Annotated in this window: 49 protein-coding genes (2 of these 49 cut by a window edge); 36 read left to right on the forward strand and 13 right to left on the reverse strand. The window is 50.3% G+C overall.

The annotated features are described in order from the left end of the window. Together ACFSUF_RS06530 and proB are read right to left on the reverse strand one after the other, a co-directional pair. On the reverse strand, nt 1-952 hold the 5' portion of the coding sequence (locus ACFSUF_RS06530) for a glutamate-5-semialdehyde dehydrogenase (RefSeq protein WP_377601303.1). 296 nt of this gene lie to the left of the window's left edge; only the first 952 of its 1248 coding nucleotides appear in the window; its start codon is at nt 950-952; its stop codon lies beyond the left edge, outside the window. Nucleotides 953-985: 33 nt separating this feature from the next. Continuing rightward, nucleotides 986-2086: a glutamate 5-kinase gene (gene proB / locus ACFSUF_RS06535; RefSeq protein ID WP_377601305.1), complete on the reverse strand. Its 1101-nt coding sequence runs from the start codon at nt 2084-2086 to the stop codon at nt 986-988. 473 nt (nt 2087-2559) lie between these two features. On the opposite strand from proB, the gene ACFSUF_RS06540 reads away from it, so the two are divergent. Genes ACFSUF_RS06540 through ACFSUF_RS06550 form a run of 3 tightly spaced genes read left to right on the forward strand, consistent with a single transcriptional unit; the run spans nt 2560 to nt 4565 of the window. Continuing rightward, entirely contained in the window at nt 2560-3138 is a 579-nt protein-coding gene (locus ACFSUF_RS06540; RefSeq protein WP_377601307.1) for a bifunctional transcriptional activator/DNA repair enzyme AdaA, read from the forward strand. Continuing rightward, nucleotides 3131-3685, forward strand: coding sequence for a methylated-DNA--[protein]-cysteine S-methyltransferase (locus ACFSUF_RS06545; RefSeq protein WP_377601309.1), 555 nt, complete (start codon nt 3131-3133; stop codon nt 3683-3685). Before ACFSUF_RS06540 ends, ACFSUF_RS06545 begins: the two co-directional genes overlap by 8 nt. Beyond that, on the forward strand, nt 3651-4565 hold the full coding sequence (locus ACFSUF_RS06550) for a DNA-3-methyladenine glycosylase family protein (RefSeq protein WP_377601311.1): 915 nt from the start codon (nt 3651-3653) through the stop codon (nt 4563-4565). The genes ACFSUF_RS06545 and ACFSUF_RS06550 overlap by 35 nt, the downstream gene beginning before the upstream one ends. Nucleotides 4566-4628: 63 nt before the next feature. Here the strand turns inward: ACFSUF_RS06550 and ACFSUF_RS06555 are convergent, their stop codons facing one another. Further along, nucleotides 4629-5813: a pyridoxal phosphate-dependent aminotransferase gene (locus tag ACFSUF_RS06555; protein WP_377601313.1), complete on the reverse strand. Its 1185-nt coding sequence runs from the start codon at nt 5811-5813 to the stop codon at nt 4629-4631. 177 nt (nt 5814-5990) lie between these two features. Between ACFSUF_RS06555 and ACFSUF_RS06560 the strand changes: the two genes are divergently transcribed. After that, entirely contained in the window at nt 5991-6788 is a 798-nt protein-coding gene (locus tag ACFSUF_RS06560) for a carbon-nitrogen family hydrolase (protein ID WP_377601314.1), read from the forward strand. Here the strand turns inward: ACFSUF_RS06560 and ACFSUF_RS06565 are convergent. Next, nucleotides 6782-7708 (reverse strand): LysR family transcriptional regulator, encoded by a 927-nt coding sequence (locus ACFSUF_RS06565; RefSeq protein WP_377601316.1) that lies wholly within the window; start codon nt 7706-7708, stop codon nt 6782-6784. The genes ACFSUF_RS06560 and ACFSUF_RS06565 overlap by 7 nt on opposite strands. Before the next feature lie 134 nt (nt 7709-7842). Here ACFSUF_RS06565 and leuC point away from each other — a divergent pair, with 134 nt between their 5' ends. The 15 genes from leuC to gyrA all read left to right on the forward strand — a co-directional run bounded on the left by leuC (nt 7843) and on the right by gyrA (nt 31491). After that, entirely contained in the window at nt 7843-9264 is a 1422-nt protein-coding gene (gene leuC / locus ACFSUF_RS06570) for a 3-isopropylmalate dehydratase large subunit (RefSeq protein ID WP_377601318.1), read from the forward strand. Nucleotides 9265-9296: 32 nt separating this feature from the next. Further along, nucleotides 9297-9902, forward strand: coding sequence for a 3-isopropylmalate dehydratase small subunit (gene leuD, locus ACFSUF_RS06575; protein WP_377601319.1), 606 nt, complete (start codon nt 9297-9299; stop codon nt 9900-9902). A gap of 233 nt (nt 9903-10135) precedes the next feature. Then, complete coding sequence (locus ACFSUF_RS06580; protein WP_377601322.1) at nt 10136-11554, forward strand: N-acetylmuramoyl-L-alanine amidase; 1419 nt, start codon at nt 10136-10138, stop codon at nt 11552-11554. A gap of 12 nt (nt 11555-11566) precedes the next feature. Further along, entirely contained in the window at nt 11567-12133 is a 567-nt protein-coding gene (locus tag ACFSUF_RS06585; protein ID WP_377601324.1) for a GerMN domain-containing protein, read from the forward strand. Between the two features lie 70 nt (nt 12134-12203). Further along, nucleotides 12204-14921 (forward strand): S-layer homology domain-containing protein, encoded by a 2718-nt coding sequence (locus tag ACFSUF_RS06590; RefSeq protein ID WP_377601326.1) that lies wholly within the window; start codon nt 12204-12206, stop codon nt 14919-14921. A gap of 198 nt (nt 14922-15119) precedes the next feature. Next, nucleotides 15120-15764, forward strand: coding sequence for an endonuclease III (gene nth / locus ACFSUF_RS06595; protein WP_377601327.1), 645 nt, complete (start codon nt 15120-15122; stop codon nt 15762-15764). 58 nt (nt 15765-15822) lie between these two features. Next, complete coding sequence (locus ACFSUF_RS06600) at nt 15823-16095, forward strand: NAD/NADP transhydrogenase alpha subunit (protein WP_377601329.1); 273 nt, start codon at nt 15823-15825, stop codon at nt 16093-16095. Between the two features lie 48 nt (nt 16096-16143). Then, nucleotides 16144-19836 carry a dynamin family protein gene (locus ACFSUF_RS06605; RefSeq protein ID WP_377601330.1) on the forward strand — a complete coding sequence of 1231 codons (3693 nt, stop codon included), beginning with the start codon at nt 16144-16146 and terminating at the stop codon, nt 19834-19836. A gap of 334 nt (nt 19837-20170) precedes the next feature. Beyond that, nucleotides 20171-21940, forward strand: a complete 1770-nt coding sequence (locus ACFSUF_RS06610) for an ABC transporter ATP-binding protein (protein WP_377601332.1) — start codon at nt 20171-20173, stop codon at nt 21938-21940. Nucleotides 21941-21957: 17 nt separating this feature from the next. Beyond that, a complete protein-coding gene (locus tag ACFSUF_RS06615) occupies nt 21958-23832 on the forward strand; it encodes an ABC transporter ATP-binding protein (RefSeq protein ID WP_377601766.1) in 1875 nt (624 codons plus the stop codon). A gap of 264 nt (nt 23833-24096) precedes the next feature. Continuing rightward, nucleotides 24097-24930: a GDSL-type esterase/lipase family protein gene (locus tag ACFSUF_RS06620; protein WP_377601334.1), complete on the forward strand. Its 834-nt coding sequence runs from the start codon at nt 24097-24099 to the stop codon at nt 24928-24930. Between the two features lie 71 nt (nt 24931-25001). Further along, the gene (locus ACFSUF_RS06625) at nt 25002-25961 is read left to right on the forward strand and encodes an ABC transporter ATP-binding protein (protein WP_377601768.1); all 960 of its coding nucleotides are present in this window, start codon (nt 25002-25004) and stop codon (nt 25959-25961) included. Then, entirely contained in the window at nt 25954-26943 is a 990-nt protein-coding gene (locus tag ACFSUF_RS06630) for an ABC transporter permease (protein ID WP_377601336.1), read from the forward strand. Before ACFSUF_RS06625 ends, ACFSUF_RS06630 begins: the two co-directional genes overlap by 8 nt. Nucleotides 26944-27039: 96 nt before the next feature. Then, nucleotides 27040-29016: a DNA topoisomerase IV subunit B gene (parE, locus tag ACFSUF_RS06635; protein WP_377601338.1), complete on the forward strand. Its 1977-nt coding sequence runs from the start codon at nt 27040-27042 to the stop codon at nt 29014-29016. A 21-nt stretch (nt 29017-29037) separates the two neighbouring features. Continuing rightward, nucleotides 29038-31491: a DNA gyrase subunit A gene (gene gyrA / locus ACFSUF_RS06640; RefSeq protein WP_377601340.1), complete on the forward strand. Its 2454-nt coding sequence runs from the start codon at nt 29038-29040 to the stop codon at nt 31489-31491. On the opposite strand, the gene ACFSUF_RS06645 is transcribed toward gyrA, so the two are convergent. Further along, nucleotides 31482-31664, reverse strand: a complete 183-nt coding sequence (locus ACFSUF_RS06645; protein ID WP_377601342.1) for a hypothetical protein — start codon at nt 31662-31664, stop codon at nt 31482-31484. The two genes, gyrA and ACFSUF_RS06645, sit on opposite strands and share 10 nt — an antisense overlap. A gap of 195 nt (nt 31665-31859) precedes the next feature. Here ACFSUF_RS06645 and ACFSUF_RS06650 point away from each other — a divergent pair, with 195 nt between their 5' ends. Beyond that, nucleotides 31860-32267, forward strand: a complete 408-nt coding sequence (locus ACFSUF_RS06650; RefSeq protein ID WP_377601344.1) for a MarR family winged helix-turn-helix transcriptional regulator — start codon at nt 31860-31862, stop codon at nt 32265-32267. On the opposite strand, the gene ACFSUF_RS06655 is transcribed toward ACFSUF_RS06650, so the two are convergent. Both ACFSUF_RS06655 and ACFSUF_RS06660 read right to left on the reverse strand, forming a co-directional pair. Further along, entirely contained in the window at nt 32262-32987 is a 726-nt protein-coding gene (locus ACFSUF_RS06655; RefSeq protein ID WP_377601346.1) for an RluA family pseudouridine synthase, read from the reverse strand. The two genes, ACFSUF_RS06650 and ACFSUF_RS06655, sit on opposite strands and share 6 nt — an antisense overlap. A gap of 1 nt (nt 32988) precedes the next feature. Then, complete coding sequence (locus tag ACFSUF_RS06660; RefSeq protein ID WP_377601348.1) at nt 32989-33852, reverse strand: class I SAM-dependent methyltransferase; 864 nt, start codon at nt 33850-33852, stop codon at nt 32989-32991. A 115-nt stretch (nt 33853-33967) separates the two neighbouring features. Here ACFSUF_RS06660 and ACFSUF_RS06665 point away from each other — a divergent pair, with 115 nt between their 5' ends. Next, nucleotides 33968-34609, forward strand: a complete 642-nt coding sequence (locus tag ACFSUF_RS06665; protein ID WP_377601350.1) for a phosphatase PAP2 family protein — start codon at nt 33968-33970, stop codon at nt 34607-34609. Nucleotides 34610-34772: 163 nt separating this feature from the next. Here the strand turns inward: ACFSUF_RS06665 and ACFSUF_RS06670 are convergent, their stop codons facing one another. Beyond that, the gene (locus ACFSUF_RS06670; RefSeq protein WP_377601352.1) at nt 34773-35372 is read right to left on the reverse strand and encodes a hypothetical protein; all 600 of its coding nucleotides are present in this window, start codon (nt 35370-35372) and stop codon (nt 34773-34775) included. Between the two features lie 222 nt (nt 35373-35594). Between ACFSUF_RS06670 and ACFSUF_RS06675 the strand changes: the two genes are divergently transcribed. The 3 genes from ACFSUF_RS06675 (at nt 35595) to ACFSUF_RS06685 (ending at nt 38297) form a co-directional block, all read left to right on the forward strand. After that, nucleotides 35595-35942 carry a hypothetical protein gene (locus ACFSUF_RS06675; protein ID WP_377601354.1) on the forward strand — a complete coding sequence of 116 codons (348 nt, stop codon included), beginning with the start codon at nt 35595-35597 and terminating at the stop codon, nt 35940-35942. Between the two features lie 189 nt (nt 35943-36131). Then, on the forward strand, nt 36132-36614 hold the full coding sequence (locus ACFSUF_RS06680; protein ID WP_377601356.1) for a MarR family winged helix-turn-helix transcriptional regulator: 483 nt from the start codon (nt 36132-36134) through the stop codon (nt 36612-36614). Between the two features lie 78 nt (nt 36615-36692). After that, nucleotides 36693-38297 (forward strand): MDR family MFS transporter, encoded by a 1605-nt coding sequence (locus ACFSUF_RS06685; protein WP_377601770.1) that lies wholly within the window; start codon nt 36693-36695, stop codon nt 38295-38297. A 53-nt stretch (nt 38298-38350) separates the two neighbouring features. On the opposite strand, the gene ACFSUF_RS06690 is transcribed toward ACFSUF_RS06685, so the two are convergent. From ACFSUF_RS06690 to ACFSUF_RS06700, 3 genes are all read right to left on the reverse strand, one after another. Further along, nucleotides 38351-40258, reverse strand: a complete 1908-nt coding sequence (locus tag ACFSUF_RS06690; protein ID WP_377601358.1) for a glycosyl hydrolase family 18 protein — start codon at nt 40256-40258, stop codon at nt 38351-38353. Between the two features lie 114 nt (nt 40259-40372). Continuing rightward, the gene (locus tag ACFSUF_RS06695; protein WP_377601360.1) at nt 40373-40648 is read right to left on the reverse strand and encodes a YxcD family protein; all 276 of its coding nucleotides are present in this window, start codon (nt 40646-40648) and stop codon (nt 40373-40375) included. A 2-nt stretch (nt 40649-40650) separates the two neighbouring features. Next, on the reverse strand, nt 40651-41097 hold the full coding sequence (locus tag ACFSUF_RS06700) for a hypothetical protein (RefSeq protein ID WP_377601362.1): 447 nt from the start codon (nt 41095-41097) through the stop codon (nt 40651-40653). 180 nt (nt 41098-41277) lie between these two features. Here ACFSUF_RS06700 and ACFSUF_RS06705 point away from each other — a divergent pair, with 180 nt between their 5' ends. After that, nucleotides 41278-41805, forward strand: a complete 528-nt coding sequence (locus ACFSUF_RS06705) for a DUF309 domain-containing protein (protein ID WP_377601363.1) — start codon at nt 41278-41280, stop codon at nt 41803-41805. Here ACFSUF_RS06705 and ACFSUF_RS06710 read toward each other — a convergent pair. Both ACFSUF_RS06710 and ACFSUF_RS06715 read right to left on the reverse strand, forming a co-directional pair. After that, on the reverse strand, nt 41802-42380 hold the full coding sequence (locus tag ACFSUF_RS06710) for a beta-class carbonic anhydrase (RefSeq protein WP_377601365.1): 579 nt from the start codon (nt 42378-42380) through the stop codon (nt 41802-41804). The genes ACFSUF_RS06705 and ACFSUF_RS06710 overlap by 4 nt on opposite strands. Before the next feature lie 35 nt (nt 42381-42415). After that, entirely contained in the window at nt 42416-42742 is a 327-nt protein-coding gene (locus ACFSUF_RS06715; protein ID WP_377601367.1) for an iron-sulfur cluster biosynthesis family protein, read from the reverse strand. Between the two features lie 125 nt (nt 42743-42867). On the opposite strand from ACFSUF_RS06715, the gene ACFSUF_RS06720 reads away from it, so the two are divergent. The 11 genes from ACFSUF_RS06720 to ACFSUF_RS06770 form a co-directional block, all read left to right on the forward strand. Continuing rightward, nucleotides 42868-44385, forward strand: coding sequence for a carboxypeptidase M32 (locus ACFSUF_RS06720; RefSeq protein ID WP_377601368.1), 1518 nt, complete (start codon nt 42868-42870; stop codon nt 44383-44385). A gap of 33 nt (nt 44386-44418) precedes the next feature. Beyond that, nucleotides 44419-45375, forward strand: a complete 957-nt coding sequence (locus ACFSUF_RS06725) for an aromatic acid exporter family protein (protein WP_377601370.1) — start codon at nt 44419-44421, stop codon at nt 45373-45375. A gap of 124 nt (nt 45376-45499) precedes the next feature. After that, entirely contained in the window at nt 45500-46066 is a 567-nt protein-coding gene (locus ACFSUF_RS06730) for an outer spore coat protein CotE (RefSeq protein WP_377601372.1), read from the forward strand. A gap of 220 nt (nt 46067-46286) precedes the next feature. Next, nucleotides 46287-47447 carry a putative amidoligase domain-containing protein gene (locus ACFSUF_RS06735; protein ID WP_377601374.1) on the forward strand — a complete coding sequence of 387 codons (1161 nt, stop codon included), beginning with the start codon at nt 46287-46289 and terminating at the stop codon, nt 47445-47447. Between the two features lie 70 nt (nt 47448-47517). Further along, the gene (gene mutS / locus ACFSUF_RS06740) at nt 47518-50271 is read left to right on the forward strand and encodes a DNA mismatch repair protein MutS (protein ID WP_377601376.1); all 2754 of its coding nucleotides are present in this window, start codon (nt 47518-47520) and stop codon (nt 50269-50271) included. 28 nt (nt 50272-50299) lie between these two features. Continuing rightward, on the forward strand, nt 50300-51787 hold the full coding sequence (locus tag ACFSUF_RS06745) for a S41 family peptidase (protein WP_377601377.1): 1488 nt from the start codon (nt 50300-50302) through the stop codon (nt 51785-51787). A 2-nt stretch (nt 51788-51789) separates the two neighbouring features. Then, on the forward strand, nt 51790-53808 hold the full coding sequence (gene mutL / locus ACFSUF_RS06750) for a DNA mismatch repair endonuclease MutL (RefSeq protein ID WP_377601379.1): 2019 nt from the start codon (nt 51790-51792) through the stop codon (nt 53806-53808). Nucleotides 53809-53896: 88 nt separating this feature from the next. Continuing rightward, a complete protein-coding gene (locus ACFSUF_RS06755) occupies nt 53897-54691 on the forward strand; it encodes a class I SAM-dependent methyltransferase (protein WP_377601381.1) in 795 nt (264 codons plus the stop codon). Further along, on the forward strand, nt 54666-55637 hold the full coding sequence (gene miaA / locus ACFSUF_RS06760; RefSeq protein ID WP_377601383.1) for a tRNA (adenosine(37)-N6)-dimethylallyltransferase MiaA: 972 nt from the start codon (nt 54666-54668) through the stop codon (nt 55635-55637). The genes ACFSUF_RS06755 and miaA overlap by 26 nt, the downstream gene beginning before the upstream one ends. A gap of 26 nt (nt 55638-55663) precedes the next feature. Then, nucleotides 55664-55906 carry an RNA chaperone Hfq gene (gene hfq, locus ACFSUF_RS06765; protein ID WP_377601385.1) on the forward strand — a complete coding sequence of 81 codons (243 nt, stop codon included), beginning with the start codon at nt 55664-55666 and terminating at the stop codon, nt 55904-55906. Between the two features lie 130 nt (nt 55907-56036). Then, nucleotides 56037-57671: the 5' portion of a PBP1A family penicillin-binding protein gene (locus ACFSUF_RS06770; RefSeq protein WP_377601386.1), read on the forward strand. It continues 1008 nt past the right edge of the window; 1635 of the gene's 2643 nt are visible here — the first part of the coding sequence; the start codon lies at nt 56037-56039; its stop codon lies beyond the right edge, outside the window.

The following is a 57671-nucleotide window of genomic DNA, read 5'->3' on the forward strand; positions in this document are numbered from 1 at the left end:
CGGAGAGAACGTAGTCGTTGTACTCCGTGCCCCAATCCTCCTCGGACGCCGGCTTCGCCCATGGCAGCCGGCGGACAGTTTGCTCGCAGCCGCGGATTTCCACGCCTGCGGCGCGCAGCGCTTCCGCCAGGCGGGCGAAGTCGGCTTCGCCATAGGCGGCATGCACGAGCAGCGTCTCCATCGAGTTGCACACCGATGGGCGCTGTGCTTTCGCGTTGACGGCGATCGCTTCCGCCATCGCCGGCAGCGCTGATTGATCCACGAACGTGTGGCACACGCCCGCGCCGGTCTCGATGACCGGAACTGTAGCATTCATCACCACGTTCGTGATCAAGGATTGGCCGCCGCGAGGGATCACCACGTCGAGCAGGCCGTTCAGTTTCAGCATCTCGTCCACTGACGAACGGTCGGCGTTCTCGATGATCTGCAACGCTTCCGGCGGCAGGGCGGTATCCGCCAGAGCTGCATGCAGCACCTCAACGATGCGCCCGTTCGTGTGCAGCGCAGCCGATCCGCCGCGAAGCACGACGGCGTTGCCTGTCTTGAGACATAGTCCGGCCGCGTCCACAGTAACATTCGGGCGGGCCTCATAAATCATCCCGACTACGCCGATCGGGACTCGGATTTTACGGATCGACAGCCCGTTCGGCCGGTCGAACGCCTCCAACACGTCGCCAACCGGATCGGGAAGCTCCGCCACCTGACGGAGACCCTCGGCCATGGCCTCGATGCGCTGCGGATCCAAAGCAAGGCGGTCCTGAAGAGAAACGCTCATGCCGGTATCCCGGCCGCGCTGCAAATCTTTGCCGTTAGCCAGAATTATCGAATCTGTTTCCATAACCAGGCGGTCCGCCATCGCAAGCAGCGCCTCGTTCTTTTGGGCAGTCGTTACATTGTTCAGTACTGCAGCGGCCTGCTTGGCTAGGCCGGCTTTCGTTCTCACTTCACTCATCGTATAGAACCTCCCATGAAATAAATTCGCCTTCTAAGGGCTTAGCGTAAACCACTCGTCACGGTGAATGACTTCGATCCGGTGAACATCAACCCGTTTTTGGACTTCATCGGTCGAAAGGCCGGCAACGGCACGCACCTGCCACGAGGCATAATTAGAAACGCCCCTGCCTACGGGAAGGTTCGAACGGTTGATGACCTCGATCACGTCGCCGGGATGAAATTCGCCGCTAACCTCCCTGACACCTACAGGCAGAAGGCTCTTGCCCCCGGAACGCAGTGCCGCTTCCGCACCTTCGTCCACCATCACCTGACCGCTTGGTTGGGAATGAAACCCGAGCCATTGCTTCTTTGTTGATAAATTATGCTGTTTCGTATCGAAGTAAGTGCCTTTGCCGTCTCCCGAAACTGCCGTTTGCAGGTCCCCCGGTTCGGCGACGCGTCCGACAAATACGGGAATGCCTCCTCGCATTGCGATGCGTGCTGCTTCCACCTTGGAGCGCATGCCCCCTGTTCCGACGCTGGAACCCGACCCGCCGGCAATCCGGTAGATGTCATCCGTCACCGCATCGATCCGCTCCAGCTTCCTGGCATCCGGGTTATTGCGCGGGTCTGCGGTATAGAGGCCGTCGGTATCCGTGATTATGACCAGCTGCTGCGCTTTGCACAGATTGGCAACAAGCGCGGAAAGCGTGTCGTTGTCCCCAAACTTCAGCTCATCGACCGCTACCGTATCGTTCTCGTTTACAATCGGGACCGCACCGCGGCTGAGCAGTTCATTCACGGTCATCAGCGCATTGTTGACACGCTTCCGGTTGGAGAAGTCGAAGCGGGTGAGCAGCACCTGGGCGGTTCCGATGCCGTACGCCGAGAACGCTTCGTTATAGGCCTGCATCAGCAGTGCCTGGCCGACGGCTGCTGCGGCTTGTTTCTCATGGACAGCCTTCGGCCTTGAGGAGTAACCGATGGCCCTGAAACCCGCGGCTACGGCTCCGGAGGTTACCAGCAGCACCTGATCTCCGGCTTGTTTTCTTGCAGCGAGCTCACCGGCAAAAAACGCAATTTTCTCCCGGTTCAAACCTCCTTCATCGGACGTGAGGGAGGAACTCCCGATTTTGACAACAATCCTCCGCATGGGAACATCATCTCCTTAAACTATACAAAAAAAGACTCCCGTCCTTCATATAAAGGACGAAAGTCTTGGGCTTCCGCGGTACCACCTTCATTGACGCACAACCTCGCCAAGGCGAGAGGGAGCGTCCAACTTGGGGCCTGGTAACAGAGGCGCTGTTCAACGTGCGTTGACCGTTCGGGGGTAGGTTTCAAAAAGGGACAAGGTAAATTCTCACAGCCCGGCTGCCCGGGAATTTACTCTCTGCACACGTCGTTCTTTTCTACTGGCCCCGTCAATACGTTTTGATTTGTACAATAGAATAGCACGGCTGGTAACGTTTGTAAAGGCGGTTTCTAGCGGCCGCGCGACGTTTTGGTATATATATTTTCACTGCCGGCCAAGCACACAAAATCCTGTCGAAATCTTGCTGTCGTAGTCCTGAATGCTTTTCTGTAGGGGGCCTTCGGGTTATACTTGCGACATGAGGTGATCATATGGATCAACAGCTGTTTGACGAGATTTATGAGTCCGTACAGAAGAAAGAACAAACCTTTGACGGCGTGTATTATACATGTGTAAAAACGACCAAAATTGTCTGCAGGCCATCCTGCCGGGCAAGGACGCCTTACCGCGAGAATGTTTCTTTTGTGAAGTCGGTCCAGGAAGCGGTAAAGGCCGGATACCGGCCCTGTAAGCGATGTAAACCCGAAGAACCGGGCAGGCAAAGCCCCGATGAACGGATAGCGGATCGTGTAGACGAGCTGATCAAATCCGGGGCTTCAGGGAATGTAACCCTAGCGACGCTGGCTGAAGAGCTGGCGGTAAGTCCTTTTCATCTGCAAAGGTTGTATAAACGGGTAAGAGGGCACAGCCCGGCGGATCAGTTAAAAATCGCGAGACTGGAAATTGCACGGAATATGCTGGATCATGGGTCGGACCCGGTATCCGCGGTTGCCGCAAGCACCGGTTTTCGGACCGCATCCCACTTTGCCGCGTGGTTCGGGAAAGAAACAGGGTTCTCCCCTACTGAATACAGGGAAATGCACAGGAAAGGAGTAAGTGTTGATGAGTGAACATGTGATCCATTTGACGGTATTGGAAGCGGCAGGGGAATCGTGGACGCTGCTGGCCACGGAACTAGGGGTATGCCGGATTCTCTTTCCGCATGATGAACTGGAGAGTGTGCTGCCTTGGATTATGAAACACAAGCCAGGTGCGAGGTTGGAAGAAAACCGGGATTTGTTTGAACGCTTTGGGGTCATAGAGGCGCTGGAGGATTATTTTGCAGGGATGCCTGTTTCATTTGACCGCATTCCCTTGGATTTATGGGGAACGCCATTTCAGCTGGAAGTATGGAAGGCATTGGGGCGCATACCGCATGGGGAAGTCCGCACATACCGCGAGGTGGCGGAAGCGATTGGGAGACCTAAGGCAGTCAGGGCCGTAGGTGCAGCGAACGGGGCCAATCCGGTTCCGGTTGTGCTGCCCTGCCACAGGGTGGTAGGTTCCAACAAAACGTTGGTCGGCTACAGGGGTGGGCTTACGATCAAGACCAGGCTGCTGGAGCTGGAAGGGGTGGAGCCGATTGAGCCGGCCGGACATGCCCGTTTTCTCTTTTGAACTGCCGGTTTCCTCAGATTTTCGTTTCGACTCCTGCCTTCAGTACATGGCCAGATCCGATAAGGAGTGCCTTTATAAGATTGCTGATGGAGAAGTACGAAGGCTGCTCCGGCTGGGAACGCGCGAGGTTCTTGTTGCCATAAGGAGCCGCAGCGATTACGAGCTTGGAGTCACGGTACTTCATGGCGGTCCGTTGTCAGAACGAGAGCAGAAGGAATTGCGGGACTACCTCCGGTGCTGGTTTGATATTGATCGAGATCTGGTCCCCTTTTATGCTCTGGCCCAGAACAACGGATTGTTCGGAGAGGTTGTGCGGAGTTTTTACGGTCTCCGGATCGTAGGGATTCCGGATTTATTCGAAGCGGTTTGTTGGGCGGTACTCGGCCAGCAGGTCAATCTGAGTTTCGCTTATACGTTGAAGGAAAGGCTGACGACAGCCTATGGGAGTTCTTTCATGTGGGAGGGGACCTTGTACCGTATGTTTCCGACACCGCAGCAGCTGCTTGCGGCAAGCAGAGAGGAACTAGGGGGGCTTCAGCTGACACGGATGAAGGCAGCTGCGATTATGGAGGTTGCCGGAAGAATGGCGGCAGGCGACCTTAGCCGTGACTCGTTGTTAGCCATGGGGGATTTTCATGTGATGGAGAAGACCCTTCTGAACATTAAGGGAATCGGCCCTTGGACCGCCAATTACGTGCTTATGCGGTGTTTGGGCGACCCTGGCGCGTTTCCCGTCGGCGACGCCGGTTTACTCAATGCCGTTAAACAGCTTCTGAATATGGAAAAGAAGCCGACAGAATCGCAGCTTAGGGAGTTGTTTTCCGGCTGGAAAGGCTGGGAGGCTTACCTTACCTTTTACTTATGGAGAACGCTGGCATGAATCAAAAATATCAAGGGGCTGTTCCGATAGGTTTCCCTATCCTGGAACAGCCCCTTGGTGCGTTTAGAACAGTCCGAGCTTGCCGATACGCTCGGCCGCTTCCCGCAATCGCGCTTCGGGCGCAAGCAGCCCCAGGCGCACATAGCCTTCGCCGTGCGCGCCGAAGCCGACGCCCGGCGCCACGACCACCTTCGCCTCCTGCAGCAGCAGGTCGGCGAAGGACACGGAGGTATGCCCTTTCGGAACGGGCAACCACGTGAAGAAAGAGCCCCGGGACGGCGGGGCTTCCCAGCCGATTCCGGTCAGTGCGCCGAACAGCGCGTTGCGCCGCTGCTCGTAGGTGGACACCAGCTCCGCGACACAGGTTTGCGGAGCTGTCAGCGCCTCGGCGGCCGCAGCCTGAATGCCGCCGAACAGGGAAACATAATAGTGATCCTGCATCAAATTGATGAGGCGGATCACTTCTTTGTTGCCGAGGGCGAAGCCAACGCGCCAGCCGGCCATGTTGTAGGTTTTGGACAGCGTATAAAACTCTACGCCGACTTCTTTAGCGCCCGGTGTCTCCAAAAAGCTTACCGGACGTTTGCCGTCAAACCCGATGGCTCCGTATGCGAAATCGCTGGAAACCACGATATTATGCTTTTCCGCCAGCCGCACCGTATCTTCATAGAACGATGCCGGAGCCACCGCTGCCGTCGGGTTGTTCGGATAGTTGATAAACATGAGCTTAGCCCGGTCCAGATCGGAAGGGGAAAGGGCAGTGTAATCCGGCAGAAACGCGTTGCTTTCTCTAAGCGGCATCATCTTCATTTCTGCTCCTGAAAGCGCCACACCTGACCAATAATCCGGATAACCCGGGTCAGGAACAAGGCAAACATCGCCGGGATTCAGAAGGATTTGGTTGATTTCCACCAAACCTGTTTTGCCTCCGAACAGAATCGCTACTTCGGTTTCGGGATCGAGATCCACGTTATAGTCTTCCTTATACCGCTGCGCAATCGCTTCTTTCAGGAAAGGGAAACCGCTGAACGGCGGATACTTATGATACAGAGGGTTGGCGGCCTCTTCCTGAAGCTTCTTGACGATGTGCGGCGGGGTCGGCAGATCCGGGTTGCCTTGTCCTAAGTTGATCACATCATGGCCCAATGAGATCTGGGCATTCGCTTTTTTAACCAAACCTGCGAAAAACTGCGAAGGCAGATGCTGCATCCGCTCAGCCGGTGTGATGGATAGGGTAGTCGGTTTCATACATATTCACTCCATTAAATAGGTGTTAGGTACAGTAAATTTATCATGTTTTCTGAACAAAGTATAGTTATCTTATAGGAAATATCGGCAATGGAAGCAGCTTATATTGTAAAGGATTGACTTCGCCTTCGTACCGTTTAAGATAGTAGTAACAAAAGAGTTAGGGAGTGCGATATAATGACCAAGCCTTTACTAAATATAGCCTTACTTCAAATGAATATCCACATCGGTGAACCGGACCGGAACTTTGAGCATCTTCTGAGCAAAATGGAACAAGCAATGCAGGGCTCCGTCAAGCCCGATGTTCTTATGTTCCCGGAAATGTGGAACACAGGCTACGCCCTGGACCGGATTCACGATATTGCGGACAGGCAAGGCGAGCGGACCAAAAGTGTCATCTCGGAATTTTGCCGTAAGCATAACGTGAATGTGATCGCGGGATCCATAGCCGATTTGGATAACGGCGCTGTCAAAAACACGATCTATATGTTCGACCGCGAAGGCAAACTTACAGCAGATTATTCCAAAATCCATTTGTTCCGGCTGATGGATGAAGAGAAATTCCTCGCTTCCGGAGACCGCCCGGGCCATTTCACTTTGGATGGCGTCCAGGCCGGAGCGATGATCTGCTATGATATCCGTTTTCCTGAATTGTCGCGGCGCTTAGCGCTGGAAGGGGCTAACATCTTGTTCGTTCCGGCGGAGTGGCCGCATCCGCGTCTGCACCATTGGCGTACGCTGCTCATGGCGAGAGCCATTGAAAACCAGATGTATGTCGTTTCCTGCAACCGTGTGGGTACGAGCGGAACCACCGAATTCTTCGGCCATTCCATGATCATCGACCCTTGGGGCGAAATTATCGCGGAAGGCGGAGAGGGCGAAGAAATTGTCCGCGGAACGGCGGATTTGTCCCTCACCGATGAGGTGCGGGGGCGCATCCCGGTATTTGAAGACCGTCGCCCGCAGCTCTACTGATTCCGGGCCCGATCATATTCCAGCATGACATCTGACAGTGTACTTATAAATGCCTCGGCCGCTTTCGAAAGATAGCGGCCTTTTCGCGATGCGATAACGAGCGTCCGCGATGGCGTAGTCCCGTCAGGACGTTTCAGCCTTATGTACCCAGGCATGAAATCGCTCCCTTGAGGCCTGGTCATCATTTCAGGTACGAACGCCACGCCCATCCCGGCAGCTACAAGGGATTGTACCGTTTCTATATTACTGCTTTCAAACACAATATTTGGGGAGAAACCGGCCTCTTCACAAAGATCTATGGCAATTTTACGGAACCCCTGGCCTCTTTTCAGCACGATAAACGGTTCGCTTTTCAAATCCGCTATCAGAATGCCGCTGCTTGATTTGTGAGCGGAGAGCGGATGCATTTCCGGGATAGCAAGGCAGATTTCTTCTTCAATCAGCGTCTCATACGTGAGCGATTGTTCCAGCAGGGGCAGCGTTAAAAGAGAAATATCAGTACGCCCCGCCGAAGCGAGCTGCTCCAGATTGGCTGTAGATTCTTCGATCAGCGCAACCTCGATATTCGGGTATTTTTTGCCGAACACGGGAAGCACAAGGGGCAGAATATGGGATCCGGTAATCGGCAGGGATCCGATGACCAGCTTACCCTTTCGCATGTTTGAAATATCCGCCATTTCCAGTTTTAGCTGTTCTGCGGCATCGATGATCTTCTGGGCTTTCTCTACAAATACACTTCCCGCATGAGTCAATTCCACAGAGTTCGTACTGCGCTGAAATAAGAGAACTCCGATTTCTTTCTCGAGCTTGGACAACTGCTGGCTCAATGACGGCTGTGCGATATGAAGCTTCTCTGCGGCACGGGAAAAGTTCTTCTCTGCGGCGATTTGGATGACATATTGCAGCTGGCGGAATTCCACGGGGCACCTGCCTATTCGTATTCATTATAGTTAATATCTATCAAGCTTATAGATATTATATCTTGGAACAATCAAGAAAGAAATGGTACAGTTATATCAATAAAATGAGAGATTGATCTTAAGAGGTGATCACGATGTCAGCCAAAACTTTATTCGAGAAAATCTGGGATAAGCATGTCATCTATCAGGAAGAGGGAAAGCCCAGCATTATTTATATCGACCTGCAGCTGGTGCATGAAGTAACTTCCCCGCAAGCGTTCGAAGGGCTCCGTTTGAGCGGCCGGAAAGTCCGCCGTCCGGATCTGACGTTTGCTACGATGGACCATAACGTTCCTACCAAAGACCGGTTTAACATTACCGATCCTATCTCCAAGCAGCAGATTGATACTTTGTCGCAGAACTGTGCGGATTTCGGCGTTACTTTATTTGACCTCAATCACATTGACCAAGGTGTCGTTCACGTAATGGGTCCTGAAATCGGTTTGACCCATCCGGGCAAAACGATCGTATGCGGAGACAGCCATACGTCTACGCACGGTGCTTTCGGAGCGCTTGCGTTCGGGATCGGCACAAGCGAGGTGGAACACGTACTCGCTACCCAATGTCTGCAGCAGTCCAAAGCTAAGACTTTGGAAGTGCGCATTAACGGCCGCCTGAAGCCGGGTGTAACCGCTAAAGACTTGATTCTAGGAGTAATCGCACAATACGGAACGGACTTTGCTACAGGTTATGTTATTGAATACACAGGAGAAGCGATCCGCGGCCTATCCATGGAAGAGCGCATGACTGTCTGCAACATGTCGATCGAAGCGGGTGCAAGAGCGGGACTGATCGCACCGGACGAGACTACTTTCGAATATCTCCGCGGGCGTGAATATGTACCTCAGGGTGCGGCTTTCGACGCTGCGGTAGAAGAGTGGAAACAGCTGACTACGGATGAAGGTGCAGTCTATGACCGCGTAGTAGAATTCGATGCGGAACAACTGGTGCCGCAAGTAACCTGGGGAACCAGCCCGGGTATGGGTACGGAAGTGACGGCAAATGTACCGGATCCGGCATCCTTCCCGACGGAAAATGAACGGAAAGCAGCTGAGAAGGCTATCGAATATATGGGATTAACGCCAGGAACGCCTATGACGGATCTGGCAGTGGATGTCGTTTTCATCGGCTCCTGCACGAACGGACGGATTGAAGATCTGCGGGCTGCAGCTGCGGTTGCCAAAGGTCATAAAGTAAATCCTTCCGTACAGGCGATGGTAGTACCGGGCTCCGGCCGTGTGAAACTGCAAGCCGAGAAGGAAGGCTTGGATAAGGTGTTTATCGAAGCAGGTTTTGAATGGCGCGATGCGGGCTGCTCCATGTGCCTTGCGATGAATCCGGACGTATTGACACCGGGACAGCGCTGCGCATCCACATCCAACCGTAACTTTGAGGGCCGCCAGGGACGCGGAGGCCGGACACATCTGGTATCGCCTGCTATGGCTGCGGCTGCGGCGATTCACGGGCACTTCGTGGATGTACGCGAATGGGAATTTAAATCGGAAGTTACCGCGTAATCGATAGAGGAAAGCGAAAGGAGATACACTACATGGAACCGTTCAAACAATTTACAGGCATTGCAGCACCTGTTGACCGCGTCAACGTCGATACGGATGCAATTATTCCTAAGCAATTTCTTAAGCGCATCGAGCGCACCGGATTCGGGCAATTCCTGTTTTACGAGTGGAGATTTTTCGAGAACGGAGAAGTAAACCCGAACTTTGAACCGAACAAGGACCGTTACAAAGGGGCTTCTGTGCTGCTTTCCCGGGCTAATTTCGGGTGCGGCTCTTCCCGCGAGCATGCGCCATGGGCAATTTTGGACTACGGATTCAAGGTCATTATCGCTCCGTCCTATGCGGATATTTTCTATAATAACTGCTTTAAGAACGGCATCCTGCCGATCAAACTGTCTGAAGAGCAAGTAGAGGAGCTCTTCCAGCGCACGGCAGCGAACGAAGGTTATCAGCTGACTGTTGATCTGGAAAACAAGACGATTCAAGACAGCCTCGGATTAACCATCCCGTTTGAACTTGACGAGCACCGCAGGCAGTTTCTCCTGCAGGGTCTGGACGATATCGGCCTGACACTCCAGCATGAGGATGCAATTGAAGCCTATGAACAGCAGCATCAATCCAGATTGGCGTACAAATAAGAATTGACAAATAATAGAGCCTTTTCCTGCCGCCCTGTATTGGGAGGTGAGGAAAGGCTCTTTTTTTCTATAAAATACCGCAACTTTTTCCATAGTTTGTCGTCTAATATAAAGGCTGCGAAGTCGAATGAATGGTTTTACTGTCTATTTTTACCCTATTCTAGCATTTTCGAATCACTAGAGGTCGATCTGAACAGGACAGTAACCTACAAAACAGGAAGAAGAGGTGCATCATGAAAAAGGTTGTTGCTGTTTTAACCTTACTGTCCATGTTGTTGTTGCTGTTGCCTGCGATGGCGAGTGCAAATTCACAAATCAAGCTGTTTTTGGACGGTACGGAACTTAAGTCGGATACGGCGCCTAAGCTAGTCAATGGCACGGTCTTGGTACCAATTAAGGTAATTGCTGAACAGTTAGGGTCTGACGTTACATGGGACAAACCTACCCAAGAAGTTACGGTCTTAAATGAAGGTCTTGAAATCATCCTACATATTGGAAGTAAGGACGCGGAAGTTAACGGGCAGCCTTACAAGCTTTCAGCAAGCCCGTTGATAGTTCAGAACCGGACGATGCTGCCTTTGCGTTTCATCGGCGAGAACATGGGGCTGAAAGTTCTATGGGATGCTAAGAATCACGCAGTCCTGTTACAACGCAGCGAGCCTGTCCAGCCGGAACCGCCGGTTACGGAACCTGCACCGCCGGAAGAGCCGGGAACGGAGCTTCCGTCTGACCCGGGAGCTGTCCTCGCCCAAATTCAGGATATTTACCTGCAGGGGGACAGTGTGATCGTTCAGACTGATGGCGCGGTAGCACCGTCCTCCTTTAAGCTGGACAACCCTGACAGGATTGTTGTAGATTTGCCGGCAACGGACTTTTTACCGGATTTTCTTCAGTATAACGGATCGGGATCGCTCGTAGCTCCTTACTCCGGAGAAATGGCGGTCGACCATCCTATCATCTCGAAATTGCGCTTCTCTTTGTATTCCGAAGAGGAGAATATCATTCGGATCGTAGTTGATCTGAAAAGCAAATCAAATCATCAAGTCACTTATGACAGTTCGTTGCAGCAGGTTATCATTTCATTGACAGCTGCGGTTACTCCGCCGTCCTCGTCCCGTTACAAGGTAGTGATCGATCCTGGACATGGAGGTACGGATCCGGGAGCATCCGGCATTACGGGATATAGAGAAAAGGCATTTACTCTGGCTGTAGGCTTGAAAGTGAATAAACTGCTTGAGCAAGAACCGAGACTTCAGGTCATCATGACGCGTACGGGCGATACCTATCCAACGCTGAGCGACCGCTCCGCATTGGCGAACAATGCGAAAGCCGACCTGTTTATTTCGATCCACGGAAACAGCCTTGTAGGCAGTAAAGCTACGGGAATAGAGTCTTACTACCTGCACCAGAACAGCGGGGCGTTTGCTAAAATCATTCATAAGAATCTTTTGGCGGCTACAAATATGTCAGACCGGAAAGTTCGTGTAGAGAATTTCCACGTCGTCCGTGAAACAAAGATGCCGGCCGTACTGCTTGAGCTTGGTTTTCTATCTAATGCGTCCGATGAAGCCAAAATGAAGAGCGAAAGTTATCAGCAGAAATGTGCGGAAGCGATTGTCCAATCCATCAAAGAGTACTTCAACATTTCCTAGGAGGGTTGCCTTGTGAAGATTAAATCCGCCGTCATATCCATGTCCATGTGCGCCCTGCTGCTCTCCGCCTGCGGCGAAAAACCTGCAGATACGGCTCAGGCCGGTTCAGCCAATCATCAAGGCGCGGCTCCAGAAACGTCTACGTCTACGGATTCAAATACCACATCGGGCGATGCAGCAAAGCAAGAAACCGTGCTTACCATCAAAACGTATGCTGCGGATGATCAAGTGCTTGATTTGGTGGAGCGGAGTCAAGAAATCCGTTTCACAAACGAGGAGGGCAAGTATATAGCCGCCCTCAGCACATTGACGGAATCCGACAACCCTTCCGACTTCCCTTTGTGGAAAGGCGTTGATTTTTCATCTGCCGTTTTGTCTCAAGGGAAGTTGACTGTAGATGTGAAACTAGAAGAAGGACCGGACTTAGGGGCACCGGGAGAGCAGTTAGCTCTGCAAGCCATCCAGAAGGTGTTATTTCAATTTAATGAAGTGCAGTCCATCGATATACTGAAAGAAGGCGCTGCGGTGGAGTCGTTGCTGGGCCATGTGGATTTGCAGCATCCGATCAAGCGCCCATAAAGCAGGAATTATTACCCTCCCGGTCGAATTTCGATAGGGAGGTTTTTCAATCAGAGAGGAGATTCACACGATGGTTATTCAACGTAAAGCATGGCAGCAGCTTGGTGTCGGTGTCACACTTTCCGCTATGCTCTTTTCAGGCAGCGCTTACGCTGCAGGCGCCGCTTCACAAAGCAGCCCTGCACCAGTTCTTTCCGCAACGCCTTTTCAGGATGTAATTAAGGGCCACTGGGCTCAAAAACATATCGCAAAGCTATCCTTGCTTGGCATAATCAGCGGGAATAACGGCAGGTTCAATCCTGCCGCCACAGTTTCCAGGCAGGACGCCGTAATTATGGCCGTTCGTTTGATGGGACTGGACAAAGAACTGAAACAAGCGGATTCGGTCAATTTTCCGGATACGTTCCAGGTAAGCGGATATGCCAAACCGTATGTCGCCGCGGCATTTGATCATGGACTATTGGCTAAAGAAGAGGAGATGCGCCCGGGCCTGGACAAGGATTGGGGGAAACAAACCGCCACGAGAGATTGGGTCGCTAAAATCGTAATACGTTCCATTAACAAAGAAAACGTGGCCGATTCCATGAAAGACGCCGCTTCCGTTTTCAAAGACGGCACTTCCATCTCCAAAGAGTACAGAGGTTATGTAAATGCAGCTGCAGCATTGAAAATCGTCTCGGGCACATCCGATCAAACTTACCGGCCTGCAGGTAAGGTAAGCCGTGCGGAAATGGCGACATTCCTAAGCCGCGCTGAATCCAACCTTGGCACGAAAAATCCGAAAGTGTTCGAAGCGGTATTGGTAGACAGAACAGAACAAGGGATTTCGCTTGCGGATGCGAATGGTAATGTTAAATCTTATACCTTTTCGGATAAAACTTTATTTTTCACCTATAAAGACCAAACTAATCCGATTACTTCCGCAGCTTTAAAGCTATACACCAAGGTATATGTCATCGGTAACGGATCGGCTGCAAGTTATGTGGAGACAACCGATGACGCTATTCAGCTGGAGAAAACCGCGGGCACCTTTGTGAAATTTAATGCCAAGGACAAAGAGCTGGTGTTGAATGTTGACGGGGACTACAAGATTTATCCATACTCGGAAACATTGAAAGTGGTGAAAGCAGACGGCTCGGAGGTCGGGATCGACGCGCTTTCTGCCGATTCGCAAGTCGAAATCGGCAGAGACACCTTTACTAAACAACCTAAAGTTCAACTGATCACCCTTAAGAAAGCTCCGGTAAACTTGCAGGCTCAAGGGACGTTTGTTTCGGCTGATTCCGCTTCCTCTACGATTCAAGTAAAGGATGCTGCCGGAACTGCCGCAGTGTACCCTGTTTCTCCGACGGTTTCCATCCGTTACGGAGACGCCTATTTCTCCAAGCTTTCCGAGCTTCAGACTGGAGACACGCTGTCGTATGAAGTGAAGAACGGTACAGTTACCTCAATTACGGTGTCTAAGCGTCAGGTTACAGGTGCATCCGGGACATTAACTTCCGTCTCCGCCGATAAGAAGACAGTCACCATCCGCAAAGCAGACGGGAATTTGGCCGCATTTGAAATTAGCAGCTCCTACTCCGTTTCCATCAAAGGTTTACCTTCCGCTGTTCTGGATGACCTGGAATCGGGGGATACGGTAAATCTAGAGCTCAAAGATGACGAGCAGGGCCGCAAACAGGTGACGAAATTCATTTTGACGGGTAGAGAAGTCCAGTCTTTCACACGTGCGAAAATCTATTTCAATGATGCCAAATTCCTGATTATAACGGATGCTGCGGGCAAAAAGTATTCTTATGATGTCAATGAGCGGACTAAGATTATCGGGGACGGCCAGCAGCTTCCGCTGCAGCTTTTTGCAGGGATGTTTACAAAGGACCGGTTTGTCAATGTGATTGCCTCCGGATCCCGGCTTGTAAGGATTGAGCTTGCCGGCCAATTTGACGGGACTGTGCAGAAAGTGGACACGGCCCTTAGCAAGATTACTTTAGTTACACCGGATAACGAAGTTCTGACGTTCGGATACTCATCTCCGAGGGTCGAGGACTTGAGCAGGTCATCCGCTGTATTTGCTGATGTGAAGGCTGGAGACCGGGTGCAGCTTGTATTGGATTCGTCGCAGGATAAAGTATCCGTCATCCGTATGGAACGCGTTGTCATGGCGGAAGTGCTTGCCAAGGATACGAATTTGAATAAGCTTCAGGTAAAGGATGAGAGCGGAAGCACAACTTACCTACAGATTACACCAAGCGTAACGCTTTTTAAGGAAAAAAAAGAGGCGGCAGCCCTTGCTGATTTTGCTGCAGGCCAGCCTGTATTTATTACCTACTGGGGAAATACGGTCAGCAGCATCCGCGCAGCAGCCTTTTTGAGAGGTTCCGTCGTAACGATGGACACCGCCTCGAACAGGCTGACCGTGAAAGATTATGCCAATCAGACGAAGTCAGTGGATGCCGGTTCGAAAGTGAAAGTAACCAAAAACGGAACCGTCTCTGCCAATTTGCAGAGCTTGTCGGCGGGAGACCGGATTTATGCGTACACTGAAAATGACGGAACTTTTCATGCCTACGTGCTGAGCGGAGAAAGGAAAACCGTCTGGAACCCGAATGAAGGGAACGGCATCATTAGCTTCAAACGTTCCAGCCTGACTGCTCCATATCAATTTCAGCTGCGTGCAGGCGTATATATTCACAAAGGCGATCAAGTCCTTACCCTGAACGATTTGAAAGAAAATGACAATGTAGTCGTATATTTGCAAGATGGAAAAGTTGTCGAGATCGAAAAATAGATTCCCGAAAGATGAAACCTTTTGGCGTAAAAACCGTCTTAGCCTAGAAGAAGTTTTCTATGGTTTTGGCGGTTTTTTCTTGTGAACCCCGAATGTTCCCAAAAAATTCGCAAAATCATGCCGGAATAAGTTGATAATTACCTAAAGATTCGTTACACTGGGTTTCGAATGTTTGTAAAGAAGGAAGGGAAGGCTGCAATGAATCGAGCACAAATACGGCATCTCCTGGATACGATCGGCAACATGTTTCCGGATGCACATTGCGAGCTGAACCATTCGAATCCTTTTGAACTGACGATTGCCGTACTGCTGTCCGCCCAATGCACGGATGAAACCGTCAATAAGGTAACGGCCGATTTGTTCCGTAAGTACAAGACTCCTGAGGATTACATAGCGGTACCGTTGGAAGAGCTGGAGCAGGATATCCGGAGAATCGGGCTGTTCCGCAACAAAGCGAAGAACATTCAGAAACTTTGCTGGATTCTTATTCACGAGTACGGCGGCGAGATTCCTAGGGAGCATGAGAAGCTGGTTCAGCTGCCGGGCGTAGGTCGGAAGACAGCCAATGTAGTGGTGTCGAACGCTTTTGATGTGCCTGCGATTGCCGTAGATACTCATGTGGAGCGTGTATCCAAGCGGTTAGGCCTTGCGAATTGGAAAGATTCGGTTCTGGAAGTGGAAAACAAGCTGATGAAGAAGGTTCCGCGGGAAGAATGGACGCTTACGCATCACCGTCTGATTTTTTTTGGAAGGTACCATTGCAAAGCACAGAACCCTCAATGTGAAGTCTGCCCGTTGCTTGACCTGTGCCGGGAAGGCAAAAAACGAATGAAAACCCGCTAATGATGGAATCATAGAAAAAAGTGGAAAATTAGAGTGAAAACAAAGGATGGGATAGTAGATGAAATGCGTATCTGTGTACACCAGTAATTTTGAGGTCTTTTCAGACATTTACGAAGAAATCATTAACACGGAATTGAAAGAGAATGAAGAGAAAGTAGTGGAAGGCGTAACCGTCAGCGAATCCGGCGAAGTGCCTGAGAACTACCTGGAGCGTATGCGTACGAAGCCTGAAGTGGTTGTTATGAAAGTGAAGGATTCCGATATCACGATTCTGCAGCATGGAGAATTGTTCGAAATCCTTATTCCGGAAAAAGAAAATGTGTTAAACTAAGGACCGAGTATATCGGTTCTTTTTTTTATTTCGGGAGGGAAACAACAGATGTCGGCACAGGTAACAACGGCTTTATGGGAAGAGTCATTCCGGCATGTACGGGAGGCTATGCTCCAAACAGGGGATACTTCTCACGCGGACAAAATGGCTGAACTGCTTGAAAAATGGGAACAGGGGAAATTAGCAGTGGCGTTCTGCGGACACTTTTCCGCGGGAAAATCCACCATGGTAAACCGCTTATGCGGGGCAGCCTTACTGCCTTCCAGCCCGATACCTACGAGCGCCAATCTGGTGACGATTCAAAACGGAACGCCGGAAGCCAGGGTACGGATAAGAACGGAAAGCGGAACTGCAGAGACATTAAGCGTACCGGTGGAACAATTGGAGGCTTATTGCAAGAACGGGGACTCCATCGAAACGGTGGATATCCGTTATCCGGTAGACCTGCTTGGGGAGCAGATGATGCTGCTGGACACCCCGGGGATTGATTCGACGGACGATGCCCACAAACTCGCCACAGAATCCGCTCTGCATCTGGCGGACGTGGTTTTCTATATGATGGATTATAATCATGTCCAGTCGGAAATCAATTTTGAATTTACTAAAAGGCTGCAGGAATGGGGCAAACCGCTCTACCTAATTGTAAATCAGATTGATAAGCATTCGGATGCGGAACTGTCTTTCAAGGATTATAAACAGAGTGTCGAAGATGCCTTTGCGCAGTGGAACATCCGCCCTGAAGGAATTTTGTTTACTACCCTGCGCGGAAGGACGGAAGATGGACGTAACGACTGGGATCGTCTCTTGTGGCTGCTAGGCGAGTTGAAATTGCGTTCGGAGCCGTTAAGGCGCTCCAGCTTGCTTCATTCGTCTTTCTTTGTAGTGAACGAACATGCGGATCTGATGGAGCAAAGGCATGCTTTTGAGAAACAGAAGCTTTTGCAGGAAACGGGCGATCTGGCAGAAGCGGAAGGCAAAGCGGATCAGTTAGCGGAGATCCATTCCCGGATCCGATTGTTGAAAGAGCGGACGGCACAAGCAGCAGGGCAGTGGAAAGCCAGGCTGACAGGCTTGCTGGATAATGCCAACTTGACGCCGGCACCGATGAGGGACTTGGCCCATAGTTATTTAGAGAGCCGAAAACCGGGCTTTAAAACGGGATTATTGTTCAGCGCCGGGAAGACGGCCGTTGAGAAGGAACGCCGGGAAGAGGCATTTTATGCGGATGTGATGGAAAGGGTCAAGGCGAACGTAGACTGGCATGTCCGCGATTGGCTGCGGGAAAGTTCTAAAGAGGCAGGTACGGACTACGAGGAGTATGTGCCTGTAATCGATCCCGTTATCAGCAGCATTACGAAAGAGCGGATGGGCTCGCTGGTACAGCCTGGTGCCGGGTTCACCGCGGAATATACGATGAATTACTGCAAGTTGCTGAGCGAAAGTATCAAAAGCTCTTACCGGCAGGCAGGGCTTGAAATGATCGAAGAGTTGTCCCGGCATGCGAAGCAGAACAGCCAAGAAGAGATGGATAAACTGAAAGACGAAGCAGCCGCGCTTTCCATACAGCTGGGCTCATTAAACCGTTACAAAGAGCTCGCAGCCGAAGAACGGGATTACCGAACAAGTATGGAGTCATTTCTAAAGCCGTTGGCTGCAGGGGGACAAGGGGGACCGGACCTGCCGGACTGGTCTGCCTATGTGCCGGGCTCAGAAGTTTCGGACGGTGCGGATAACGCCGTGTTTACCGGCTCTGTCGTACCGACAGTTGCCTTGGGCGAGTCTGAGGATGCTCCTGACGCCGCCGGCAAGTATGAGGGTGCAGAGGAAAGCGGCGAGGATCAGACGGACCTGAGCGGGCGTCTGAAGGGGATTGTCAGTAAATTGCGCAGCGGTGCCGCCCTTGTAGAAGGCATCCCCTCCATGCAGCTTGCTTCCAGGTCTTTACTGGAGAAAGCGGAACAGCTGGAGAATAACCGGTTTACCATAGCGTTGTTCGGAGCATTTAGCGCCGGAAAGTCCTCGTTTGCCAACGCGTTGGTAGGGGAGCGCATCCTGCCTGTTTCGCCGAATCCTACGACGGCTGCGATTAACAAAATCGTGCCTCCTGACTCTGAATGGCCGCATGGTACTGCCAAAGTTAAGTTGAAGTCGAGGGAAGCTGTCATCGATGATATCCGGTTCTCCCTGGAAGCGCTTGGCTTAACTAAATCCGAGTCGGAGGATTTCCTGAAGGCGATCGGACGTTTAACTCCGGACCGTCTGGCTCCCCGCGGCAAGCCTCATTATGCCTTCCTAAAAGCGGTAGAGCGGGGCTGGGGCGAAGCGGAGCGTTTGCTGGGCAGTGAGCTCAGAGTCCAAACGCTTCCTGAATTCGAAGCTTACGTGGCGGAGGAGCAGAAATCCTGCTTTGTAGAATGGATCGAACTGCATTACGACTGCCCGTTGACCCGTCAGGGAATCGTCCTAGTCGACACGCCGGGGGCGGATTCGATCAATGCGCGGCATACGGGAGTAGCCTTCAATTACATTAAGAATGCGGATGCCATTCTGTTCGTGACCTATTACAACCATGCTTTTTCTCAGGCAGACCGGGAGTTTTTGCTTCAATTGGGCCGGGTGAAAGAGAGCTTTGAGCTGGATAAGATGTTCTTTCTGGTCAACGCCGCTGACCTAGCCTCCTCGCAGGAGGAGCTGGAAGCGGTTGTGGAGCACGTACGCAGTAACCTGCTGGCTTACGGCATCCGGCAAAGCCGGATTTACCCCCTGTCGAGCAAACAGGGGGTGGAAGCGAAGCTGGCCGGGGATGCCGGCCAGCTGAGCCGTTCCGGCTTAGCCGCGTTCGAGCGCCAGTTCTTCGCCTTCGCCTTCGGCGAATTGGCGGATCTGGCCGTGAACGCGGCGGAGAGCGAGCTCGCGCGCCTCGCAGAGCGGCTCGGGCGCTGGCTCAGCGACGCGCGCCTCGGGGACGCGGCGCGCGAAGCGAAGCTCGCCGCGCTGGCCTCGGCGCGCGGCGAAGGCGAGCGGCGGCTCGAGGAGCTGAGCCGCCGTTCGCGGGAGCGGGAGCTGCGCCAGGAAATAGGCGAGCTCCTGCATTACGTCAAGCAGCGTGTCGAATTCCGGTTCGGCGATTTTTACAACGCCGCCTTCCATCCCTCCACGCTGCAGGACGACGGCAGGGACCTGAAGCAGGCGCTCCGGTCCTGCTGGAAAGAGCTGATCCGGCTGCTCTCCTATGACCTGTCGCAGGAGGTGCTGGCCACCACGCTCCGCATCGAGAACTTTATGCACAAAGAAGCACAAGAGCTTTATGCGGAGATGGTCCGGCAGATGGAAACGCTGTTCGACGGTTTCCAGGCGGCGCCGTATACCCTGGAGTCCTTCTCCACGCCTGAGATAGAAGAATCATTGCCTGAAGCCGTGCAGGCAGAGAAAGTGATGTATGCTCACTTCAAAAGCGCAAAATCGTTTTTCGAGGGCGAAGGCAAGCAGAAACTGCGTCATGCGCTGGAAGAAGTTCTCCGTCCGACACTTACAGCCTTCGCGGAGCAGCATTCCAGTCTGCTTATGGACGCCTACTCAACTCAGTTAGCAAACAGGATCCATGTACTGGCTGAGGAGCTCAAGGAAGAAGCAGCCGAATTTATCTCCGGCGCGGCAGGCTCGCTGGACAGCAGCTTTGATTTATCCGATATCGGAGAAAGGCATGCCAAACTACTGCAATTAAGCGACCGAAAACTATGATTTTCGTAGGCTGATCACCATTTCCCTTGCTGGAGAACGGAGCAATTCCGTGAACCGCAAGGGATTTTTTTCGGTTGGGTACGTAAAGGCAAGATTTCGTATGATTTGCATGATTTTATCATATCAGCTTCCCCAGATGGGACCTGAGGTGGATATATGAGGAAATATGCTTTAATACTCTATTTGAAGGAACATAACCATGGTGCTAATATTCATAAAAGATTCAAAGAAAAAGGAAGGAGTCACGCGAAATTTCGCCTTTTTTACGGACAACAAGTAAAGGTTTTACATCTGCGCCCTATTGAAGAAGAGGGCCTTCCTGGGAGGGAAACAAGTGGAAGTTTTCAGGCAGCTGAAACGGTTTTACTGGCCGGAAAAGAAACTGCTGGCCGTTTCAGTACTATGTTTGATGGCGGCAACTGCGCTCGGTTTAGTTTATCCTTATTTGCTTAAGATTCTAATTGACAACGTCATCCAGAACAAAGAATGGGGCATGGTGCCCTATCTTGCTGTATCAGTGCTTATTGTTACTTCGGTTAAGGGGATATTTCAGTTTTTTCACGGTTTCACCGGTGGAAGGATCGGCAACCGTGTAGCGTACACCATGAGAAATGCGCTGTATGAGAAACTTCAGTACTTATCTTTTCAATATTATGACACGGCGAAAACCGGTGATTTAATGTCCCGTCTGACGGCGGACCTGGAAGCCATCCGTCAGTTTGTCGGCTTCGGATTCGCCCAAATTTTGAATATGTTTCTCATGGTCGGTTTCGGCGCAGCGCTAATGCTGTATATGAACTGGCAGCTGACCCTGCTGACTCTGGTCACAGTCCCTCTGCTTGCTTATACGGCCATCCGGTTTGAAAAGAAAATCCATCCGGCCTTCCGGGAAATGCGTCAGGCCATGAGTAATCTGACTACCGCGGTTCAGGAGAACATTACCGGTGTGCGTACCGTAAAATCGTTTGCCAGGGAGCCGTACGAAGTCGAGAAATTCTCCGTGCGCAATGAAAGCTACAAGTCCAATCAGATACAGGCCGCCTCTATCTGGGGCAAATATTTTCCGGTCATGGAGCTGTTCGCCTGCTTGTGTGTCGTGATTCTGCTTGCGGCAGGCGGTACCATGGTGATCCGGGAGCAGGTTACGCTAGGAGAACTTGTTGCGTTCTTCAGCTTGATCTGGTACATTATCGGGCCGATGTTCGGGATTGGATTTCACATCAACAACTATACCCAGTCCAAAGCTTCGGGGGAGCGGATTTTGGAGATTTTGAACCAGTACATCCATGTGCGGAACAAAGACAATGCGATTGCATTAAAGGATGATGAGGTGATAGGTCATGTCCGCTTCGACCATGTTACGTTCTCTTATCCGGATAAATCTCCGGCTTTAACAGATTTCCATTTAGATGCGCCTCCAGGATCGGTGATCGGGCTGCTGGGAGGAACCGGTTCGGGGAAATCAACAGTGATTCAACTCCTAATGAGGGCTTACAATGCAGGCACCGGCACCGTCTCGGTAGACGGCCACGACGTGAAGGACCTGACGATCGAAAGCCTGCGGAAGCAGATTGCCATTGTGTTTCAGGAAACGTTCCTGTTCTCTGCATCGATTCGCAACAACATTGCCTATGGGATTCGTAACGTTACCATGGAAGAAGTGGAACGCGCGGCCAAATTGGCGAAAGCCCATGATTTCATTATGGAGCTGCCTTTAGGATACGACACGGTCGTCGGCGAACGCGGTATGGGATTGTCAGGCGGGCAGAAGCAGCGGATAGCAATCGCAAGAGCGCTGCTCAAAAATCCGAAGATCCTGATCCTGGATGACGCAACAAGCGCAGTTGATATGGAAACTGAGCATGAGATTCAAGCCGGTTTTAAAGAACTGATGAAAGGCAGGACGACGTTTGTCATCGCCCACAGGATATCCTCCCTTCGCCACTCCGATGAGATTCTTGTATTGGATGAGGGGCGGATTGTGCAGCGCGGCACGCATGAGCAATTGCTGGCTGCTGAAGGCCCGTACCTGCAAACGTACCGCATTCAGTATGCAGATGCGCCGGACGGCTCGGCTGCAGCAGGAAGGAGGCAGGCGAATTGAGCCAGACTCGGAACGAAATGAACAAGCAGGAACCGGTACAATATAGTAACCCACAGCAAGACACATCGTCTTCCGCATCGGGGAAGAAAGACACGACAGAGCGTTTTGTTTACCAGGATGACGAAGTGATGGAGAAACCGTTCGATTGGTCTCAGCTGAAGCGGCTCGGCGTCTATTTGAAACCTTACAGCAAGCAGCTGCTTCCCATTGTCATTTTGATGATGGTGCTGGGGACCATTACGCGGCTTGCCATCCCTTTCATCATCAGCCAGGCGATCGATAAAGCGATTGCTCCCGCGGCGGGGGACCCGAGCGTTCGGCTGCTCCTGATTTACGCCGGGGTTATGTTAGTGCTGTATCTGATCCAATGGGGGGCTAATACGTTCCGGATCCGGTACACTAATATTATCGGACAGAGGGTCATCTATGACATCCGCCATGATATTTTCAAGCACATTCAGAAATTGTCCTTTAATTTCTTTGATAAGCGCCCTGCCGGATCCGTGCTTGTCCGGGTAACGAATGACGTCAATTCCCTGCAGGATTTGTTTACGAACGGGGTTGTAAACGTACTGATCGACTGCGTCCAGCTGGTGGGAATCATGATTATTCTACTCTCCCTGAACTTTAAGCTGGGCCTTGCAGTCATGATTACAGTACCGCTAATGTTTCTGGTATCTACGTCACTGCGCAAAAAAATCCGCCGCGCATGGCAGGATGTACGCACAAAGCAGTCCCGGCTGAACGCTCATTTAAGCGAAAGCATTCAGGGGATCCGGGTAACCCAGGCCTTTACGCAGGAGAAGGAAAACATCGGCTTCTTCGACAAAATGAACACAGAGAACCGGCAGTCCTGGAATTACGCTTCGATGACGAACCAGTCGTTCGGTCCGATTATCGAGGTGACAGGGGCGATCGGCGCTTTCATACTTTTCTTTTACGGAGCTCATTTGATTCAGAGCACTGAAATTACTGTAGGTTTATTCGTAGCTTTCGCAAGTTACGTAGGGAACTTCTGGGAGCCGATTAACCGGCTGGGGCAAATGTATTCCCAGCTGTTGGTGGCTATGGCTTCTTCGGAACGGATTTTCGAGTTCATCGATATGAAGCCGATCGTGGACGATAAGGAGCAAGCCGAAAATCTGGATAACATTGAAGGCAATATCCGATTTGACAATATTGTGTTTGAATACGAAAAAGGCCGTCCGGCATTGAAAGGCATTTCCCTGGATGTACACGCGGGACAGTCGATCGCCTTCGTAGGCCATACCGGTTCGGGAAAAAGCACCATGATCAACCTGTTATGCCGTTTTTACGACCCGGTGGAAGGGCGCGTGCTCATCGACGGCAAAGATATAAGGGATATCCATCTGCAAAGCCTTCGCTCGCAAATCGGAATCGTGCTGCAGGATACGTTTATTTTTTCCGGTACGATCCGGGATAACATCCGTTTCGGCCGCCTGGATGCTACGGATGAGGAAGTGGAGATCGCTGCCAAAGCAGTGAATGCGCATGAATTTATCGCGGGTCTGCCCGACGGATATGAAACAGAGGTACAGGAAAGAGGAAGCGTGCTGTCTATGGGGCAGCGGCAGCTGATTTCCTTTGCCCGCGCATTGCTGGCCGATCCTCGGGTACTCATCCTGGATGAAGCCACCGCAAGTATCGATACCGAAACGGAATTGAAAATCCAGGAAGCGCTCAAAACTCTGTTATTCGGACGCACTTCGTTCATTATCGCTCACAGGCTTTCTACGATCCGCCACGCCGACAACATTGTCGTAATGGATCACGGACGGATTATGGAGCAGGGCAACCACGATGAACTGATGAGGCACGGCGGGATTTACCGGGGCCTGATCGACGCCCAGTTCCGCTTCCTGTCTGCCTAGCAGCAGCTTTATACCACGGTCTTAAAGAAACTGTCTCCAAAACTTTTGGGGGCAGTTTTTTTGCATTTCAGAACGTATAAGTTTTCATCTTACATCTGATTTTAAAATTTCTCCGGAATGAAATGAACAACTCGCCTATAGGACAACCAGCCATTTCACCTTGTGTAGAAATTTTCCGGAGAATGACAAACTTTTGCCTTATTTGCAAATTGATATCAGAAGTTTTACTCTTAGGAGTAACTAACTTCTTTGGAGGATTTGGCTATGAAACGTTCACGCTGGTTATGGGGCTTTATAGGCCTCGCTTCGTTAATTGCCACTCTCGTGTTTGTTTTCGGTTTTGTTTATGCTGTGAATGATATTTTGAACCCCTCTGCCGCAACGATGGGAAAAGAAGCGGCTGAACCGTCCGAATCTGTGCCAGTTACAGTTCCCGATCCAGAGAAAGAGTATAGAATTACAGCTTTGGGTGACTCTTTGACTAAGGGGACTGGCGATGAAGGCGGAAAAGGCTATGTGGGGTACGTTGCCGAAAAGCTTGGAAAAACGACGGGCAGGAAGGTAACAGTCGTATCTAATATGGCGGTTAACGGCTATGTCAGCGAACAGCTGCTGTCGGACCTGGAAACAAAGAAAGGTACGGCATATGCCATTCGGCAGGCGAACCTGATTCTTTTGACGATCGGAGGCAATGACCTCTCTCAAGCCGCTTTGGCGCAGAACGGCGGAAGAAACAATCTGTCCGAGGTTTCCGGCATCGATCCGGAGAAGCTTGAAAAACAGTTAAAAGCACCGAAAGAAAATGTGAAAAAGATTTTATCTCTTCTCTCCGAGATCAATCCTGAGGCAAAAGTCGTTTATGTCGGATTATATAATCCGTATTATGAGGCGGATGAGAGCCGGCGGAGCTCGGTTGTTATCCAAAAATGGAACGGCGACGTATATGAGACGGTGAACGCCAACCCATTGATGACACTGGTTCCGACTCAAGACCTGTTTGAAAAGAAAGTGACCCACTATCTGGCCGCTGACCAGTTCCATCCTAACGGAGCGGGCTATGAACGGATTGCGGACCGGATTGTACAAGCATTGCAATAATATCGGGCAAGGAGGTTATTCCCATGCAGCAGAAATCTGCAGATGCCGGATTGAACCATGGAAACTCTTCAATGACGAAAGAGGAGGTTCCTGTGCTTTCGGTCCGCAATGTGAAGAAACGGATAGCAGGCAAAACCATCATCAAAGGCATTTCTTTCGATGTCAAAGCAGGTGAAATTTTCGGATTTCTCGGACCTAACGGTTCCGGCAAGACGACGACGATCCGTATGCTGGTCGACTTGATCAAACCGACCGAAGGGGCGGTGGAGATTTGCGGCTTCAATGTCCAGAAGCATCCAGAGCAAGCCTTGAAATATGTTGGATGCATCGTAGAAAATCCTGAAATGTATCCTTACTTAACAGGCTGGGAGAATCTTGTGCATTTTGCGGATATGCAGCCTGGGATTACAACGGCCCGAATCGGTGAAGTGGTGGAGATCGTTGGTATGGATGCGAGAATCCACGATAAGGTGAAGACGTATTCTCTGGGAATGCGCCAGCGTTTGGGTATTGCTCAGGCACTTTTGGGCAATCCGAAACTGCTCATTCTGGATGAGCCCACCAACGGACTGGATCCCAAAGGCATTAAAGAACTTCGTCAGTTCATCCGGCGATTGGCGGAACAGGGGATGAGTTTATTCATCTCGAGCCACTTGCTCAGCGAGATTCAATTGATGTGTGACCGGGTCGCCATTATATCCAAAGGGGAAGTGATTGCGGTCGGGGAGGTAGAGGAACTGATCCGTAACTCAGAAAACTATGTGCTGTGGGATATAGAGCCTGTCTTGGAAGGAAGAGATGTGCTGGAGCGGTTTCCTGCGATCCAGTTTGTGCCGGAACATCATCCATTGTTCGATGAGGCGGCACTTGCGGGAAAACAGGGAATTCTTACGCAGATGAATCCGGATATCGTCCCGGAAGTGACGGATGCCCTTGTGAGCGGAGGGTTAAGAGTGCGCTCTATCCAGACGATGCAGCCGTCCCTGGAGGAATTATTTTTGCAACTGACGGAGGGTGAAGGAATTGCTTAACCTGCTGCCGCTTGTGAGAAACGAAGTCGTTAAAATGCTCAAAAAGAAACGGATTCTGGTCATTGTACTTATCCTTGCCGTGCTGATACCGATTTTTACCTATGCAAGGATGATTGTGGCACAGAACGCGCTGGAGAAAATCGGTTCCGATTGGCGGCTGGAGATTCAACAGCAGATTACGGATTATCAGAATACGTTAAGCAGCAACCGGACTCCGGAAGAATTCAAAAAGTGGAGAAGAGTCATGGTACAGCAGCTTCAGTATTATCTTGACCATGATGTAAATCCGAACTCACCGAACGGGGTGACCTTTGCACGGGAATTTATGAGCAATTCGGTGACATTATTTTTCCCTCTGCTTGTCATGGCCGTAGCTTCGGATATTGTATCCTCCGAACGTTCGGGAGGTACAATCAAGATGCTGTTGACCCGTCCGGTCCGAAGGTGGAAAATATTAACTTCCAAATTAATCGCCACAGTGCTGTTCGTATCTTTAATCGTTGCAGTTACGGGAATCATGAGCTATGGCATATCCGGCGTTGTCTTTGGATTCCACGGCTGGACGGAACCTGTGTTTACCGGTTTTTCTACAGTTGGCGCCTCTGTAAATACGGATTTTGTTCACGCAGTGCCTCAATGGTTATACATGATCATGCAATCGGGGCTTATCTGGTTTTCCGCTCTTACGGTCGGTTGTCTGGCATTAATGGTTTCCGTCCTTGTTAGGAGTACGGCAGCAAGCATCGTGACTATGATGGCGGTTATTATTTCCGGGACGATATTAAGCAACATGGCTTCGGCTTGGACTACCGCAAAATACTTGTTTATGGTGAACCTGAATTTAACGGATTATCTTCAAGGATCTCCGCCCCCCATCGACGGGATGAGCCTGTCTTTCTCAATTGGAGTGCTGGCTGTATGGGCGCTTGGCGCCTTGATTGTCGCTTACCGCGTATTTACGAAACAGGATATCCTGAACTGATTTTCCGTACACAAGTTCGTAAAAGAATAAGTGCATCTTTTTAAAACCATGTTATAATGATGAAGTTTATACCAGAAATGAAGGGGAGGCGCTTGGATGGTCGAGCAAATGGACTTGTTTACAAACCAAACGTCGCAGCAGAAGTCCGATTACGATGTAGACGATATCCAGGTCCTTGAAGGGTTGGTAGCTGTACGCAAACGGCCGGGCATGTATATCGGCAGCACGAGTGCGTCAGGTTTGCATCATTTGCTGTGGGAAATTGTCGATAATGCGGTCGATGAGCATCTGGCGAAGCATGCTTCGCGGATCGACGTCACCATACATAAAGATCAATCCGTCACGGTCCAGGACAACGGCCGGGGGATTCCGACGGGCATGCACAAGATGGGGATTCCTACACCTCAAGTTGTGTTTACGATTCTGCATGCAGGCGGTAAATTCGGCGGATCGGGTTATAAAAAATCAGGCGGACTCCACGGTGTAGGCGCTTCGGTGACGAATGCTCTGTCCGAATGGCTGGTAGTGGAAATATACCGTGACGGCAAAATTCATAAACAACGCTTCGAATACTGGGTCGATGAGGATGGCCGCGAACATGTAGGCGAACCTGCATCCGGCCTTGAAGTGATTGGAAATACGAATCGTACGGGGACGAAGGTTACGTTCAAGCCTGATATCCGCGTGTTCCAGGGCGGAGTCTCGATGAATTTCGATACGCTGTCCGAGAGGCTGCAGGAAATTGCTTTCCTGAATTCCGGCCTTATGATTACGGTGAAAGACGAGCGTTCGGACAAATCCGAGACGTTCCAATACGACGGCGGCGCGAGTCATTTCGTCAAGTATTTGAACGAGGATAAAGCGGTGCTTCACGACGTGATCCACTTTCAATCGGAAAAGGATGACATCGAAGCGGAAATTGCACTTCAGTACAATGACGGTTATACCGAAACCATCGCTTCTTTTGTGAATTCGATTCCAACCCGCGGCGGGGGTACGCATGAAACCGGCTTTAAAACTGCGTATACCCGCGTGATGAATGAGTATGCCAGGAAGACCGGACTTCTCAAGGAAAAGGACAAAAATTTGGACGGCGGAGATCTACGCGAAGGCATGATGGCTGTCATCAACGTGAAAATGTCCGAAGTGGAATTTGTCGGGCAGACGAAGGATCAGCTTGGCAGCGCAGCGGCTAGAAGCGCGGTGGATGCTATCGTTTCAGACAAAATGTCCGTATTTCTTGAGGAAAACCCTCAAGTGGCGCAGACGTTGGTCAAGAAAGCGATTCAAGCTTCAAGAGCCCGAGAAGCCGCCAGAAAAGCACGGGAAGAAGTGCGCAGCGGCAAGAAAGGCAAGAGCGAGAGTTCCAACCTAGGCGGGAAGCTGACACCGGCTCAGTCCAAGGATCGGACAAAGACGGAGTTATTCATCGTCGAGGGCGACTCGGCAGGCGGTTCTGCCAAGCAAGGACGGGATTCGAAGATTCAGGCGATCCTTCCGCTGAAAGGAAAGCCGATGAACCCGGAAAAGGCGAAACTGCCGGATATTTTGAAAAATGAAGAATACAGGGCGATCATTACTGCAATCGGTGCCGGCGTAGGAACGGACTTTGAAGCGGAAGAGAGCAATTATTCCAAAATAATCATTATGACGGATGCCGATACGGACGGCGCTCATATTCAAGTGCTGCTGCTGACGTTCTTCTACAGATACATGAAACCGCTGATCGACTCGGGCAAAGTGTTTATCGCCCAGCCGCCGCTTTATAAAGTAACGAAAAAGGCCGGTAAAAACTCCGTTATGAAGTATGTGTTCTCTGACGAGGAGCTGTCCGCAGCGACAAAGGAACTGGGCAAGAATGTGGAACTGCAGCGGTATAAAGGTCTTGGCGAGATGAATCCCGAACAGCTTTGGGAAACTACGATGGATCCGGAAAGCCGCAAACTGCTGCATGTACAAATTGAGGATGCAGCAAAAGCTGAGCGGAGGGTATCAACGCTGATGGGGGACAAAGTAGATCCCCGGAAGCGCTGGATTATCGATAATGTAGACTTTACGGAACTAGAAGAATAGAAACGTATAGAGGGTGAAGGCATGGATTTGCTGGAAAGTTTTCTTCCCGCCTATTTAGAAGAAGTGGTAGGGGACCGTTTCGGCCGCTACTCCAAATATATTATTCAAGACCGGGCGATACCTGATGTACGCGATGGCTTGAAGCCGGTACAGCGGCGTATTCTTTACGCTATGTACGATGCCGGCAATACGCCTGACAAGCCTTATAGAAAGTCTGCCAAGACGGTAGGCGATGTGATGGGTAATTATCATCCTCACGGGGACTCATCGATCTACGAGGGTATGGTCCGGATGGCTCAATATTGGAAGATGGGCCATATGCTGATTGACGGCCACGGTAACTGGGGGTCGCTTGATGATGATCCGGCAGCGGCAATGAGGTACACGGAGGCGAGACTGTCTCCGATTGCATTGGAACTGCTGCGTGATATTGAAAAGCGGACGGTCTTGTTCAAAGATAATTTCGATAACACTACCAAGGAACCTGTCGTGCTTCCTTCGCGTTATCCGAACTTGCTGGTAAACGGTGTCAGCGGTATTTCCTCCGGTTTTGCAACTGAAATTCCTCCGCATAACCTGCGGGAAGTGATAGACGCTTGTATTGAACTGATGAATCATCCTGAGATGGATGTAGAATCCATGATGAATATCGTCAAAGGGCCGGATTTCCCTACGGGCGGGATCATTATGGGCGAGGACGGCATACGGGACGCTTACCGCACAGGTAAAGGACGCATATATTTGCGGTCCAAGACAGAAATTGAGGAACTCCGCGGCGGCAAACAACAGATTGTCATTACCGAAATCCCTTATCAGGTCGTAAAATCACGCCTTGTCACTGCAATGGAGAACATCAGGCTGGAGAAGAAAGTCGAAGGAGTTGCTGAAGTTCGCGACGAGAGCGGCAGAAACGGTCTTCGGATCGTTGTCGAACTGAAGAAGGACGCAGATGCGCAAGGCATCCTCGCTTATTTCCTGAAGAAGACAGACCTCCAAGTGACCTACAACTTCAACATGGTCGCGATCGTGAACAAAACCCCTAAACAGCTGGGACTTTTAGACCTGCTGAAGGCTTATATAGAGCACCAGAAGGAAGTGGTGACTTACAGGTCCCGCTACGATCTGGAGAAAGCGGAAGACCGCGCTCACGTGCTGGAGGGCCTCGTTAAGGCACTCAACATACTGGATGAGGTCATCGCAGCGATTAAAGCTTCAAAGAACCGTCAGGACGCACAGAAGAACCTCGTGGAGCAGTTCGGCTTCTCGGAACGCCAAGCGGATTCCATTTTGACGCTGCAATTGTACCGTTTGACGAATCTGGAGATTACTTCTCTAGAGAAAGAGCTGAAAGAAACCAATAAGCTCATAGCTTATCTGCAAGGAATCTTATCCAGCGAGAAGAAGCTGATCGGTGTCATCAAGGATGAGCTGACGGAAATCCGTAATAAATACGGGATTGACCGCAGATCGGTCATTCAAGGAGAGGTAGAGGAGATTAAAGTCAATCTCGAGGTTATGGTCACTCCTGAGGATGTTCTCGTGACCCTCTCTAAAGAAGGCTATATCAAGCGGACAAGCATGCTTTCCTTTACCCGTTCCGGAGGCGATCTGGAAACGACCGGCCTTAAGGAAGGCGATTCGCTCCGATATCATAAAGAGGTCAACACGATTGAAAAGCTGTTGATCTTCACACAGAAAGGGCAGTATTTCCTGCTGCCGGTACACCAGATTCCGGAGTACAAATGGAAAGATACAGGAACAGCGATTGTGAACGTAATTCCGATTGCTAAGGAAGACCGAATTGTCTCCGTGCTTCCTGTAAAGGATTTTGAGCAGACGGCCCGTTCCTTAGTCTTTGTTACACGCCGGGGCCAAGTGAAGCGGACCGAATTGAAAGAATATGCTACGAACAGGTCCAGCGGCGTTGCTGCTGTCAAAGTGGCAGATGCGGATGAAGTCGTAAAAGTGTTTATAAGCGACGGTTCCAAGGACATTCTTCTTGTTTCGAAATTAGGCATGAGCATTCGCTTCAACGAGATGGAAGTGAATCCGATGGGACGGGTATCGGCCGGGGTTCGCGGTATCCAATTGAAAGACGATGACGAGGTGATCGCTGCCGAACGCGTTAGCGGGGATGAAGGCGAAATCCTTGTCATATCCGACCTTGGCTACGCAAAAAGATCCTTCCTGTTCGATTATCCTTTACAGGGCAGGGGTGGTAAGGGGATCATTACGTTTGAATTTAAAGAAGGCAAGAGAGTGAAACCGAACGGTACATCCTTAATCGGTATGCACGCTTGCAAAGAGGCTTCGGACGTACATCTGCTTCTAAGTTCAGGCAAAACTGCAGCCTTCTCAACGGAAAGCACGCCGATTGAGGACAGGAAGTCTTTCGGGAAATCCGTAGTATCGCTGGAAAAGGGCGAGAAGGTTACCGAAATCATTTCCATCCGCAGCATAACTAATCAATCATAGGACTGATAGGGCGGGTTAAACCTCTCTATCATTTCCAGCAGTAATTTCAATACGGCCCAGGCAGGCATTGGTTCGTCGATCGCGGCGAGCCAATACTCCGGGTCTTTTATTATGCCTTCTTGTACCGCTTTGTGGACCATCTCCAGCTTCCAATCGGCCTTGTTCCCGTCCATGTCACCTGACCTCCTGTTAATAACCGTTGTCGAAAAAGCCAGTAAGGCTGATACCTATATTATGTAGATTGCTGTCAAAACGTTCATGATATTACCGATTAATGTCTTAAATTATTAATTGTGTTAAGCATTGACCGGGTGGTATAATTTACTAAAAAGTAGCAAGCTTTTCTACGTATTCTACGGAGGTGGCTTATGTTTTCGAGAGAGTTCGCCAAGCATTGGATGAAGTTGTCCAAAGATTTAAAGAATCATATGGAACAGCAGCTTTCGCCGTCCTTGACGGAAGGGCAGCTAAACGTTTTGGAATATTTGATTACCCAGACCAACATCAAGCCTTCGGATTTGATTCAGCATTTGGCTACTACACCGGCCGCTATTACAACCATTTTGGACCGGATGGAGAAGAATGAGCTGATTCGCAGAGAGAGGGATGCGCATGACCGCAGAATCGTATGGATCCACGTTACGCCTAAAGGGGAGAGCGAAGCACGCCGAGGGCTCGAAATCCGGGAACAGTTTATCGATTCCTATCTAAACCGGATTTCGGCGCACAATCAGCAGCTTCTGGTGTATTTACTGGGCAAAGTTTCGAATTTATAAATGTGAATGAGCATGAAGTTCAAGCAGATCCCGTTCCCACAGCCTCCAGGGTTCCGTCTGTTCCGGGGGCAGGGAGGTGACTGTAATCCGTTCTTTAGACACCGGATGATCGAATGACAGGCATACGGACCATAAGGCGATCTGCTGCCCCGGTTTGTTTTCATTTGCTCCATATTTCTGGTCGCCGTATAAAGGACAGTTCAAGGATGCCATCTGAACGCGGATTTGGTGGGAACGTCCGGTGTGCAGTTTGATTTTTACAAGGCTGTATTTGCCTGTTGTACCCAATGTTCTATAGTCCAATACAGCTTCTTTTGCACCAGGAGTGGATTTACCCACAGAGGTAACCGTGTTGCTGCGTTCATCTTTCAGCAAATAATGTTTCAATCCAAACTCAGCCGGCTTGGGCGGAGTCCCATGAACGACAGCATAGTACACCTTATCCAGCGTACGGGTGCGGACCTGGTCAGAGAGGCGGGAGGCTGCCTTCGATGTCTTTGCGAAAATCATGGAGCCCCCTACCGGCCGGTCAAGCCTATGGACTAGCCCTAAATACACATTTCCTGGTTTCTCGAACCTGATTTTAATATCTTCCTTTAGCAGGCTCAACATGTCAGGGTCTCCGCTTGCGTCCTCTTGGGTCGGGATGTTAACCGGCTTCGATACGCCAAGCACATGATTATCCTCATAGAGTATGGGGATGAAGGTACTGCCGGCCATCTCAGGCCTCCCATCGGGATAAAATCCCGCAAGGCAGCATTAAACCGGATTTTGTAATCGGCAGGCCGATCTCCCCGCTTGTAATCGATCCTCCAAACTTCTTTTTCAGGGTCATGCTCATAATATTATTCAGAACGGTCGGAGAGATTCCTGTCGTATAACTGTTAATCAAGAAAAACAACGGGTTGTCCGATAAGATATTCAGGCAGGAATCGACGAAGGGATATAAACTGCTTTCCAGTTTCCATGTTTCGCCGCTTGGTCCTCTGCCGTAAGAAGGCGGGTCCATAATAATGGCGTCATATTTCACGCCGCGGCGCTGTTCGCGTTGAACGAATTTAAATACATCATCGGTAATGAAACGGACAGGACGGTCGCTCAAGCCCGAGAGCTGAATATTTTCTTTCGCCCACTGAACCATGCCTTTCGCCGCGTCGACGTGGCAGACTTCCGCACCGGCATATGCCGACGCTACCGTGGCTCCCCCCGTATAAGCGAACAGGTTAAGCACTTTAATCGGCCTTCCCGCGCTTTGGATCTTATCAATCATCCACTGCCAGTTGACCGCTTGCTCCGGAAAAAGTCCCGTATGTTTAAAATTAGTAGGTTTAATGTGGAACTTGAGGTCATGGTATGCAATGGTCCACCGTTCAGGGATCGTTTTCTTGTAATCCCATTGTCCGCCTCCCGAAGAGCTGCGGTGGTAATGGGCGTCAGCCGATTTCCAGTGGGCTTCTTCTTTGCGCAGGGGCCAGATAATTTGCGGGTCGGGCCTGCGCAGAACAACGCTTCCCCAGCGCTCCAGCTTGTCCCCGTCTCCGGTATCAATCAATTCGTAGTCAATCCAGTCTTTTGCTGCAAACATGTATGTATCTATTCCTTCCCAAAAATCAGTTTTCGTTCTATTTTACAACACATAGGGGTGACTTATCCAGTTTAGGCAGTTGTGGTATAATCCACTGTTGGGGGGATGATACATAATGAAATCAATATATGCAGGTGTTTCAGCAGTCTCGGTCGTATGCTTCGTTCTGCTGACTTGGGCTGTTCACAGGCCTTGGATGCAAACATGGGACACCGATACCGCAAATCAGATCCGAAATGCGGGCAGCTCCAGCGTTCAGCATGGGATGAAGGCCGTTAGCAGCTTGGGAGATTCCGCGTTTTTTCTGATCGCTCTGCTCATTCTTTGTGCAGTACTGGTTATGGGCCTGCGCCGCTGGAAAGAAGCTCTGCTTGTGTTCGGCGCATTTGCAGTATCTTATGCGCTGAATACATTGCTGAAAGCCTGGATCGGCCGTGAGCGTCCTTCCGTGGAACAGCTTGTGACTGCTGACGGTTACAGTATGCCTAGCGGAAATGCAATGCTGTCAATGGTGCTTTACGGTTTAGCGATTTATTTTGTCCGGAAATATGTCCGAAACGAAGTGACAAAAAAGGCGGCGACCGCTTTCTTTACACTTTTAATCCTGCTAATCGGCAGCAGCCGGATCTATCTGGGCGTGCATTATCCAAGCGATATTATCGCAGGTTACCTGGCTGGGCTTGTTATGGTTTGCGCCGCGGCGGGTATAGATCACAAACTACACCCGCAGCAGGCGGTTTGGAGGGAAATGGCATGAATGTATCTTTCACTTGCGAGTGCGGGAATCAAACCGGTTTTTTCTCCACCGGTGAGGAGACTCCTGACAGAACAGAGTGGGTTGAGATCGAGGACGATGACCGGTTTCATATGGCCGCTCATCCGAAGGGGCTCAAAGTAAAGTGCAAGTTCTGTTCGAGAAACTACCTTATAGCAGCGTCAGACGAAAGAGTTAATGACTGACGGATCCGCTTTTCCATTTCCTGCAGGGGAAGGTCATGTAGTTCACCAAATCCAAACCCTCGAAAAGCAATAGAGCGTCCCCTCACAACCGGATAAATGCCCTGCAATATGCCGACAAGGGAGTAAAATTCCGTACCTGGGACAGGACGCAGAAATACGACATAATCCTCATTCTCTGCAAAGGGGCCGGGGTACACTAGATTTAGCGGACTGGTCGTCAACGGCCGGGGAAAAACCCCGGTGTTGATGACCTTTACTGTTCTTAGGGTCGTTCCTTTGTATGTTTTTCTAATTAAAAAAGTCTGGACATAATTGACCAGTTTCCCGCCGTATACCGTTCGGTTTGTCGGATATTCCTTTAAAGCCGTGCTAAATTGTCCCAGAGCGATGAGGGATGATTGTTGTTGCAACTGAGAAAGAGAGTTCGCTCGTTTGTCCTCAACTACGACAGCCGCGGGGGAAACCGGTGCCGCTGAAACGACTGAAGCTTGAAGTGCGAAAGATGAAATAGCTGCGGTTAGAACGATTTTTCGAAGAACTTGATTCTGTATGCTAATCATGGGAAGATACACCTCGTTTTTGGGTTACTATGCCTATTCGATAGTAAATTTATACCAAAATGGTTGTGGCTTTTCATGATTACCGCTCCATTCCCGATTCTGTTCATCCGCAGCAGCTTGCATGATCACAGCTAGATTTCCAATACAGGGTATATTGTGCGGACATAAGTACACAATAAGCGAGGTCCTGTAGGACCTAACAGATAGAGGAGGTATTTTCTTATGTATCAAAATCAGAACCAGAACATTACCGGCCAAATTCGCCAATGTGAACAAATCATCCAGCAACTGATGAATCAAACGAACCAATCAACGCAGATGTATCAGCAAATGCTGCAACAAGAGCAGCAAAATGCTGTCCGTCTTGAGGAGCTCGCTCATAGAGAGCAGCAGGCGGCACAAATCATCCAAACTGCGATCCGCGGTCATGAAACGGCTATGCAGCAAATGCAGCATGCTGCCCAATTGTGCAGACAGCTGGAGCAAACGGCACAAAACATGATGTCGCAAAGCTATATCCCTCAACAACAGATGTCAGGCTATAACACAACTAATCGTCAATTCCAATAACATCTCGTAAGACGACCGTTTCCCTGATGTAGGGAACGGTCGTTTTATTATGTAATCTCAGACATAAAAAATGTTGACTTTATGTAAATGTTATCATATTATTTAAAGGGTTGATTTTAGTTAAACAATATAACTATTAAATGATTGAATAATGCAGTAATGAAACTATGTGAGAAAGGAGAGTTTCTTTTGTCCGATCAGGGGAAAAGCGCTGAAGAAGAACTGTCCATTGCAGACAGATTTCAAAGAGCCATGTTTACCACGGCTCGTAGATTAGGGCCAGACTTAGTGCAGCAATCGAAGCTGGGCATTACCGCCAACCAGTTTTTCATTCTGAAATATATTTCACGCACGGGCTCCTGCAGGCTCGCACAGCTAGCAGAGTTGATGGAAGTGAAGCCGAGCGCGATCACGGTGATCATTGACAGGCTGGAAAGCAATAAGCTTGTGGTGAGACAGCCTGATTCAACCGACCGGCGGGCGATTCTGGTGCATTTGACCGATTACGGCCGCAAAGCGCTGAAACTGGTGGATGAAATCCGCAAGGAGCAAATTAACAAATATTTATCGAAAATCGAGGAGAAAGAACTGCTTATGTTTTTGGATACGTTCGAGAAACTCGCGAAAGACGCATCGGGTGGAACGGACAAAGGAAGCTGCAGTGCGCCTTAAAGAAGCAAAGCCACTTTTATACTATTTATATTTTTTCTTAAAGGAGATTGAATGATGGAAGCTAAAGAACAACTTACTATGGAACATAGTTCTGTAGAGAAGAGAGGAATGTTAATCGCCGGACTGATTATTGCCATGTTATTTGCGGCACTGGACGGTACCATTGTGGGAACGGCTATGCCCAATATTGTCGGCGACTTCGGGGGTTTAAGCTTAATGACGTGGTTGACGACCGCATATATGCTTACATCAACAACCATTGTGCCTATTGCAGGTAAACTGGCTGATTTGCTTGGCCGCAAACTAGTCTATATTACAGGATTAATCATTTTTATTGCCGGTTCCGCACTTTGCGGTATGGCGCAAAACATGCCGGAACTGATCTGGTTCCGTGCTATGCAGGGATTGGGCGGAGGCATTATGATGCCTATGGCCATGATTATCATCGGGGATTTGTTTTCAGGTAAAGAGCGTGCGAAATGGCAGGGGATATTCGGTGCGATCTACGGCCTGTCCTCCGTAATCGGCCCGCAGATCGGCGGATTCATTGTAGACTCTTGGAATTGGAGATGGGTATTCTATATTAATCTTCCGGTCGGCTTGCTGGCTGTTTTCCTGATTGCAGCGGGTCTGAAAGCTCACAAGGCGACCGGTCCCGTCAAATTCGACTTTGCCGGCATGACTACGATGATCATCGGGGTCGTCAGCCTGCTTCTCGCGCTCTCCTTCGGCGGGGTAGATTATGCTTGGGGCTCCTGGCAGATTATCGGCTTGTTCACAGTAGCTGTAGTAACTTTGACGGCCTTTGTCTTTATTGAATCCAAAGTGGCTGAACCGATCCTTCCGGTTCGATTCTTTATGAATAAAACGTTTAGTATGCTGAACGGCATCGGTTTCCTTATGGCGGTCGGCATGTTCGGAGCCATTATGTTTGTTCCTCTGTTTATGCAAGGCATTGTCGGAATTAGCGCTACCGCGTCCGGCACGGTAATGACGCCGCTCATGATCTCCATGATTATCGCGAGCATCATCGGCGGGCAAATTGTTTATAAACTGGGTGTCCGCCGCCAGATCGCAGCCGGTATGATCATTATGGCCGGAGGCTTCGGCTTGCTGACTACATTGGATATGGAGACGACAAAGATTGTGGCTTCCAGTTTTATGGCAGTTATCGGAATAGGTATGGGAATGGTGATGCCGATTTTGACGCTTGCCTTGCAGGAAAGCTTTCCAAAATCGGAGCTTGGCGTCGTCACTTCTTCTTCCCAGTTCTTCCGTCAAATCGGGGGGACGTTCGGTATGACCGTGCTGGGCGCCATCATGAACGCAAAATCTACACATCTGCTTCAAGATAAACTGGTTCCTGTGCTGGATAACATGCCGGCGGATGCGGCCGCACAAGTAAACCCGATGAAAGAAATGGTCAATACGAATCCGCAGGGCCTGTATTCGAACCTGTTAAATCCGGACGCGTTAAAGGCGATGCCGGAGCAATTCGTCAATGCGATCGTTCCTATCATGAAATCTTCGCTGGTTACGTCGCTGCATCAAGTATTTATCTTCGGTTTGATTTTCGTTATTTTAGGCGTACTGCTGACGCCGTTCCTTGGATCCATCAAACTTACGGAGCGTAAGAAGACCAAAAAAGGCAAGCAGGAGGCCGTTGACACGGCAGCCGTATAATGAAAAGAGCCGCCCGGCATTCCCAGCCGGGCGGCTTTTGCTTTACACTATGCTCATTTTAGACGAAGCATCTCAGTCCAAACCGTCTCGGGTTCGTAACCAAGCCTCCAAGCGGCTACCCCGCCCAGATCATACTTCTTGGCCAACTGCACTCTTGCTTTTACAGTAGCTTCATTCTCAAGCCAAAATACATAACGAAATCCGTTCTCTGCATACTCCACTTTATACTGGCCGAATTCGGGATCCCATGTTTTCACAGCTTGTTTCTGCTCCAAAAGCGCAGGAATCTCGGACATCAACAGCGCTTTGTTGGAAACCAGCTGTCCGGAAGCATCGATTTGCCATTGACGAACGTAGAAAGGGATGCCAAGCATCAATTGTTTGCGTTCCATGCCGTAGGAGAGAAACTCCTTAATTCCTTCTTCTACCCAGGATAAACCCGCAACGGATCCAGCTTTCTCGCTGCCCTTATAATGCTGGTCGTAAGCCATAATGATAATCGTATCTACGATTTCGGCCAGCTTGGCATGATCAATTGCGGTCTTATCGTTCCAAAGGAGGCTGCCGCGGGGCAGATCAATCGACACAGTGATTTGGGATTTGTGGGCATAATCTGTAAACATACGTACAAATGCCGTGAATTTGTCCCTGTCTTTTGCACTCATGCCTTCGAAATCCAGGTTTATACCCGGAGCTCCTATAGAAGCAGTACGATCCACAACGGTACGGATAAAATTCATCTGGGCTGCAGGGTTAGACAAAAGCTGCGAAGTTAAAGCAGCGTTAAACTGATTTTGTACGAGGGGATGCACCTCAATTCCTTGTTCCTTTAACCGTTCTACAGTTTCTTTGGAGGAGGTGTCCTCTACATTCCCGTTCCCGTCCTTCAACACAAACCAGGTGGGCGAATCTATATCCAATCCCTGTGTACCGGTTACCTGTTCTTCAATGCGGCTTGCATCGCCGGAACCGTTCCAGCCGAGGTATACAAGCTTGCGGAAGTTATCCCATGCGGTGATGCCGTCCGCCGTTTCTACAGAAGTGTTCGTATACCCTTTGGCCAGGGCAAGACCGCCTTTTAGAGACTGAACTTCTCGAATGACTTTGTCGTTCTGCTTCACGCGATAGTAAGGAGTATTGGTCCAAACCGTATTGCCATTGAACCGAATGGAGGCACGGGCAAAGGATTTGGCATATGATATAGCCTGGAATACGTTACGGTATGATTTCAGTTCCTTTTCATTTTGATAGACGGTGTAGGCTGGCATGCTGGAATAGACGACAGTTCCTTTCAACGCATGAACTACTTCTGCAGAACCCAGCTGCCAGGCAGCTTTTACGGCATCTTCCAGCAGTGCGTAACTCTTCATTTCCGTGCTCCCGTCAGCTATTCTGACTTGGTAGACGGTCCCGTACATCCGCAGTTTCTTTTCTAAGGCAGGCGTGATATTATCCCAAATCCATGCCCCGGTAGATTCATCAATGACGTGCATATTCGCATATTTAGCCGCTTCCCGCTTGGCAGAAGCCAAATCCGGATAACCCCAGGCCGGTATAGTGCGGTCACCCTGGAATAACCGGTATTTAGCGTAATTGTTCCATACCCAGCCGGCCGTTTCCAAATCCCTGATGCTGCTGTCAGAACTCTTCTTAGCTTCCGCCATGGCGGAATCCAAAGTTATGTATTCCCACTCCGGTTTCGAAATCCCTTGATGATATACTTTGAACTTAGGGAAATTGTGCCAAACCCAATTCCTTGTAGCGATTTCTTCCACATGGCTGTAGCGGAAACCGGAAGCATAGGCGCGAGCCTGGCTGCTCGAAGCAAATTCTTTCAACATGGTCTGCTTCTGGTATACTCTGTACTTTGTTGTTCCATCTTTCGCTTCCACGATCCCGCCGGTCTGTAACAGCACGGTAAGCGCAAGCAAAGAGGAACCGATCTTCTTCCAAGTTTTCAATCTATCACGCCTCTCTCTAAGAAGTCTATTATATTAGACGACAAAAGAGAGAATAGGTTGCGGAAGTGGGATAAATTCCCACAAAAAAACCTCCCTTGAAAGGGAGGTTCCGCGCTATCCGATATAAGCGTAAATTTCATCATCCAAGCCCAGCCGGATGTCGCTCCGGAATACCCGGCGGTTGTATTCTTTAAACATATATTGTTCGATGGCTTCCAACAAGTTGGCTTCAACCAGATACTGGCTGCGGCCTTGTACGAATACTTCAGCCGAATACCCCAGCTCGTCGTCGTAGCTTAGTTCCACTTCGACGTCCGTCGGTTTGACCTGCTTGCGGTCAGCCATATGAAGACAGACCGCATTTATAATTTCATCCATTGTAACCCGCATGATTAATATCTCCGGTTACGGTCGTCGCGGTCCCGGTTATACGGATCGTTAGGATTATAACGCTTTCGGCCGGTAACCATCCGGATGATGCCGCGAATGGCGATAAACAGCAGATAAATAGCAAAAATGTTAATCAGCAGACCGACAATGTTGCCAAGGAAGCCCATACCCGCAAACAAGCCGCCGAACAACAGTCCTGCAAGACCGCCGATCATCAAACCTTTCATCAGGCTCCCGCCGCTGAAAAATCCACGTTTCGGTGCGGTAGTATTCACCCCGCTGTTCGGTTTCTTGGTACCCGTATCGCTCCGGTAAGTAGAGTCCTTCTTAGGCGCAGGGGTGTAGCTGGAACGAGGGGATTTAAATCTTGGTTTGGCATCGGCGTAATCGGCGCTTACCCAAGTAAACATCAAGGTAAAAGCCATTAGCAACAGCATTACTTTCTTCACTATTGAATCTTCTCCTTCTGGCAGATATTATAGTCTTGTTGTTCCTGCATAACCATACATACGTATAGTGTCGGCATCGGTTTCATTTTTAACCCTGAAAAGATAGAAATCGCAGTTGCCTTCATGGATTGATTAATTTTACCCGTCTCTGGCGGGATCTGAATAGAGGAAGTGAGAACTTTGGTACAGTATCCGGAGGCTTATGTGCGGTATTTAATTCATTTTCATACGGACCGGGATTATTTTGAATGCCATGAGGTGCTTGAGGAATTTTGGAAGGAGCATCCGGAAGATGCGAGGAGTGAGCTGTGGGTAGGACTTATTCAGCTCGCAGTGGCTATGTATCATGAAAGAAGAGGGAACTGCAAGGGCGCTGTCAAAATGCTATCAAGTTCCTTCAACAAGCTGATAGAGCAGGGAGATGTTTCCGTGCTTGGGCTGAATCCGGACCGGCTCTCAAAATTGATGAAACAACGGCTGCAATCTTACGAGAATCGAGCCGAGGACGCCGTCTATAGAGATCTAGAGCTGCCTTTCATGGACTTGCAGCTGCTGAAAACATGCAGGGAGCGGGCAGGGGAAGACTGGAATGCGCCCAGCCGCATGAATGTGCCGGAACTGGTACACAAACATATCATGAGGGACCGAACCCAGGTCATTGCCGCAAGAGCGGCGGAAATGAAAAAGAGAGCGGAACGCTCTCTTTAACCTTGCATGCTGTTATAAGTATGGCCGTCATCGACAAGCTCAAGTTTGCCTGTGCGGGGGTCAATAATTAATCCGTGAACAAGGGAACCCGGAGGCATTAGCGGATGTTTGCGCACAATATCGACGCTTTGCTCGACCCCTTCCCTGACAGAGTTAAAGCCTTTCAACCATTTCGGCACATCGATGCCGCTGTGGGACAGCGTATCAAGCGTTTCTTGCTTCACACCGGACTGCTTAATATTTTCAACGATTTGTTGAGAGTTCAACCCTACCATTCCGCACTCGTGATGCCCGACAACAAACACTTCCGAAGCTTGAAGCGCATGAATTGCAACCAGGATGCTTCTCATAATGCTGCCGAATGGATGGGTGATAATCGCTCCGGCTGTTTTGATGAATTTGGCGTCCCCGTTTCTTAAATTCATCGCTTTCGGAAGAAGTTCCACCAACCGCGTATCCATGCAAGTGAGGATGACGATTTTCTTGTCAGGAAACTTGTCCGTGAGAAACGTCTCATATTCCTTTTTCTCCACAAAAGCCTCATTATGCTGCAAAATCAGATCCAAATTTGGCATTAGTACACCGATCCTTTCTACCTTATCATTATTCATTACTGTCTTTTGTCTACCAGTGACATCATTGCATTATAAATTTGTCCGCTGCTGGAAAGCGAAAATGCCATCCGCTGCGGGTTATAATCGATTTTCATTTTGTCTTCAAAAAATACTTCGTCTCTCTTGCGGTACTTGGTCGTGAAGGGTTCGCCCTCCGCCTTTAGATCGTCTGTTTCGCTGGAGTCTACGATCCACAGGGTAGGCACCCCGCTTAAGGTACAGCCGCAGCCTTCGTTATCGAAGACCAGCTTCAATTCATCGGTGTCAATGTTCATCAGGCTCTTGATCTGTCCGGCTGCCGCATCTGTATAGGTAATGTGCATGTTGATTTTCTCTCCTTTTATAGGGCTTTCGATTGAACCTGAGCATAAGTTGATTATACTTCGTGTAAAAAGTATGATCAATACGTGACCTTACCGATAATTTATTGAGAGGCAGGGATGAATCCATGAGCAGCAATGTACATACAACCTTGGAACAGTTTCTAGGCATCACCCGCAAAATCAAACGTTATAATGAAGCTTTAGGAGTCATGTACTGGGATCTGAGAACCGGCGCTCCCCGTAAAGGAGCCGAAACACGGTCTGAAGTCATAGGGGAATTGTCGTCGGACATGTTCAAACTGCAGACATCCGAGGAGCTGGGCAAGCTGATCGATGCCTTGTCCGAACCCGGCGCATATGAGCAGCTCAAGGAGCTCGACCGCAAAATCCTGGCGGAAACAAAGAAAGAATACGACCGCAGCAAAAAAATACCGGCAGAACTGTATCAGGAATATGTTGTACTGACTACTCATGCAGAGACGCTGTGGGAAGATGCCAAGCATAATTCGGACTATGCGATGTTTCAGCCGTACTTGGAGAAAATTATCGATTTCAATAAACAATTCATTCAGCTTTGGGGACAGAAGGAAACGCCTTACGATACGCTGCTTGATATTTACGAACCCGGTATGACGGTGGCGAAGCTGGATCAGGTATTCGGTGAATTGAGGAGCAGCATAGTGCCTTTGGCCGCTGCAGTCAAAAATTCAGACCATCAGCCGGATACGTCCATGCTGAAACATAGTTTTGAGAAAGATCGGCAGAAGGAGTTCAGCCATTACATTCTGGGCCAGCTTGGCTATGATTTCGAAGCTGGACGGTTGGATGAAAGTGTGCACCCGTTCGCAACCGGGCTCAATCCGGGCGATGTGAGAATTACGACCCATTATTATGAGAACGATCCGACGATCGCCCTGTTTGGCACCATCCACGAGTGCGGTCATGCTCTGTATGAACAGAACATTTCCAAAGACTTGATCGGGACGCCGTTAAGCGAAGGTACTTCGATGGGCATACATGAATCCCAATCCCGTTTTTGGGAAAATATGGTGGGGCGGAGCAAACCGTTTTGGCAGCGCTATTTCGGAGAACTAAAACGGTTATATCCGGAACAGTTCCATGGCGTGGAGGCGGAAGATTTCTACCGTGCGATCAATGTGTCGGAACCTACACTGATCCGCATTTTTGCCGATGAACTGACTTACAACCTGCATATTATGATCCGCTATGAAATGGAAAAAGCGATCTTTAATGAAGGAGTTGCCGTATCCGATCTTCCGGCGTTGTGGAATGCGAAATACAGGGAGTATCTAGGAATCGAACCGTCCACCGACGCGGAAGGCGTGCTTCAGGACGTTCACTGGGCCGGCGGCGCGTTCGGATATTTCCCTTCTTACGCACTCGGCAATATGTATGCAGCCCAAATGATGAACACGCTGAAGAAAGAAAAACCTGACTTTGATGAGCTGGTGAGGGAAGGGAACCTGCTGCCGGTGAAGGAATGGTTTACGGAGAGAGTATATCAATACGGAAAATCGAAGACACCGTCTGAGATTATTAGAGATGTCACAGGCGAGGAATTAAACCCGTCCTATCTTGTAGAATATCTGACAGCCAAATATGCGGATATTTACAAGCTATAGTCCGGACTAAGCAAAACAATTGGAGGAAGGGGAATGGGCATCAGAGTCATCAAAACTGCCGCCGCCGCATTGATTGCGATCTACTTAGCCCAATGGATCGGTCTTCAGACTCCTCTCTCGGCAGGGCTGCTGGCCATTCTCGGTGTCGAGGTAACGCGGAAGAAGGGGCTGCAGATGTCGCTGATTCGTTTTGCGGCCTCCGTTTTCGGGCTTCTCTTGGCTTCACTTATTTTTCAACTGCTGGGCTTTCACATTTACGCTTTATCCTTATATATCCTTGTTGTTTTTCCTATTCTGGGAAGGACCAACCTGAAAGACGGTATCGTAACCTGTTCGGTCATGGTGTTCCATGTGTTTACAGCCGGGGAGGTATCCGGTCCGGTTGTCTGGAATGAAGTGCTTCTGCTGCTGGTCGGGCTGGGCACGGCTACGATCTTCAACCTGTCGTATATGCCGAAGGAAGATATGAAGCTGAATGCGATCCGGGACGAGACGGAGGACTTGTTCTCCGCTATTTTCCTTCATGTTGCCAGATCGTTAAGGGATACGGACTATATTTGGGGCGGGCAGGAAGTGCTGGACGCTGCTGGGGCCGTAGAGCAGGGATTGTCGGTTGCAAAAAGGATCGAAGAGAACCGGCTGCTGAAGTCGGACCATTCCCCGGTGATGTACTTTCTGATGCGGAGACAGCAGCTGGAGTGCATTGACAGAATGCTAGGGCTGGTTGCTCAAGTGTACCGGGTCCTTCCGCATAGTGAGCTGACGGCGGAACTGTTTGAAGAACTGAGCATAGATGTAAGGGCAGAGTCCTACACCGGGAATGTGGAAGCCAGCTTGTCCGGCCTGGAGAGGCAGTTTAAAGCGATGGCTTTGCCTGTAAACCGGGAGGAGTTCGAGGTTCGGTCGGCACTGCTGCAGTTATGTTTAGAGCTGAGATATTATTTGTCGATCGCCAAACAGAAACAACCGAAGAAAACCGTATACCGATAGGCATGAAAATGGCACGAGCCACAGTTTGTTCGATTTATTTGTAAATCCGGAAACTTTTTGTCACCCTAGACGAATGTCCTGCATACACTTTAAATGAATGATTGTATGGAGGAGGTTTGAAAGGATGTCATTAAAGGATAAAGATTTAGAATGCAGACAAATCATCACCAAAGCGGTGTGCGGCAAAGGTCGCAAGTTTGCCCAGGTCACCCATACCGTAACCCCGCCTCACCATCCTACCAGCATCCTGGGGGCATGGCTGATCAATCATCAATACGAAGCTGTTAAATCCAGCAGCGGTATTGAAGTGATTGGTACTTACGATATCAACATCTGGTACTCTTACGACAAGAACTCCCAGACCGATGTAGCGAAAGAGACGGTCTCTTATGTGGAGCTCGTGCCGCTGTCGTATCAGGATCCGAATGCCAAATCTTCTACCGCCGAGGTTTCTGCGGAGGCAACGCAGGAACCCAATTGTGTGGAAGCAACCGTGTCGTCCAGCGGAACAAGCGTCCTGGTTCGGGTGGAACGCGAATTCGCTGTAGAGATGATTGCGGAAACCAAGGTTTGTGTAGTAGTATGCCCGCATGGCTGCGATGATGAGGACGACAAGGACATTGACTTTGACAGCGGCGATGACAGCGACTTTGAAGATCTGGATCCGGATCTTCTCGACGACGAACTGTAATACAGGGAGCAAGTTTCGCTGCCTATGCAGGCCGGACCTACAAGGTCACTTGGCTTAAGAAGTTCCAGCTATGGACCGGAACTCTTGGAACTTGCTCTTCTATCCTCAGTATATGCACTAATCCAATCACCGCAGAGGGCATCCGCCCTCTTTTTTGTATTTGGGCGGGACGATACATGTCGCGGGTTGTATGCACTATGCTTGATGAGGGGGAATTCGTATGGCGGCGTTGGTGATGGGTTTGAACGGTGTCGAGCTGTTGGCGGCCCACGGGTTTGTAACGGCCTGGGAAGTGCCGGGCCAGGCAAGGAACGGAATCGCCAAAAGTTATCTCGTCCAGGTGGATCAGATGGAGGCGGCGGCCTTACTTGAATTGGTTAGCGGACCTTTCGGTGTCCGCGAACAGGAGCGGGCTATCAACCTGTCTTCCACGCTGCATAAGCGGCTGTGCCGGGAAGCGGTGCGAGCCCTGTATGTGCTTGGCGCGGACGGCGGGAGAGCCAGGCTGAAGATCGACGATGCAGGCAGAATCGTCGTGATGGGGGTGGAATTGGCCGCGGACGGGGTTTTGCCGGAAGCGGGGACTCATGCGAGGGAGACGGCGATTCTGATCGGCGCGGATCCCGAGTTTGTGCTGCGGCATCGCGGGAGCGGAGAGATCGCAGATGCCTCGCGGTTTTTGAGCCGCCGGGGGAAAGCCGGCAGCGACGCAGTTGTAGTGAACGGCGAGGTGAGGTACCTCCTCGCCGAACTGCGCCCCGAGCCCGCGGCGGAGCCAAGGGCGCTGGTGCGCCGTTTGCGGAGCGCGATGCGCGCAGCGGCACGCGCGATCCGGGACCCCGAGCTGGAATGGCTGGCAGGCGGAATGCCTGTCCAGGGGTATGCGCTCGGGGGGCACGTGCATTTGAGCGGCGTGCCGCTCTGCGGTGCGCTGGTACGCGCGCTGGACGCGTATCTGGCTCTGCCGCTCGTCCTTGCAGAGGACGCCAGCACGGGGAGGCGCCGGATACGGTACGGCAAACTGGGGGATGTCCGGCGGCAGCCCCACGGCGGGTTCGAGTACCGGACGCCGCCGAGCTGGCTTGTCTCACCGGGACTTGCTTTAGGTGTGCTCTCTATGGCTGCTTTTCTGGCAAGGCATTACCGGGAGCTGGACTGTTCCGTATTGGAAAACCTCAATGTGATTAATGCCTACTATGCCGGGGATAAAGAAACGCTGCTGCCTGCAGTTACACAACTGTATGCTGTCCTCGCAAAACATCCGGGGTACGAGGCATACGGATCAGAGCTCGAAACCTACTGGAAACAGCTCCTTCAGATGAACGGATGGAACGAGAAGCAGGATTTTCGCCGCAGCTGGAAAATCCCCCCTTTTGATTGAAAGGACGGCGGTATTCGTGCTAGATTCGTGATATAATAGTGTGGAATAAGAGGTTCGGGGGACGTAAGATATGGCACAATATACACCTATGATGCAGCAATATTTATCGATCAAAGCGGAGGCCAGCGACGCTTTTTTGTTTTTTAGGCTGGGGGATTTCTATGAATTATTTTTTGAAGACGCCGTAAATGCTTCCAGAGAACTGGAAATCACCTTAACCGGCCGCGAAGGAGGAGCCGAGGGAAGAATCCCTATGTGCGGCGTTCCTTATCATTCTGCAGAGAACTATATTTCCCGCCTGATTGAGAAGGGTTATAAAGTCGCGATTTGCGAACAGGTCGAGAATCCCGCGGAAGCCAAAGGGGTTGTCCGCAGGGAAATCGTCCGTTACATAACGCCCGGCACCGTGATGGAAGGCAAGAAGCTGGGAGAAACAACGAACAATTACATTGTGTGCCTGACGGAGGAAGACGGAAGGTACGGTGTATCCGCCTGCGACCTGTCCACAGGGGAGATGCATGCGACTTCTACGGATTTGTCCATGAAGCTGCTGACGGATGAGTTGAATGTGTACCAGCCTGCCGAAATCATTGGCGATGAACAGCTGCTGGAGTCTGTAAAGCGGGAAGGCTTGTTCGCAACGAAACCGGTATTGTATACAGGTTGGACCGGAAGGGAACCTGCCCTGTCGTCCGGGCAGTTTCAGGAAAGCGGGTACGACGGCCTGGATTCCGCCCGTCGGAAGGCAGTGGATCTGATGCTGGATTATATCCGGCAGACGCAGAAACGGTCGGTTACTCATATCACACGGCTGTTTCCTTATGATTCAGATCAGTATATGATGCTCGATGCGTTCACAAGAAGAAATCTGGAGCTGACGGAAACGGTCAGGGAACGTTCCAAGAAAGGTTCCTTATTGTGGCTGTTGGACAAGACGGTTACTGCCATGGGCGGACGCCTTCTGCGCCGCTGGGTGGACAAGCCCCTTTTGTCGAAGCGGAGTATCGACCAACGATTGGAAGCAGTGAATGCACTTTATAACCAATATATATTACGTGAAGATCTGAGAGAGCAGCTTAAGGAAATCTACGATTTAGAGAGGCTTGTAGGCCGTGTATCCTTCGGCAATGCGAACGGGCGGGATCTCCTGGCATTGAAAGCCTCGCTGGGCCGCGTCCCGGCGCTGTTGGAATTATGCGCACATTCAGACTCCATAACGCTCCAAAGGACCGTACAGGACATCGATACTTGCCAGGATGTGTTTGCGTGGATTGATGAAGCCATTACGGACGAGCCACCGGTTTCAGTAAAAGAAGGCGGCCTCATCAGAGAAGGGCATCATGCCTATTTGGACCAGCTTAGAGAAGCCAGCGTGAACGGAAAGCGCTGGATCGCGGAACTGGAGCAAAAGGAGCGTGCTTTAACCGGGATCCGGACTTTGAAAATCGGATTCAACAAAGTTTTCGGATACTACATTGAAGTGTCCCGGAACCAGTCCGGCTCGCTGCCTGAAGGCCGCTATGAACGGAAACAGACACTGGCTAATGCGGAACGTTATATAACGCCTGAACTGAAAGAGAAAGAAGCGCTGATTCTGGAAGCAGAGGAGAAAATGGTCGATATCGAATACGATCTTTTCCTTAAGCTTCGTTTGCGTATCGCCGGGGAGACAGCGCGGCTTCAAAGGCTTGCCGAGACCATTGCGGCTGTCGATGTTTATCAGTCCTTGGGAACGGTCAGTGCGGCAAACCAGTACAAAAGGCCAGAAATCATCGAGTCCTATGAACTCGAGATTCAAGGAGGGCGGCATCCGATCATCGAATCGATGATGGATGGCGGCAAGTTCGTGGCCAATGAGACGGAGCTGACATCCGAACAGACGCGCATGCTGCTGATTACCGGTCCGAACATGGCCGGGAAGAGCACCTATATGCGTCAGGTGGCTCTTATCTGCATCATGGCTCAGATCGGCTGTTTCGTGCCTGCTTCATCTGCGCGCATCCCGCTGACTGACCGGATTTTCACACGGATCGGCGCAGCGGACGACCTGTTGAGCGGGCAGAGCACTTTTATGGTAGAAATGAGCGACATCCAGGTTATGACGGAGAAAGCTACCGAGCGCAGTCTAGTTATTATCGACGAATTAGGCCGCGGTACTTCAACGGGCGAAGGCATGTCCATCGCCCAAGCCGTGATAGAGCATCTGCACCATCATATCGGCTGTAAGACGCTTGTGTCGACACATTTTCACGAATTGGCGCATCTGGAGGAAAGCCTTCGTTACCTAAGCAATGCCTGCATGGCGGTTCAGGAAAGCGGGGAGAAGGTTACGTTCCTGCGCAAGCTGATTTCCGGCGCGGCAAGTACAAGCTACGGCATATATTGTGCCCGGCTGGCAGGTTTGCCGGATTCGATCATTGACCGGTCGTACGCCTTGCTGCAGCATTTTGAGGCCAAAGAAAGCGTCATGCACGGAGCTATGGAAGCTGCGACTGCGGCGGAAAGTGTTACTGCGGATCCGGATAGAGCGCGGCCTCCGGTGCTAAGCAGCATAGTGAGAGAGAAGGCGGGAGATTATGTTTCCTCTGGTTCTGAACTTTCCGTCAATGCTGATACTGAATCCGATGAACCCGTGATCCAATTGTCGCTGTTTGAAGATACAACCGCACAGGAAAAGTCGGCCAAACCTGAAAGAACAGCTGCTAATTCCACGGAAAAAGAGCTTCTTGAGCGCATCCGGAAAGCGGATATTCTTAACATGACGCCGTTGGAAGCCATCCAATTGATTAACGATATGAAGGTAAAACTTCAAAATATGCCATAATGACACAGGCAGGGAGAGAACGAAACATATGAAGATAAAGAACAAGAACGACCATCAATCCGGATGGAGAGCAGCCTTTGCTAGAGTGTCAAGGCCTGTAACACTTACAGCCCTGAGTGTGGCTTTGTTTTCATCCACAGCAGCTGTGCCTGCGTATGCGGGGCAGGGGACGGACAGGTTGAACGAAGTGCTGGATATTTTACAGAAGAACCATATTAATAAGGCTACGGAGAATGAGCTTAGTGATGCGGCGATCGAAGGCATGATCGACTCGCTTGAGGATCCTTACACTGAGTATTTTTCCGAGGAAGATTATAATGAATTTCTGAACGCGGTAGGCAATGAATATGCCGGTATCGGAATCCGGCTGGGTGAAGACAGCAGGGGCGTGTACGTCGTACAAGTCATTCCGGATTCACCAGCCGAACGGAAAGGAATGCACCGGGGCGAAAGGATCCTCTCGGTCAATGGAAAGCCTACGGGGACTATGTCGGTAGATGACGTTAGAGATGCGCTCCAAGGCCTGAAAGGCAGTTCCGTAAAGTTGAGAGTTCAGGGGGAGGAAGCAAAATCCACCCGCCTGCTTGAAATTAAAAGGGATACGGTCAAACTGCCTGTGGTGGAAAGCCGCTATTTCGGTAATGGAATCGGTTATTTGGCTTTGACTACCTTTTCTGAAGATGCAGAGACGGCTTTCTCAATGAAATTGAAAGCTTTACAGGAGAAAGGGTTGGACTCCCTAATTTTGGATTTGAGGGACAATACGGGAGGATATGTGGACACCGCCGCGCAAATTGCAAAACATTTCATAAAAGAAGGGGTGCTCATGCATTCCAGGGATGTGAAAGGCAAGGACGATCCGATTCTGATTACGGGAGGCACGAAAGCCGACTTTAAAGTGACTCTTCTTGTGAACGAACTAACGGCAAGCGCTTCGGAAATACTGGCGGGTGCCCTGCAGGATTACGGAATCGCGAAAGCGGTCGGAACCCGTACCTTCGGCAAAGGGGTAGTTCAGAATATATGGAAGCTGGATAACGGGGGGTACCTCAAGGTAACTTTCGAAGAGTATTTCACTCCGGATCAGCGAAAAGTCCACCATGTAGGCATCCGTCCGGATGTGACAGTAGAAGGCAGCGTGCCGCAGTTAATTAAAGCCCTACAAATAGCCGGTGGTTTGAATTTGGACCTCACGATCGGAAACGACACGGTTACTCTAAACGGAGCTGAATTTTTAGGGACATTTGACGTGATACATAAAGGTGGTAAAGTATTTGTGCCGGCAAAAGTATTAGCCGCTCTTGTTAACGGGAAAACCGAGTGGAATGCCAAGAAGAACTCGCTGTCGGTCAGTAACGGCTCCAACTATTTTCAGGGGAAACAGGGCAGCAAGTCGATCGCCATGGACAACGGCATCAGTTATATAGAACTGAACGCTTTTAAAGCTGTATTCAGGCAGCTTAGCTGGTCTCAAAATTCTAAAGGGGTCCGGCTTCTGATTACAAAGGGGAACTAATCATGGGTCTGATTCAAGTACTGGATGAACATATTGCAAACCAGATTGCCGCCGGCGAAGTAGTGGAGAGGCCATCTTCGGTTGTAAAGGAATTGGTTGAAAACTCGGTTGATGCCGGTTCCACTGTGATTGACGTAACGATCGAAGAGGGCGGCCTTGCCTTTATCCGCGTTTCCGACAACGGCTCCGGTATCGGTAAAGAAGACTGCGAAACCGCCTTTGAGCGCCACGCTACCAGCAAAATAGCTTCGGGCAAAGATTTGTTTCAAATTCGTACCCTCGGCTTTCGGGGCGAGGCTCTTCCCAGTATCGCCGCCGTATCCAAAGTCGAGCTGATCTCATCCGCAGCCAGCAGCGGCTTGGGCCGGAGGATCGTTATCGAAGGCGGAAAAAGGCTGATATCCGAGGATGCAGCCGCCTCTAAGGGAACCGAATTTACAGTCAGGGAGCTGTTCTTCAACACGCCGGCACGGTTAAAATACATGAAGACGATCCAGACGGAACTAGGGCATATTTCCGACTTCATGTATCGGCTGGCGCTTGCTCATCCCGGTATTTCGTTCTCATTGAAGCATAACGGCAGCCTTTTGATCCAGACGCTGGGGAACGGAGATGTACTGCAGGTCATTGCCGCCATTTACGGCAAGGCAGCTGCTAAAGCCATGCTGCCCGTAGAAGCCGAATCGTTGGATTATCAACTGAAGGGGTATATTTCCTCCCCGGAGCTGACACGGTCCAACCGCAACGGTATCACTACGCTTGTAAATGGTCGCTACATTAAAAATTACGGCATCGTGAACGCTATGCTACGTGCGTATCATACGCTGCTGCCGATAAACCGGTACCCTTTGGCTGTACTCGATTTACAAATGCATCCGACACTAGTGGATGTCAACGTTCATCCTGCCAAGCTGGAAGTACGGTTCAGTAAGGATGCGGAACTGTCCGAATTTTTGGAGCAAACGCTGGCCCGAACGTTAAAAGGCAAAGTATTGATTCCAGGCGCCGGTCCGGCACCCAAGGTAAAGTCGGCAGCACAGGCCGTAGTGCAGGAGCAGCTGGAACTGTATCGTACAGAAACTGCATCAGCCGCCGCTGCGGAATCTGTTTCAAGCCGCGGCAGAGAGGTACCTGCCCGGACAGAAAGCGGATCATCATCGCTGCCGCTTCAGCGGCAAACTTCCGGCAGCTTCTCCGATCTCGCCAAGAGCCTGCCGAGCTGGGAGGAAGTCCGCTATGCACCCGCTGCTCCGAAAGCATTCGGTACAGCACCCAACCCGTCCGCAGGTTTTAACGGCGGACAGCGTACCGTAAGCGGACCAAGGCCTGACGCGCGGTCCGCCAACCCTGACGAACAGCCGGAAGTGAACCCGGCTGTGGTTAAAGAGCTGCTGCCTGCCATGCAGCCGCCAGCAGGATCGCCTCAGAAGCTTCCGGTGTTCCCGGAGCTTCATCCGATCGGTCAGATGCACGGCACTTATATTGTCGCCCAGAACGACAAGGGGCTGTACCTGATCGACCAGCATGCCGCGCATGAGCGCATTAATTATGAATATTATTACGAGCGTTTCGGCAATCCGCAGCCGGCCAGCCAGGAACTTCTGCTGCCAATTACGCTAGACTTTACCCCGAGTGATGCCCAAATGCTCAAGGAGAAGCTTCATCTGTTTGAGCAGGCCGGGGTCATCGTGGAACATTTCGGGGGGAATACGTTCGTTGTTCGTTCTTATCCGTATTGGTTTCCGCAAGGAGATGAGCAGTCTGTCATCGAGGAAATGGCCGATTGGATCCTAACGGAACGAAAGGGATTGGATATAGCCAAAATCCGGGAGAAGTCCGCTATTTTATGTTCCTGCAAAGCCTCGATTAAGGCCAATCAAAGCCTGACGAATCCCGAAATCGAGAAGCTTCTGGAACGGTTGGGAAAGTGTACAAACCCATATACTTGCCCGCACGGACGCCCGATTATCGTAAGTTTTTCCACCTATGAGCTTGAGAAAATGTTTAAGCGTGTTATGTAATCAGGATCGCTCTTCGGCGGGCTGATTCGCGAAACGAAGTGCAGTGTATTATAATTAATAGATCATCCCGGTAAGAACAGGAGACTTCATGATCGTTACAACTGTTTATGACCCTTCTCCCGATACGGAAACCAAAGCCCGCGGACTGGCTGAGCGTCTAGCTGCAGGCTTTGTGCCGCGCCGTCAGTTTTCCATTGCCAGGCTGCGTTCGAGATACGGCCAGCAGCCGGTATGGATTGTTTCAGAGAAGGAATTGAAATACGTTACTATGAACGACGCCGTGCTGTTCTTTCATCCTAGTACGGCGATCATTCGCGTGAAAAGAATGCTGAAAGGCGAGTCCGATACGGTCGTCCGTCTTGCCGGTATCCGCCCTGGAGATTCGGTGATTGATTGTACGGCCGGACTTGCCTCGGATTCGATTGTGTTCTCCCATGCGGCAGGTGCAGAAGGCCGTGTAGTCGCCCTGGAAAGCCAGCTGGTGATCGGAACGCTCATTAGCGAGGGCCTGCACGGTTACGTTTCAGATCTTCCTGAACTGAACGAAGCGATGAGAAGAGTTGAAGTGTGCAGAACTCCCCATTTGGAGTACTTGCTTGCCCAGCCGGACCGCAGTGCGGATACGGTGTACTTTGATCCGATGTTCCGTGATCCGATTGGGGAATCCAGCAGCATGTCGCCTTTGCGCGGCACGGCGAATGATGATCCTTTGACAATCGAGGCGATATCGCAAGCCATGCGGGTCGCCCGGCATACGGTAGTATTGAAGGAACATAGGGACAGTACCGAGTTTGCGCGGCTTGGTTTCACGACAGTGCACCGTACATCTTCAAAAATAGCATATGGAGTGATCACACTTGACTCAGCCGCAAACCAAACCTAAACTGCTGGTTCTGCTCGGGCCGACAGCTTCCGGGAAAACCAAGCTAAGCATTGAAATAGCCAAGCGCTTCGGGTGTGAGATTATATCCGGCGACTCCATGCAGGTATATAAACGAATGAATATCGGCACAGCCAAGATCACACCTGAGGAGATGCAGGGCATTCCCCATTACATGATCAACATTCATGAACCGGACTACCCTTTCTCGGCTGCCGAATTTCAGGAGTCGGCTTCTTCTGCGATCCGGGATATCTCTTCACGGGGGAAACTCCCTTTTGTGGTCGGAGGAACAGGGTTATATATCGAGTCCCTGTGTTACTCCTATGAATTCAGCGAATCGGGATCGGACGAGGCGTTTCGAGAGGAACAGTATTCCTTTGCCGCGCGGAACGGTGCCGAAGCCCTTCATGATATTTTGAAAAAAGCCGACCCGCCGACCGCCGAGAGGCTGCACCCGAATGACCTCCGCAGGGTAGTCAGGGCGCTGGAAATACTGCATACGACGGGAATTCCGGTTTCGGAGCAGCTCGAAGGTCAAAAAAAAGTATCCCCCTACGAATTATGTATCGTCGGGTTGACAATGGAAAGAGATTTGCTATATAAACGTATAGAAGAACGTATAGATCTCATGATGGAGCAAGGGCTTGTAGATGAGGTGCGCCATCTTCTCGCGGAGGGTTGCCCGAGAAGCGCCATTTCGTTGAAAGCGATAGGCTACAAAGAGATCCTAGGTTTCCTGGACGGGGAATATACGCTGGAAAGAGCCGTTTATCTTCTGAAACGCAATACAAGAAGATTTGCAAAACGGCAACTCTCCTGGTTCCGGCATATGAACGATATCCAATGGGTGGACGTGACCGACTTGGACAATTTTCATAAGCACATGGAACGAATAAGTGGTATAATAACAGAAACGTTGAAGATCGATGACACACAGCTTACCTAATCTATCGTTATCGGGGGTCCCATTTGATGAACAAATCCATTAACATTCAAGACACATTCCTGAACCAGCTGCGCAAAGATGCGATACCTGTAACCGTATATTTGACGAATGGATTCCAAATCCGCGGCCTGATCCGCGCATTCGATAACTTCACGATTATTATAGACAGCGACGGCCGGCAGCAGATGGTTTATAAGCATGCGATCTCTACATTCACGCCACAACGCAATGTCTCGTTGATGCAAGACCACTCGAACGACCCGTCCTGATTGAAACCTTTGCGTATGGAATTACGTTAACTAAATAGGATAAGATACTGAACAACCCGGTATGTTAGGGTTGTTCTTTTATTAGCCTGAACATTCAGAGCAAATAGAGATAAAGAGGGAGTCGGTGAGGATGACAGAGCAAAAAGATACAAACAAGCGTCCGAACAGCAATCCGGCAGCATCCAGAGGAAAGAAGAAACGGAAGAAGGGCAAGACGATCCTGATCTGGTTCTTCATCACAGCTGCATTGGGAGTGTTCTGTGCGCTCGCGGGATATTTATTCATCATTCTTTCAGGAGAGAAAATATTTAAAGAAAACATTGATAAGCTTACGTTGTCGGAGTCTTCGATCGTCTATGACTCGCAAGGGGCGGCGGTTAAGAAGCTGGTTGCGGATCGAATTGACAGGGAACTGGTGAGTCTCAAAGATATACCCGAAAAGCTGCAAGATGCATTCATTGCAACTGAAGACCGGCGCTTTGAGCAGCACCAAGGGGTTGACTTATGGTCCCTGGGCCGCGCTGTTGTAAAGGATGTTGTTAACCGGAGTGCGGTGGAGGGCGGTTCAACCATTACGCAACAGCTGGCCAAAAACTTATTCCTGAATTCCGACAAAACCATTTTCAGAAAAGCCACGGAAGTATCCATCGCCTTGGCGCTGGAGAATAATCTGTCCAAAGATGAGATTCTTGAGAAATATTTGAACAGAATCTATTTCGGGAAGAGCGCCTACGGGGTTAAATCTGCAGCCAAACGTTATTTCGGCAAAGGTGATTTGAATGATCTTAAAATTGCGGAAATGGCAATCTTGGCGGCAATTCCTAAAGCTCCGAACACTTATAATCCGATTAACAATCCTGAAAAATCATTGGAGCGCAGAAAAGTCGTATTATCGTTAATGTACAGCCAAGGGTACATTACCGCTGAAGAGAAGGCGGAAGCGGAAGCTTATGTTTACAAGCCTATTCCGGATCCTTCCAATAACGACGTATATACGACTTATTTAGATTATGTGACGAAAGAAGCGGCTAAAGTTACTAAGCTCTCCGAAGAGGAGATTATGACGAAAGGTCTCAAAATTCATACAAACTTAAACGTTCAGGCCCAAAAAGCTGCAGAGGCAGCCTTTGCTGACGACGATCTGTTTCCGAAAGACGGGGAGTTAGACGGAAAACCATATCCGGTGCAAGGTGCGATGACTATCGTCAATAACGCCAACGGCGGTATTGTAGCTATGGTGGGCGGCAGAGATGTCAATACAGGCGATTTAAACCGGGCTACGGTCCCTCGTCAGCCAGGGTCGTCCTTTAAACCGGTAGCTGTATATGGTCCTGCTTTGGAATCAGGGGATTGGAATCCATACTCGTCTTTAAATAACGAGAAACAATGTTTTGGAGATTACTGCCCAAGAAACTTAGGTGGCGGGTACAGCAACAGTATTTCCATGATGGATGCCGTGGAACATTCAACGAATATTCCATCGGTATGGCTGCTGGATCAAATCGGAGTGAAAACCGGTTATAACTTTGCGAAAAACCTGGGTCTTCCTTTAGGGAACGATGACAAGAACCTAGCGATCGCTTTAGGAGGGTTAACCAAAGGGGTTTCTACTCTCGATATGGCGCAAGCTTACTCGGCCTTTGCCAACCAAGGCCGCTTGAACAAAGCGCATGCGATCGAAAGAATTGAAGATTCTTCAGGCAGGGAAATTTACAGCGCCGGCAAACCGGAGCAGAAGCAGGTTATGAGTAAACAAACTGCGTAT

The organism is Paenibacillus gansuensis, from assembly GCF_042684925.1.
GTDB classification, from domain to species: domain Bacteria; phylum Bacillota; class Bacilli; order Paenibacillales; family DY6; genus Paenibacillus_N; species Paenibacillus_N gansuensis.

Bases quoted from the DNA above. Each gene is read 5' to 3' on its own strand.
- proB (WP_377601305.1), bottom strand. From the start codon at position 2,086: ATGCGGAGGATTGTTGTCAAAATCGGGAGTTCCTCCCTCACGTCCGAT.
- ACFSUF_RS06540 (WP_377601307.1), top strand. From the start codon at position 2,560: ATGGATCAACAGCTGTTTGACGAGATTTATGAGTCCGTACAGAAGAAA.
- ACFSUF_RS06545 (WP_377601309.1), top strand. From the start codon at position 3,131: ATGAGTGAACATGTGATCCATTTGACGGTATTGGAAGCGGCAGGGGAA.
- ACFSUF_RS06555 (WP_377601313.1), bottom strand. From the start codon at position 5,813: ATGAAACCGACTACCCTATCCATCACACCGGCTGAGCGGATGCAGCAT.
- ACFSUF_RS06560 (WP_377601314.1), top strand. From the start codon at position 5,991: ATGACCAAGCCTTTACTAAATATAGCCTTACTTCAAATGAATATCCAC.
- leuC (WP_377601318.1), top strand. From the start codon at position 7,843: ATGTCAGCCAAAACTTTATTCGAGAAAATCTGGGATAAGCATGTCATC.
- leuD (WP_377601319.1), top strand. From the start codon at position 9,297: ATGGAACCGTTCAAACAATTTACAGGCATTGCAGCACCTGTTGACCGC.
- ACFSUF_RS06580 (WP_377601322.1), top strand. From the start codon at position 10,136: ATGAAAAAGGTTGTTGCTGTTTTAACCTTACTGTCCATGTTGTTGTTG.
- ACFSUF_RS06590 (WP_377601326.1), top strand. From the start codon at position 12,204: ATGGTTATTCAACGTAAAGCATGGCAGCAGCTTGGTGTCGGTGTCACA.
- nth (WP_377601327.1), top strand. From the start codon at position 15,120: ATGAATCGAGCACAAATACGGCATCTCCTGGATACGATCGGCAACATG.
- ACFSUF_RS06600 (WP_377601329.1), top strand. From the start codon at position 15,823: ATGAAATGCGTATCTGTGTACACCAGTAATTTTGAGGTCTTTTCAGAC.
- ACFSUF_RS06605 (WP_377601330.1), top strand. From the start codon at position 16,144: ATGTCGGCACAGGTAACAACGGCTTTATGGGAAGAGTCATTCCGGCAT.
- ACFSUF_RS06615 (WP_377601766.1), top strand. From the start codon at position 21,958: ATGAACAAGCAGGAACCGGTACAATATAGTAACCCACAGCAAGACACA.
- ACFSUF_RS06620 (WP_377601334.1), top strand. From the start codon at position 24,097: ATGAAACGTTCACGCTGGTTATGGGGCTTTATAGGCCTCGCTTCGTTA.
- ACFSUF_RS06625 (WP_377601768.1), top strand. From the start codon at position 25,002: ATGACGAAAGAGGAGGTTCCTGTGCTTTCGGTCCGCAATGTGAAGAAA.
- parE (WP_377601338.1), top strand. From the start codon at position 27,040: ATGGTCGAGCAAATGGACTTGTTTACAAACCAAACGTCGCAGCAGAAG.
- gyrA (WP_377601340.1), top strand. From the start codon at position 29,038: ATGGATTTGCTGGAAAGTTTTCTTCCCGCCTATTTAGAAGAAGTGGTA.
- ACFSUF_RS06645 (WP_377601342.1), bottom strand. From the start codon at position 31,664: ATGGACGGGAACAAGGCCGATTGGAAGCTGGAGATGGTCCACAAAGCG.
- ACFSUF_RS06650 (WP_377601344.1), top strand. From the start codon at position 31,860: ATGTTTTCGAGAGAGTTCGCCAAGCATTGGATGAAGTTGTCCAAAGAT.
- ACFSUF_RS06655 (WP_377601346.1), bottom strand. From the start codon at position 32,987: ATGGCCGGCAGTACCTTCATCCCCATACTCTATGAGGATAATCATGTG.
- ACFSUF_RS06660 (WP_377601348.1), bottom strand. From the start codon at position 33,852: ATGTTTGCAGCAAAAGACTGGATTGACTACGAATTGATTGATACCGGA.
- ACFSUF_RS06665 (WP_377601350.1), top strand. From the start codon at position 33,968: ATGAAATCAATATATGCAGGTGTTTCAGCAGTCTCGGTCGTATGCTTC.
- ACFSUF_RS06670 (WP_377601352.1), bottom strand. From the start codon at position 35,372: ATGATTAGCATACAGAATCAAGTTCTTCGAAAAATCGTTCTAACCGCA.
- ACFSUF_RS06675 (WP_377601354.1), top strand. From the start codon at position 35,595: ATGTATCAAAATCAGAACCAGAACATTACCGGCCAAATTCGCCAATGT.
- ACFSUF_RS06685 (WP_377601770.1), top strand. From the start codon at position 36,693: ATGGAACATAGTTCTGTAGAGAAGAGAGGAATGTTAATCGCCGGACTG.
- ACFSUF_RS06695 (WP_377601360.1), bottom strand. From the start codon at position 40,648: ATGCGGGTTACAATGGATGAAATTATAAATGCGGTCTGTCTTCATATG.
- ACFSUF_RS06710 (WP_377601365.1), bottom strand. From the start codon at position 42,380: ATGCCAAATTTGGATCTGATTTTGCAGCATAATGAGGCTTTTGTGGAG.
- ACFSUF_RS06715 (WP_377601367.1), bottom strand. From the start codon at position 42,742: ATGCACATTACCTATACAGATGCGGCAGCCGGACAGATCAAGAGCCTG.
- ACFSUF_RS06720 (WP_377601368.1), top strand. From the start codon at position 42,868: ATGAGCAGCAATGTACATACAACCTTGGAACAGTTTCTAGGCATCACC.
- ACFSUF_RS06725 (WP_377601370.1), top strand. From the start codon at position 44,419: ATGGGCATCAGAGTCATCAAAACTGCCGCCGCCGCATTGATTGCGATC.
- ACFSUF_RS06730 (WP_377601372.1), top strand. From the start codon at position 45,500: ATGTCATTAAAGGATAAAGATTTAGAATGCAGACAAATCATCACCAAA.
- ACFSUF_RS06735 (WP_377601374.1), top strand. From the start codon at position 46,287: ATGGCGGCGTTGGTGATGGGTTTGAACGGTGTCGAGCTGTTGGCGGCC.
- mutS (WP_377601376.1), top strand. From the start codon at position 47,518: ATGGCACAATATACACCTATGATGCAGCAATATTTATCGATCAAAGCG.
- ACFSUF_RS06745 (WP_377601377.1), top strand. From the start codon at position 50,300: ATGAAGATAAAGAACAAGAACGACCATCAATCCGGATGGAGAGCAGCC.
- mutL (WP_377601379.1), top strand. From the start codon at position 51,790: ATGGGTCTGATTCAAGTACTGGATGAACATATTGCAAACCAGATTGCC.
- ACFSUF_RS06755 (WP_377601381.1), top strand. From the start codon at position 53,897: ATGATCGTTACAACTGTTTATGACCCTTCTCCCGATACGGAAACCAAA.
- hfq (WP_377601385.1), top strand. From the start codon at position 55,664: ATGAACAAATCCATTAACATTCAAGACACATTCCTGAACCAGCTGCGC.